Below are 48,839 nucleotides of genomic sequence, written 5' to 3' on the forward strand. Positions count from 1 at the left end.
CAGCTATATACTGTGGGTTAGCTGCTTGCCTTGTACACCCATTATTGGAATACTTAATAGTTGATTTAATATTACCTTTACGGCAAATACGAAGCACACGCTTATCATTCACTTTTGTATTATGATATCGTTCAAGCTCATCTCTTATTCTACGGTATCCCTTATCGGGTGATTCCTCATGAATTATTTCAATTATATCTGCTATACGATTGTTCTCGTCACAACCATATTTCTTAGCTATACATTTCTGGCTTCCTTTTCCAGCAAGATATTCGCTAACTGCTTGTAGTTTGTTCTGTGGTGATACATTTCTAGGTATAAAAAACACTCCCTTCTAGATAAACAAGTTTTATTATTTCACTTGTCTACCTAGAAGGGAGCATATCAAAGTCACTCTGTCAGGGTTTTATTTATATTATACTTTTTCCAGAAAATTCAGAGTAAAATGAACTTCTCCCTGCTCATCCAGTTCCATAATCATATAAGAGGGTTTTCTGCCTTCCTGGCGGGGATAGGACATACTTCCGGGATTTAAGATTATAATCCCGTTATGTACCTCATAAAACGGTCTGTGGGTATGTCCGAACATGGCGATCTGAATATTCCGCTCTTTAGCCTCCGCTTCCAGCCGTTCCACTCCCAGAGATACATTATAGTAATGCCCGTGGGTCAGAAGTATCCGGTAACTGCCCACTTTAATTTCCTTTTCCCGCTCCAGGTCTGAGAAAAAGTCATTGTTTCCAAGAACCATGTGAAGCTCACAGCCTTCATCCAGCCAGCTCTCAATCTTCTTTTCACTGCCTTCTGAATCTCCCAGGTGGATCAGCATGTCAAAGGGTTTGTTTTCCCCGATCACCCGCAGAAGATTTTCATCCTTCCGGTGGGTATCACTGACAATCAGTACTTTCATGATTCTCCTCCCCAAACTGCTCTTTCAGCTTATCTTTCATGGCTTCAAGCGCCTTCCCTCTGTGACTGATCCGGTTTTTCTGGTCCATGGTAAGCTCAGCCGCAGTCATATGAAACTCTGGTATATAAAGAATCGGGTCATAACCAAATCCCCCGCCTCCAGCCGGCTTATCAGCAATCAGTCCCTCCATGGCTGCTTCCGTATGAAGCACAGACCCGTCGGGAAGCACTGCAGCAATATTACAAATAAAACGTGCACTTCTCTCCGCTCCAACAGCAAGGGCTGCACGGTTTAATATGGTCTGATTTTTGATTTCATAGGAGGTATCCTCTCCCATATACCGGGCAGAGTAAATTCCAGGCTCTCCGTCCAGGCAGTCTACCACCAGACCGGAATCATCTGCCAAAACGATTCCACCGGACTTTTTCCACACTGCCATGGCTTTTATTTCTGCGTTTTCCCCAAAAGTAGCTCCGTTTTCCTCTATATCAAGATGAATACCGGCATCTTTCATGGAACACACTTCCATTCCCAAATCCTTTAAGATTTCACGGATCTCCCTCATTTTTCCTTCGTTTCCAGTTGCAAAAATAATTCTGTTCTCCCTCATCTGTTCTCTCCTTCAAACCTTTTTTCTATTGGGCAGCCGTATACGCCTTCAGGCACAAATTGCAGTTCTGTTTTTCTTCCACTCTCTCCCACACTCTGCCGTCCGGACTGATATAACCCTCCCCGTCAGATAAATCTACAAAGGTTCTTCCGTCTCCTGCATCATATTCAATCGCTGCAGGGTGAACTGTATCGGGAGTGGTAATTTTCACAATGACTGCAAACCGCTCTCCCTTTTTTAATTTCAGTTCTTTTTTAGTCTTTTTGTCAAAGGATACGGTATAGTAACCAGCGTTTTCAAACTCTCCGTTTGTAAGGAAAATTTTCCGGTCAAACTCATTGCCGTCTATAATGTCAGACTCTTTTCCAGTCTTACGCACCCCGTAAATCTCATAAGATGTGTGAGGCGCAGTCGCATAGAATCCAGCAGCCTTCAAATATTGGGATTCTTCCGCCTCATACACATTGGAAAACCAGACTGTATCACTGCCATAACCAAGCTGGCCTGCCCAGCCCCGTAAATCCGACTGATAGATCCTGTCATATCTGCCCGGATCTTCTACTTCGGAATATACAATATTATTCATACCGATGTTGGAATCATAATAGGATACATAAAAAAAGCCCTGGTCACCAAATCCATCTCCCCAGCTGTTCATACAGATAAACGCCCCGTCACCATTTACCGGAACGTTAAAATTCTCTCTGGAAAATCCATCATCCCAGCCGATAATCACAGAATCGTGATTGGGCGGCTCAGAGCCTATGTAACAATAAGCGGACGCCTCATCATTATAACTGGCCGACTGGCTCTCAGCCCCATTCATGGCAGTATAGAGTGAACTCTGAACTCCTCCGTAACGGAGAACAGCCCGCTTTATTTTTTCGTAGTCTTTCCCAGGTATCATCTGGATCTCCTGAACATGTTTTACTGCTTTCAGTCCTTTTGGAGATATTCCGTCCCCATATGGATCCTCTGCTTCCAGTACCGGTCCCTGCCAGGAAAGGAGGTAAGCCATTGACATGGTATACTCCCCTCCCTCTTCCTGGGGGATGAAAAATCCATTATTTAAAGACATATGATCTTCGGAAAAATCGAAGGATTCTTCTGGCAAAAGTCTGGCTTCCAATGCCTGTAAAGATGCAAATGCCCAGCAGGTACCAAGAGATCCCTGATTTTTCACTGCCGGAGCGCGGCCGTTCTTTCTTCCGTCATAGACAGCTGGAAGCTGTCCCATATACGGATAATCCGCCTGTAAGGGAACAAATTTATCCGCCCCTATAGCCGCAGCTGCGCACAGCACAACAAGAAAAAAGGCAAACCGGATCTTATTTTTCAAACTCATCTCCTGCTTTTCTTTTCGGAGGCTTCGGCCCCATAAACTGATAGAAATAGGTCTTCATCATTCCATTATAAATCTTTCGGTTCTTATCTGCCTTTCTGCCGATATACCTTTCCGCATCCTCGAACGCAGTGATCATATACAGAGACCATGCATCAAGTGCAGCATAGCGTTCTCCGATCTGACGGTACAGTTCCGGAAGATTCTTCTTTTCCTCAATACGTTCGCCATATGGAGGGTTGGTGATGATAAAGCCGTATTTTTTCGGGTGGCTTAACGCATCGACTGACCGCTGCTGGAAATGAATGAGATGTTCCACACCTGCAGATTCTGCATTGGCTCTGGCTGCTTTTACAATTTCAGGATCAATATCATATCCCTGTATATCCACCTTGACGTCATTCATCACCAGATCATTGGCCTCATCCATGGTATCATACCAGCACTTTCTTGGTATGATATTCTTCCAGTCTTCAGATAAGAAGGACCGGTTCATTCCCGGAGCCATATTGGCTGCCATCATGGCCGCCTCAATGACAAACGTACCGCTTCCGCAAAATGGATCCACCAGAATCCTGTCTTTGTTCCATGGGGTCAGCATGATCAGCGCTGCAGCCAGGGTTTCCGTAATGGGAGCCTTGCTGGTGAGTGTACGGTAACCTCTTTTATGAAGGGAATCTCCCGTCGTATCAATCCCTACGGTAACCTCATCTTTATACAGAAAAACACGAAGAGGATAGCTTGCTCCATTTTCTTCAAACCACTCCACTTTGTAAGCGCCCTTCATTCGTTCCACCATGGCTTTCTTCATAATGGACTGAATGTCGGAAGGGCTGAACAGCTTACTCTTAATCGATGAGGCCTTTGCAACCCAGAATTTTCCGTCAGAAGGGATATATTCTTCCCATGGAATTGTCTTAGTCGCCTGAAAAAGCTCTTCAAAGGACTGGGCATGGAAGCTTCCTGCTTTTAAAAGAACCCGTTCGGCAGTTCTTAAAAATACATTGGCACGGCAGATTGCCTCATCATCACCCAGAAAGGTCACTCTTCCGTCTTCCACTAAAGTAATATCGTAACCAAGTTCTGTAATTTCTTTTTTTAATACCGCTTCCATACCAAAATGGCAGGGTGCAATCAGTTCATATGTTTTTTTCACATTAATCTCCTAAGTTCATTTCTTTTACAATATTACCTTCAAAGTCCATTATCCGGAAATTCCGGTCTTCAAGCAGCGCATACGTAGGCGGATTTCCTCCTTTTGGAATTGAAACAGAGCCTGGATTCAGTATGGTGATATCTCCTGAAATTTCAGCAGTCAGGATATGCGTATGTCCGTGAAGCAGAATATCTCCCTTTTTCATTGGAAGAAGATGTTCCTTATTGTAGATATGTCCGTGTGTGGCATAAATAGTAAGGCCGTCAATCACAAACAACGCGTAATCAGAAAGGACCGGGAACTCCAGGACCATCTGATCAACTTCCGTATCACAGTTTCCCCGCACATTGTAAATCTGGTCCTTATAACTGTTCAGCATGGAGATGACCTCTTTGGGCGCATATTCTTTGGGAAGATCATTTCTCGGTCCATGGTAAAGAATATCTCCAAGGAGGATCAGTCTCTCAGCTCCTGAATTTTTATATGCATCTATCAGCTTCCTGCAATAATAAGCGGAGCCGTGAATGTCGGAAGCAATCATATATTTCATACGTATTTTCTCCTTTTGTTGGTTATCAGGTATATTTTAAGACCTGGAAGGTATATCTGTCAATGAATACCTATCCGCGTACCATATATTTTCCCTTGTAATAGGCAATTCCATTAGCCAGATTGATCGCATGAAAGCCCATTGCCTCCAAATGTCTGCAAACATTCATGCTTTGTCCGCCTCTGGAACAATAGAAGATAAGACGTTTTTCTCTGGGCAGCTGTTTTTTCCATATATCATACTGCTCATAAGGAAGATTCACTGCTCCTTTTAAATGCCCTCTTTGGTAAGAATACGGGCTTCGAAGGTCTATGAGCATCACATTTTCATTATTTTCTATATATTGATCGACTTCCCACACCGGTATTGTCGTGAACATACTATCACCTGTCCTTTCTAGTAATAATATATTCCGGATTTTTCAGAATGGGAAAAAGCAAAAAAAGCGCGGGAAAGGACCCCGTTGTCACTTTCCCACGCCTTTTTTAATTTTGTCTGATATTAGAAAGATTTGTTCTGGTTGTTGTTGCGGCTGGAGTCACGGCTGGAATCACGGCAATTACGGTTTGTGTCCTGCATGTTATTCTGGCTGTTGTTCCGGCTGTTGTTCTGGCTGTTGTTCTGGCTGTTGTTCCGGCTGTTGTTTTGATTGTTGTTCTGGCTGTTGTTCTGGTTGTTGTTCTGATTGTTGTTCTGGTTGTTGTTCTGGTTGTTGTTCTGGCTTGATGTGTGGTAATTCCTTGTAGAATTATCCATATCGTTGTAGCTGTCATTATAATTATTATTAGACATTTTCATACCTCCTGTGGGTGTTTTTTGTTACATGGTGTAGTATGGCGAATATCCGGCATAATATACTTATTTTTTTAATTTGGAAAATTCTTTTTTTTAATTTGTTTTTAAAATAACTTTGCATTTTTACAAAGCCTATATTATAATTTACTTGAGGAATATTATTCCTCATCCTTATTAATTATTTATACTCCCCTCAGAAGCAGCCGAATAGCTCCCCTATTACGGCTGTTTCTATTTGACCCATGAAAACTAAGTATTTACTTTCTTTTGCATTATTATTTGGTGTTCTTTCAAAAAATATCGCTTCAGATTCCTTAAATTATAAATTTAAACATTTAGTATCATAAAGGCCAACGGGAATGTGGGAAACCCGCCTCTTGCTTTATTGCAAACTTTAAGTCCTTTCCGCCTATCAAACCCTTGAAAGAGCCACACAAGGAGGAACCCGATGTAGGGGGGCAGACCTCCAACATAGCAGGTGGTTTATTGAAAGACTTCCATACAACAAAAGACCTCCGGCAATCCCATGCCGAAGGCCCTATATCCCTTTCCAAAATCCGGTAATCCGCTATTTCATTAATCGCCAAGCACGTTGACAATTTTTACAGGTGTCCGATAATTCCACGGAGATGTCTTAATACCTGTACTGTAAGTTGATGAATGTACTACTTGTCCGTTCCCGATGTACATGGCAACATGATTGATGGAACTTCCGCTTCCATAAAAAATCAGGTCGCCCGGACGCATCTGATCTGCACTGACTGCTCTTCCCTGTGAAGCCTGTCCTCCTGAAGAACGGCTGATGGAAAGGCCTGCTGCGTGCTGCATCACATATCTTGTAAATCCGGAGCAATCCACTCCTGTATGAGGATCACTGCCGCCATAGGAATAACGTCCGCCTATGAACTGCAGTGCATAATTAACAATGCCTTGTCTGAAATTAACGGTTGACTGTGCCTGAGCTTTTTCTTCCAGCGCTTTTAACGTCGCTTCATCGGTTGCAGTTACAGTGGCACTTCCCTCCGCCGGCAAATAGCCATATGTATCGTTCACCTTAACCTTTAAATATCCGTCTCCCATATCTTCCACAACTTCAAAGGCGGATCCTTTGGAAGCGTTCATTAAGGGTTCTGTACCCTCTTCATCTTTACTGATTGTAACCTGATCGGAATTTACGGTTACCATATAGTTTCCAAAACTTAATCCTGGACCGGATATCTCATCTGCTCTTACATCTGAAGGAACTGCAACGATCATTGTTCCACAAAAAGCCATAAGTCCTAACGTTTTCCATACTTTATTTATCATCGGGAAATCTGCTCCTATTTTTACTTTTTGAGTTTCAAATGTTACGTAATTATTAATTTCATTACGGTTATTATACATTTATTTTATCTTTTCGTCAAGTATTATTTAAAACTGCACGAATTTAAAATTATATTAGTTTAAAACACTGACAAATTTCACAGGTTTGCGATACATGACGTTTGTTACGATAATTCCTGTTTTTTCGGTGGATGCATGGACTACTTTACCATCACCCATATACAAAGCCACATGATTAATGGCTCCGTTTTTTCCATAAAATACCAGATCCCCGGGACGGGCCTGTTCGTAACTTATTATTTTTCCTTTCCCTGACTGTGACCTGGCACTGTGATCTAACTCAACATCTGCAGACTTTTTCAGAACATATCTGGTAAAACCGGAACAGTCCACACCTGTATTTGGATTTACACCGCCGTATACATAACGTCCTCCTACGAACTGAAGAGCATAGTCCACAACCTCTTTGCGTTCCTTGGCAGACTCGTCCACCTTTTCCTGTGTTTTTTCAATCAGTGTCGCAGAGTCACTGCGTATGTATCCATCGCCCTCAGGCACTTTCACCTTCAGCCAGCCAGCCTTTTCAGGTTCAACCACCTCACAGGTCTGACCTTCCAAAACAGTGGTCACAACTGCCCCGTCATCCCCTGCAGTTGATCTGACAGATACAGGCTTGTCCATTCTGGCAAAGAGTGTTGTACTGGTTTCTACTGTGATCTCAGCAGCTTTCGCCTCTGTCTGAAAGCTTAAATTTAAGGTAGTTAGAAGTCCTAAAAGTCCCATGACCTTCCACATTCTGAATTTCATATTGAATCTCCTGTCTGCGTAGATAGTTCCCGCCGCAAATATTTGACTTAAATATTACATAATTGTTACATTTCGAATTATATCCTCTCTTTCAGAATTTGTCAAGCAAAAACGGCATTTATGACCATTCAAAGTCATAAATGCCGTTACACTTTTGTAATATATTCCATTTATATTGTTACATAATAGTGACATTATCGTTTCAATCCTTTTATAAACCAGTAAATAAGTCCAATTAAAAGCAGCGGTCCCATCAGAGGCGCCAGAAGGCTGAAAATACCGGTTACGATTGTTGCAGCAAGGAAGAAAAAAAGAACAATTGCAACAACTCCAAGGAGCTTCCAATACCATTTACTTAAATCATAATAATGCATTCCCCGTCTTTCCTGACCGGGTTCCTCATAAACATTCTGATCCTTTCCGGAAAAGGAGCTGTAAAAACTGCCGCTGCCACTGCTGCTGCTTTCTTTTGCATTCTCACTGGCTTCTATAATCGTCTTGGCAATCAGTCTCGGGTCTCCGATCGCTTCGGTAACAGCTTCTTCCGAAGAGCCCTTTAAAACTTCTCCACGGATATATTCTTCGTAATATCTGATATTTTCTTCAACCACGCTGCCGGAAACTTCCCCTGTCAGGGTATCCCTTAAACGCTGTAAAAATTCCTGTCTGCTCATCTGAGCCTCCTTCAATAAAGTAAGTAACTTTCGACTATTCTACCATTTGACAGGGGTTCCGTAAAGAAATCTTATCTGAAAAAAATCTTAATTTTTCATAATGTGCCAGACTACTCTACCCGTTCTTTTATGATTCCCTCCCTGTAAGCTGCCACCAGCTCTTTTAAATCCTCAATTCTTCCAGCCAGTTCCGTTCCCTTATCCGTATCGGCGACCATCACCCGGTGTTTCATATTCTCAACAACCGAAACCTTTGGTGTACTCTCCTTATCCGGATCAAAAGGCTTATGTTCGGCTAAAGCAAGGTGATTGGAATTATAGATCAGTGTATAGCCTGCAATTCCTGTTTTTGACTGATATGCCTTCGACAGCCCGCCATCTATAAGAAACAGCCTTCCTCCTGCTTTTACCGGAGATTCTCCTTCTTTTATCTTAACCGGAACATGGCCGTTAATTATATGGGCACTCTCTCCGCAAAGTCCAAATTCTTTCAATATTTTTTCGCAGTATTCTTCCTTTATACTCAGTCGGTAATATGGATTCATCGGCTCCTTGTGCGTCTGATGGTCTTCAATAAAATAATGCTCAAAGGTCGTCATCTTTCCTTTTCCATATACCGGAGACTTGGCTCCGCACCATAGATACCACATAAAATCCCTGGCATCCCTGCTTTCAGAAGTATGCTCCGGAAGAAAATAGGCATTCTGGATCTTATTATCAACATAATCCATGAGCGCTTTCCCGGAATAGAAAGCACCTTCCATCAGTAATTCCTCAAACGTACCATCTTCCCGCATGGGGATACAGCCATGATAAAGAAGATTGGAGTTATAGCATTTATACATGCTTCCATGAGAATAGAGGAAACGGACATGGCGGTGAAGCAGTTCATTGTGCATAAATGACAGCTGCAGAGTTCTTAAAAGTTCCTCTTCCTCTTCATTCAGTGCCAGCGGATTTTCAGGATCAATGGTGGGAAAGGATGTATCAAGAAGCGGATATTCTTTTCCTTCCACAGTTACGGTTCCCTTTCCGTAATCGATGGATTCCAATAAAATTCTGTCATTCATTTCATACTCCGGATGGCGCTTTATAATCTGCCCCTCTACTTTAAACTGAATCACAGCAATTGCCTTATGCATCTTGGCTGCCAGCCCCGGATCCACAGCATCGTAAATATTTTCATCAAGAATCTGGGGAGAAAAACGCTCGCATGGATCATTGCGGTATACTCTTGCGGCAAACATGGAAAGCGGTCTTAAATTAATCCCATACCCATCCTCCAGAACATCAAAACTGTTGTAGCTGATGGCAATTCTTAAAACATTGCAGATACATGCAAGATTGCCGGTTGCTGCTCCCATCCAGGATATATCATGGTTTCCCCACTGAATGTCCACATCATGAAACTGCAGGAGTTCATTCATAATCATATCCGCTCTCGGTCCCCGGTCAAAAATATCTCCAATGATGTGAAGGCAGTCAATGGTTAAATTCTGAATCAGTTCACAAAGAGCTATGATAAATTTATCTCCAATGCGGATATCAATAATCGACCTTATAATTTCGCTGTAGTATACCCGTTTATTGTCATCGTTATAATCAACATGAAGAAGTTCGTCTATGATATAGGCAAATTCCGGAGGCATCTTTTTTCTGACCTTGGATCTGGTGTATTTTGAAGATACTACCTTGCAGATCTGAACCAGGCGGTAAATTGTCACTCTCTGCCAGTCATCATCTGCCTGTCCGCTAAGCTCCAGCTGGTTCATAATGCGATCCGGATAGTAAATTAGGTTTGCTAACTCCACCTCCTCCTTTTCCGGCAGGATATGACTGAACGTTTCTGAAATCTTTTCCCGAATCACACCGGAAGCGCTCTTCAGCAGATGAATAAATGCCTCATGTTCCCCATGTAAGTCACTGAAAAAATACTCTGTCCCCTTGGGAAGTCCCTGAATGGCAGTCAGATTAATAATTTCACTGGAGGCTGCCCGGATAGTGGGATATTCCCTTGCCATAAGCTTTAAATAAGCCAAATCTTTCATAAATACATTCTCCCTTTTTTTTGACACGGTTGCATTGCATTTAATTTTATAGTATCATAAAAAACGTCAATTTTAAACCCCTTTCGCCTGCCTGTCTTTCATATTTCACCAGACTTTGAACGCGAAACCGGGAACTACCGCAACTATAAGGAGATACCTATGGAACAATTATATGTTTTCGGAACTGGCAACGCCGCTGCCACCAGATGCTATAATACCTGCTTTGCAATAAAAAAAGACGAGGATTATTTTATGATTGACGCCGGAGGCGGCAACGGAATCCTCTCGATATTAAATGATATGAAGGTGGATCTGTCCCATATCCATCATATATTTGCAACACATGAACATACCGATCACATTCTGGGCATCATCTGGATGGTGCGTTTTATCGGAACCAGAATCAAATCCGGGAACTACGAAGGGGACTTAAATATTTACAGCCATAAAAATCTGGTTTCAGTAATCGACACCCTCTGCCGTCTGACTCTGCAGAAAAAATTTTATGAACTGATCGGAACCAGGATTCATTTAATTCCCGTAGAAAACGGAGAAACCAGATCCATACTTGGTTATGATATCACCTTTTTTGATATCCATTCCACAAAAGCAGAGCAGTACGGATTCACCACAGTTCTTAATAATGGAAAACGCTTATCCTTTTTCGGTGATGAGCCCTATAATCCCAAATACGCCGGATTTGTTGCAGGAAGCAGCTGGCTGCTCCACGAAACATTCTGCCTTTACAGAGACCGGGAAGTTTTTAAACCTTACGAAAAGCATCACAGTACAGTTGCTGATGCCTGCCGGGTTGGGGAAGAATTAAAGGCGGACCATTTAATACTGTGGCATACAGAAGACAAAAATTTAGAAAACAGGAAAGAGCTTTATACCACGGAAGGCAGTCCCTTCTTTTCCGGAGAGCTTCTTATTCCGGAAGACAGGGAAATCATTGAACTTTCCTGATAAAAAGATGAAAAAAATTCACGCTCGTCCCCGGTACTGCATATGATATAACAATAGAAAAGCAAAGGAGTTTCTCATATGTTGTGCCCGGGCGGCTTTACCCCTTACCGTGACGTCGACTGCAGAGACCTGGCTATTTTCTATGAGGCCACCAGGGATTTACGCGGCACTACCTACAAGCCCTATCTGGTAGCAACACAGGAAGCCAGGGGAGTCAACTTCCGATTTATCTGCAACTCCACGATTATGACCAGACCTCCTCAGAATGCAATCACTATGGTGTGCATTTTTAAACCCTTTTGCAAAGAACACGATAAGGTCAGGGCGGTTGTGACGAGTATCTGTAAAATGGGATGCTATAATTGTTTTTAAAATATAAATCGGAACGGTTTTCGCACCGTCCCGATTTTTTTAATTCAGCATTCCCTTTTTCCAACACTGACCCGCTTTCCGCATTATCCGTCATAAATTCCGTTCTTTTCGCATATCATATATGGGAAAGCCAAAGAAAGCTGCTTTCCCTTTTCACATGCATCTTTCATGGAACGACAAGGAGAATTCTTATGAACCCATTCAAAAAGAGTTTTACATCTTTCCCCGAGGCACGGCATCATCTTATTATTTACATAGAAATGATCATTCTTACGTTTCTTTTAGTCTCCCTATTTTTTATATCACCCAGCGGCAGATTCTCATTTCCAGTCGTGAATCAGGAAGAAAAAGCCAGTTCTTCGGAAGCAAAAAAGTATATAAAATGGGTGGATTTTGACGTAACTGCAAAAGCTATGCAGGAAGCCTTCCGTTATGATGTCAACACCTGCCAGTCTGAAGTTCATTTAAACTGGGTGGATTTGCTTGCCTATCTGGGAGCCAGATATGGGGGGGATTTCTCCAGATATTCCAGCAAAGATTTAGACTCGCTGGCTGAACAGCTCCTATCAGGAAAAACAATGGAAGAGCTGACTTGCAAAATGAAATATTACAATTATTACAGGGAAGCCTATGGAGCCGTGTTAGACGGTCTGGTTGGGCAATATGAGATTCAGATTCCTTCTGCCAATGCCCCGCTCTATGCCACACCGGATTTACTGCCGGATGGTTCCGTAAATCCCGATAAGGTCTGGGTAACCAAATACGGGTTAAAAGGCTATTCCCCCATTGCCAAAGGATTTCCCTACAATGATTTTGACGATTTCGGAACTGCCAGATCCTACGGATTCAAACGCCAGCATTTAGGCCATGATATGATGGGTCAGGTTGGAACTCCTGTCATTGCGGTGGAAAGCGGCTATGTGGAAGCCATCGGGTGGAATCAATACGGCGGTTGGAGGCTTGGTATCCGAAGTTTTGATGGAAAACGTTACTACTATTACGCCCATTTAAGAAAAAATTATCCCTATCACAAATCATTAAAACAGGGCAGCATTGTAAATGCGGGAGATGTCATAGGATATCTGGGCCGTACCGGATACAGCCGGACAGAAAACACCAATAACATTAACCAGCCTCATCTTCATTTCGGACTCCAGCTGATTTTTGATGAGTCCCAGAAAGAAGGAAACAATGAAATATGGGTGGACTGCTACGAACTGACCAAATTTTTGTCCATGAACCGCTCTGAAACAGTAAAGAATCAGGAGACCAAGGAATACAGCCGGGTCTACGGCATGAGAGATCCAGCCATTCCTGAAAATTTCGTTGCACCGCCTCCGCTTCCTGAAAAGGAGCAATAAAAAACAATGATAAGAAGCTTATTCCGGATTCTTTCAATCAATCTGTGAATAAGCTCCTTTTTATGGATTTTACATTTTTTTCCAGTGCAAAAAATGTTATAATATAGAAAACTCTTTAAGCAGACCATATTCAGGGGAAGGGGAATTAAATGGAAAAGCAAATCAGTTACCAGATAGGAAATGAAACAGAATGCAGTTTTAAGAATCACGCAGATTACTGTGTCGGTACAGGGCGGATGGGGCTGGCCCTGCAGCAGCAGTATCAGGAACAGTTAAAGCTGGTGCAGGAACAGATCGGTTTCAGACATATCAGAGGGCATGGGATCTTTTGTGATGATATGGCGATTTATCAGGAATATACGGATGAATCAGGCAGCATCAGGGCGGAATACAATTTTACATATTTAGATATGGTCATGGATGCTTATCAGAAACTGGGGATTAAACCGTTTTTAGAGCTGGGTTTTATGCCTTATAAGATGGCTTCCGGTGATCAGACCGTCTTTTACTGGAAAGGAAATGTCACTCCGCCCAAAAGCTATGAGGCATGGTCCGGTCTGGTACAGGCTGTTCTTTTACACCTGATAGAACGTTATGGAAGGGAAGAGGTAGTAACCTGGCCGGTAGAGGTATGGAACGAGCCAAATCTTCCCGGATTCTGGAAAGATGCCGACAGGGAAGAATATTTCCGTCTGTTTCAGGAAACCTATTATGCAGTAAAAAAGACTGACAGCCGCTTTCTGACAGGCGGACCGGCAATCTGCGGAGTCGACGACGTTCTCTGGCTGGAGAAATTCCTGGAATTTTGTGAAGCACAGGACTTAAAACCGGATTTTATCACTAGACACCATTACATGTTTGAAAAACCGGAACAATGCGGTCATTACAGCTACGGCGCCTTAAGAGACCCCATGACCGCATTAGGCGAACTGAAGGTATCCCGTGAAATAATAGACAGCTTTGAAACATTTAAAGGATTGCCCATGCATATAACGGAATTCAACACCTCCTACAGCCCAGACAGTCCCATTCACGATACCACAGTCAACGCTGCCTATGTGGCATGGCTTCTGTCTAAGCTGGGAGATTATTGCGAATCCTATTCTTACTGGACATTCGGCGATATTTTTGAGGAAAAGGGCGTGCCATTTACTCCATTCCACGGAGGATTTGGTCTGGTTGCAAACGGAACCATTCCCAAACCAACATTCTGGACCTTTGCCTTCTTTAATAAGCTGCAGGGCAGATGTATCCACCGTTCCGATGAACTGATTGTTGTGCAAAAAGAAGATGGGAGTTATTGCGCAACCGCATGGAATCTATGTCTGGAGCAAAAGGAATGTCTGCGGCTTTATTTGACTTTACCGGAAAAAGAGGAAGAAGAATACTGTCTGCTCACAAAGACCGTCGATGAAGCCCATGGAAACCCCAGAAAAATCTGGCATGATATGGGAGAACCTTCCTGGCTCTCAAAAGAAGAAACTCAGATATTAAAAGACAGCGCACAGCCAGTTATTCATACAGAAACCTTTTGCGCTTCCTCTTGCGGCATTTCATTTTCTATATTGCTTCAGCCAAATGCAGTTGTATGGTTCCAGCTTAAGAAAATTAAAAAATGCAAAGACCGGGGGTATGATTACTTCCGCGGAGAAGACCCTGCGGCAGGTACCGGAAATTAATAATTTTCCTGACCTGCCGCCGTCTTTCCTATCCCTTAACGCCTCCAATTGTAAGACCGGTAACGAAATACCGCTGTAAAAACGGATAAAGGCACACAATTGGCAGCATGGTAAGTATGGTGGCAGCAGCGCGTACCGAGGTAGGCGTAACGGCCGCCACCGTATTTTTCATGGACTCTGCCGAAGTGCTCTGATTTGTTACAGAAGACAACAGCTTCATCAGCTCATACTGCAAGGTGGTCAGGCTGGAGTTCATTCGATTGTAAAGCATGGCATCAAACCAGGAATTCCAATGTCCTACCGCACAGAATAATGCAATTGTGGCATATACCGGTTTACATAAAGGGGAGATAACCTTTGTAAATATAACCAGATCCCCCGCTCCGTCTAATTGAGCCGATTCTTCCAGACTGTCAGGAATTCCTGACATATAAGTACGGATTACCAGCATATTGAAGGCTCCTACCATACCGGGAATTACATAGACCAGAAAGCTGTTGGTAAGGCCTAAGCCCTTATATAGTAAGAAGGTAGGAATTAATCCTCCGTTCACATACATAGTAATGACCCAAAACAGGGCAAGCTGTCTCTTAAAAAGGAAACGTTTCCGGCTTACAATATAAGCGAGAAGAGCATTGGCTGCCAGTGCAGTGAGCGTTCCTATGACCGTTCTTGCTACAGTCACACAGGCTCCCACCAGTAGATTATTCTTATGAACCACAGTAATGAAATTCTGAAATGTCCATTTTCTCGGCCATAAGTATAAACCGCCCCGGAGAGCATCGGTTCCGTCATTAAAGGCTAAAACCAGTGTGTTCCATACGGGATAAAGAGTAATGATCACAAATACAATCATGAATATGGTATTGAGGGAAACAAATATTTTATTGCCCAGTGCTACTTTCTTTTTACGTAATACCAAACTTCTCGTCATGTCTAACCTCCTTAGAATAAGCTTTCTTCACCGGCCCGTTTTGCCATCTCATTTGCAATTAATATGATCGCAATACTTACCACGCTTTTAAATATTCCTGCTGCAGTACCAAGAGAGTAATCCCCCTGGCTGATTCCCCATTTCAGAACGTAAATATCAATGGTCTGGGATACACTCTGCACCAATCCGTTCCCTAACAGGTACTGAACTTCAAAGCCGGCATTTAAAACATTTCCTGCATTCATTAAAAGGAGAATAATAATGGTTGGCTTAATACCGGGCAGCGTGATGTATTTGATTCTGGCCCACCTTCCTGCCCCGTCTATGGCCGCCGCTTCATAGAGAGATGTATCAATGGCTGTAATGGAAGACAGATAGATAATTGCATTCCAGCCCGTTTCCTTCCATACATTGGCGAAGGCAACAATACCCCAGAAATACTTTGGATATGCGAAGAAATTAAGTGGTTCCTTTAACAGATGAAAGCGAATGAAAAGATCATTGACTATTCCGGTTCCGGACAGAGCATCATGCAGAATGCCGGTAACTATAATCCATGATAAGAAATGAGGAAGGTAAGAGATTGTCTGTACTGCCTTTTTTCCCCCTTGAGACTTCACTTCATTTAAAAGAATTGCAAAGACAATTGCCATAACCATGGTGGTAATTAAGTTAATCACTCCCATGGCCAGGGTGTTTCTGATGACATGGATAAATCCATCATCAAGAAACAGCTGCCGGAATTTTCCAAGGCCTATAAATTTTGAATGAAAAAATCCTTCCTTGGGCTTATAATTTTCGAATGCCATGAGCCAGCCTGCAAGGGGCAGATAACAGAATATAAAACCATATATCACATAGCCTGCAGACAACAGCAACAGAACCTTTTGTTTTTTTAGCTCTTTCCAGTTGATGTTTCCTTTTTTTACGTTTCCAATGGATGCCACGGTATCACTCCTTTGCTAAAAAACAGGCAGGCGCAGGGAAGTATCCTTATCGCACCGCCTGTTTTTTACTATTTATTTTGCTTCTGCTTCTTCTGCGACCTTAATCCTCCGGTCCACTTCCGGCTGTACTTCATCAAGAAATGCCTGTGGATTGCAGGTTTCATAAACAGATAAATATTCCTTCCAGCCTGCCTCAAAATCGGGTGCCATGACAACCTTGGGCAGATACTCATGTTTTAATTCTCTCATCTTAATCCATGCAGTCCCGCCAGGAGTTGCAGTTGTCAAAGTTCCTACAAAGGTATAAATGGGGTACCATGGTCCCGGAATTTCATTTCTGCCCACCATGTCTACATAGGTTTTGCAGCCATATGCCTTAAGACATTCCTGAACGTTCTTTGGAAGACTGTCTAAGAATTCATTGGGCTGCAGCTCCGGTTTTGCTGCGTTAATGCCATCCTGACTCATTCCGGTCCATATAGGGAAATAGGAATATGGACACAAATGAGAGGCTTTGTATGCAGTATTGCTGACTTTCATACGAATCTCCGGTGTCCGGTAAAATAATCCATCTTTATCCACCAGATAATCCACATCTTTTTCTCCCCAGTTTCTGAGAGTAATGATTTCCTCACTCAGCAAATCATCCACAAACTTCAGTGCTCCCTTAACATCTTTACAACTTACACTGATAGACAGACCGGACCCCACATTTAAGGTATCTCCCGAGGTATGCCATCTGTTTTTTACGCCCTTGTCAATGGTAATTGGAAGGGGAACATAATTACAGCCCTGTTCCTCCAGTCCCTGCTGTTTTAATGCATCATTGACGTTCACATAGAAATCCCACCACTGGTCAATCATACCGAGCACACGGCCGGTGGAAAGCTTTGCAATATATTCATCATAAATCTGAGTGAAGGATTCCGGATCTACAATTCCCTTTTTAAATTCTTCATTCAGCTTCTGGAAATAACGTTTTGCGGTAGGTGTCGTATTGTAATCAATTACTTTCTTCGTTTCCGGATCAACAATACAGCTTCCGTCATTGGCATATCCGTCCAGGAATAACGGCGCATTCTCCAGACAGAAATATCTCCAGTCATCGCACAGAATGGTGTATGGAATGTTCTTTGTTCCATCCTGCATGGTTGGATTTGCTTCCTGATAACGCTCAATTAAATCAAAATATTCATCCATGGTGGTGATTTTGGGATATCCTGCCCATTTTAACACACGGGTTTGTATCCAGAAGGCTTCATCGTTGTGAGTCGTCTCCATTTCCTTCCCGTAACTGTTGTTAAACTGGGGAATCCAGTAGATATGGCCATCTGCCTGGCGCAGCTGATCCCATTCCAGCTTGGTAAAGAAATTCTTGATATTGGGATAATCATCAATATAATCATCAAGTGCGACCAGTGCCCCTGCATCATAAAGCTGGCTGGTTCCGTCACTGCCGCAGATAAAATCAGGGTATTCCCCTCCGGCAATTAAGGTTCCCACTGCTTCTTCGGCAGACTGCCCGGTCAGCCAGGTTTCCTTCACTCTGGCCCCTGTAATTTCCGCAATGTGCTGCTGAATCTCATTATCATCGTTGATTTCGTTCCCCGGCACCGCAAAGAAAGCGGTAAATTCTTTTACTCCTCCGTCTTCTTTTGACGCACTGGCTGTAGATGCCGTACCCTTGGAACATCCTGTCAGAGTCTGTAAAATCATGGCGCCGATGACCAGCAGGGCTGTAAACTGTTTCCGTCTCAATCTCATATCCTCCCTTTTCTTTTTATACTAATAGTTTACTTCAAAGCAGTGTTTTCACAACTGGAGAAAGCTTATAAAAACACAGGGTAAATTATAGATGCATCATACACAATCCGCCCTGTTTCTTTCTATTTTCCCCCTCCTTTTCTAAACTTTGACGGTGTACAGCCCTTTACGGATATAAAACGGTTTACAAAATAGTCCAGGTCACGATATCCTACCTCCTCCGCAATCTGGTATATTTTAAGATCAGTCCTTAACAGCCTGACTGCTGCCTGTTCGATCCGGCAGTTGTTTAAATAGTCCTTGAAGGACATTCCGTATTTTTTACGGAACAGCTGGCCTAAATAGGCGCTGTTTAAATAATATTTGTTGCTGTATTCTCTTAAAGTAAGATTTTTTCCATAATTTTTTCTGATGTCTTTCTCCACTTCATGAAGAATATCCTTTGATACATGCTTCCGCAGCTGTTCTAAATAAGCTGCGTATTCACAGGATAACCGGATTAAATGCTCCTTTCCGCCTCTGAGCATATCTCCTTCAAAGACATTTTCACTGATATAGAGCATGATTTCTTCCTGATTTACATAGCTGTCCTGTTCAGACGCCAGGTGGATAAGCTGAAACAAAAGGTAGTTAATATTTAAATTCACCGTTTCCATGGCAAATCTTAAATGATTCATTTCTTCATACAGCCGCTCTACGCTTTCCTCAATTCCCGCCCTCTCATTCTGCTCCACTGCAAGCAGCAGATCATCCAGATATTGTTTACATAAGACAATCCCGTTGTTGTTTACCTGTACCTCTTTTTCATAATAGTAGATACGCTGCTTTTTGCGGAAGGCCTGAAAAGAACGTAGAATTCTTGCTGCTCCATAAGAATTTGAAATTTTTGAAATATCAACCACTTTTTTCCCAACCAGCATGACAACCGGCAGACACATGGCATCATTAAGATACTTTCTGAACCGTTCCAGATACTCTTTTTGGGTTTCTCCTTCATTCGATGCCATATAGTCACAGTATATAAAACCAATATCATAGCTTTTTTCATGGCTTGTAACATCAAAAATGCAATGATCTCCATCATCCTTTAAAAATGCGAGACAGGCACTGTAAAGTTCTCTCTGCTGGTTTCTTTTCTCTTCATCCATCAACTCTTCCATTTGCTCAATGTTGTCAATTTCAATGTCAACGTAACTGATTCCTTCCGACCACCGCATATGATCTCTGATGTAATCAAGATTAATCTGATCGTATTTACCATAGATAAGGGAAATCATATTTCTGGCAAGGTATGCCTTCTCCATCCGGATGGAGTTCTGTTTTTGCGTTTTGCTGCCCTGTCTTTGATAATTAAGCCGGTGGAGCACACGAATCAGTTCTTCTTTCACTACAGGCTTTAAAATATAATCAAAGCTGCGGTACCGGATCGCCTGCTGCGCGAAGGAAAAATCGCTGAAACCGCTTAAAATAATAAAGTCAGCATCGGAAATCTTATCTCTTCTTAAAATTTCCAGCAATTCAATCCCTGACATGACAGGCATTTTAATATCTGCAATTATTAAATCCACCTGACTGCTTTTTAAGTAATCGAGAGCCTCCAAACCATTAGCAGCCGTTTTAACGATCTCATAACCTTCTTCCTCCCAGTTAATCAGTACCTTTAATCCCTGCACGATGAATGGTTCATCATCCACTAATAAGACACGTATCATTGCAGCCTCCCCCATTATTTCAATATATTTAATACCGGAATTTTTATTGTCACCATAGTAGAAATTCCGGCTTCACTTTCTAAATCAAAACATACCTGGTTATCTGTCGCCATCTTCAGACGCAGACAGGCATTTAAAATTCCTACCCCCTTTTTATCCTTCAGCTTATCAATACTGGCATGGTCCATCTTATTTTTCAGTTCTTCCAATAAAGTCTCTTCCATCCCTTCTCCAGTGTCTTCTATCTCAATATAAAACATATCGTCTTCTAAATATACACGGACAAAAATCCACCCATCCGCTGTTTTACTCTCAATCCCATGAATACAGGCGTTTTCGGCAAATGTGACAATGGTCAGCTTGGGAATCCGGTAGTCCAGGCAATCTTCCATTATGTCCAGGCGGTAAGACAGCCGGTCTCCAAAGCGGTACTTTTGCAGCTGAAGATATGCCTCTACAAATGAGATCTCATCCCCTACAGTGATGAAGTCCGTCCCCCAGTCAAAGTTCTGGCGTTCCATCACTGCCAGCCGTTCAACCATACAGGCGGTTTCTTCTTCATTTTTCAGCAGACTGTGCATGCGGATGCTCTCCAATGCATTAAAGAGAAAATGGGGATTAATCTGGCTGTGGAGCGCCAAAAGCTCTGCATTCTGTCTTTCAATATCCATTTCCTGTTCTCTTAAACGGTCAATGTAAACGGTCTGGATTAAATCATTAATGGTGGACACCATGCGGTTATAATTGCGCATTACGATTCCGATCTCATCTTCTCCCCTTACATTGTCAATTTTCATCAGTTTCTCGTCGTCAATGCGTTTAAATGCCTCACTCAGCTCCTTCAGCCGTTCGGTAAAGGACTGGTTGATCGCTATCATAAAGCCCAGAGGCAGAAGGATGTTTATGAATACCAGCAGAATCAGCAGCGGTATATTATTTAACATCTGCCTCATGATTTCTGTCTCCGGTTTCAAAACATAAATTGTAAGCTCTGCTCCGTAGGAAGCGAAGGTTGTTTTATAACCGGTTTTTTTCTGAAGATCAAACGTTTCAAAATCCTTCCATTGTCCGTAATTGCCCTGATTTGATAAAATGATCTTATCATTCCAGCACACATAAACCGGGGCCTCGTAATTCATCTTAACAAAGCTTCGTACCATGGTGCTATAGTCTATATCCATTTTTACAAGCTTTTCGCAACCATCCCTTTTGTAAAAATTAAGCTTTCTTATAAAAGAAATTTTCCTTTTGGAATCTACGGTTGGAATTCTGCTTTCATCATAATAGATATAGAGTACGCCGTCCCGGCTGGAGCCTTTTAAATACCGGTACCAATCCTGGTCTTTTACAGTGGAAAGCTGTTTGAATTCTCCTCCGCTTACAATGGTGGAATTGTCAGCATACATGGTAATGGAAGATGCTGTAGTCCCTATGCTGCTTTCAAACAGCGAATCTTTCATAAAGGCCTGGTAGCTTAAATAGTAATCCAGCCCGGACTCAAACTGTTTATCCATGAACTGGTTCACATACTTATTCATATATATTTTCTTCGTTGTGCCGGCCGCTTCTTCAATATCATAGAAAAAATTATATTTTACGGCACTTGCAATGTTCTCCATACCTTTTTGCATGGAGGCATTTTCCGATGCTATGAATATGTAAACGATCACGCTGTCCGTTATGATAATAGGCAGCAGTACACTGTAAATATAAAGAATTTTAAGCTTCTTTTTTAATTTATAATCGTCTAACCTGCTGCTGATTTTTTTTAATATTCCTTTCATCTCTGGCCCCCCTGTTAATCCTCGTCCAATCATATTATAACTCATTATATTAATTATACGGGATAAACTATTTCTATCCTCCCGGCAAACTATATAAATTTGCCAGACAAATTTGCATTATATGGTTAAATGCAAAAGAAGCGTATCAGAACCCGGTTAAATGGGTCTGATACGCTTCTAAAATTTTTGAATTTACTTAACTTTCACTTTCGGCTGCTGCTGTGTGATACAGTGTATATTTCCGCCTCCAAATGCAATCTCTTCGGTGCGTACCCCTACTACCTTCCGTTCCGGGAACATTTCCTGAATCTGGGCTAAAGCAAGGGTATCATTTTCATCACCGTACTGGGGAACGATTACACCCCCGTTTACAATAAGGAAATTCATATAGGATGCAATGGAGATTTCTCCGTCTTCTCTTGGCAGAGTACCCTCTACCATATCAATGGAATCTGCACCGCTTAACCGTATTGGTTCTTTCGTAAGACAGAGCTTATGTACCTTCAGTCTGCGTCCCTTTGCATCCACCGCTTCAGAAAGAGTTTTGTATGCAGCCTGTGCTTCCTCATAGAAAGGATTTTCTTTATCCTCAGTCCAGATACAGGCAACCTCACCCGGTCTTACATACTGGACGACATCATCGATGTGGCCGTTTGTTTCATTTGGATCAATTCCGTCTTTAATCCAGATCACTTTTTCACAGTTTAAATACTGACAGAGCATTTCCTCTATCTCTTCTTTAGTCATAAGAGGATTGCGGCCCTCGCTTAACAGGCACATTTCTGTTGTAACCACAGTTCCCTCACCGTCTACATGGAAGGACCCGCCCTCCAGTACAAATCCTTCTGTCCGGTAGGAATCAATCCCTTCCAGATCACATACTTTCTGCGCTACCAGATCATCCTGATCCCATGGAAAGTACAGTCCGTCAACCAGACCGCCCCATGCATTGAACGTCCAGTCACAGCCTCTGATCCCGCCTTTATCATTGATTACAAATGTGGGACCGCAGTCACGAATCCATGCATCGTTGCTGGTTACTTCTACGACACGAATGTCAGATGGCAAATGTGCGCGGCAGTTCTGAAACTGGGCTGGGGAGGCGCATACTGTAACCGGCTCAAACTGCCGGATTGCTTTTGCAACCTGGGCAAATACGGTCTGTGCAGGCTTTGCACCGTTTCTCCAGTTATCCGGTCTCTCCGGCCAGAGCATCCAGATTCTTTCCTGTTCTTCAAATTCTGCAGGCATATGGTATCCATCCTGCTTTGGGGTTGTATGTAAAATTCTCTTTGCCATAATGATACCTTCTCTCTTATTTATCTCTTTTTCTGTTAACGATTACCTCACCGATTATAATGAATATCACCGCACCTATGGTGATAGGGAGCTTTGATGCCAGAGTCTCTGCATCAAAACTTAATGGAATTGCCGTAAATATCAGTGCAATCACAATCAGTAACATGGGCAGGCCTGCTAATATCTTTAAAAATAATGGACTGCCCGGAACCCGAAACGGCCGTTCTGTGTCTGCATCCGTCTTTCTCAGCTTTAAAAACGCAGGAAATACCGGCAGGTAAGAAAGCAGAAACATAACCAGATTCAGTGCAAAGAAACTCCAGAATAAATCTTCATTGGGCATAAACGGAGCGATAATAAGAACCAGGCTGGCAACCAGTCCATTCATGATTGCTGCACCAATTGGCATATTTGTTTTTTTACTGCGTACTTTAAATACTCCGGGCATATCTCCATTTTCTGCGGAATAAGCGGCCACATTATTCACACCCAATGACCAGGAAATCATATTTCCAAAAAGCGTAAGCAAAAATCCAATTGCTACAGCAATTACAATCACACCTCTGGTTGTACCGGTTAAAATCTGAACACTTGCAACAAGTCCTGTACTGGTGCTGATCTGGTCGGAAGGAATTGCAACGCCAATTCCAAACGCCATAAAGATATAAATAGCTGCTATTACCAGACCTCCGGCAATGATTGACTGAGGAATCTGCTTTTTCGGGTTTTCCATATCTCCCGCAAAGGTACAGACCACTTCAAATCCAAGGCAGTTAAATAAAATTACGGAAATATAGGATAAGCTGTTTAAATCAAATTTGGGAAGCATGGATAAAAAGGTGTACTCATTTGCTACGCCATGGGTTACCGCTCCGTAAATTCCAAGTACGCCTAAAGTAACGGCAATTAAAATTTTAATCACAGCTGCCCCATTTAAAATCCATGCACTGTCACAAATTGAATTAAAACTGATTAATACGATAATCCATACAAAGGCCAGCTCAATCAGTAAAGATGGAACAAGACCCATCTGGGTGCCTGTCAGCAAACTGATAACGTTAGGGAACATCAGCGCCAAAGAAGCCATCCAGAGGGGAAAATTAATCCAGTAATACCACGATACTCTTCCTCCCCATTTATTACCAAAAGCCTTTGATACCCAGTCATACAATCCGCCATCCCCCTCATAGGTTGTACCAAGCTCTGATGAGATCAGGCCATAAGGCAGTAAAAATGTAATGAGCAGAAAGATCCACCAAAAATACTGGGAATTACCAATTGCTGCTACCGGTGCTGCTGCTTCTGCCACAAATACGACACAGATTACGGCCATAATGGCATCGATCAAACGAAATTTTTTCTTTGGCGCTTCTGACATGATGATTCCCCCTTATCTGATATGTCTCTCATCCATGAATTTTTCTAACTGTTCTTTTGCTGCTGCGATCTGCAGTTCGCTTGCTGTCTGCTCTCTCTGGTATTGAGTGAAATAAACCAGCAGACCTCTCATTGCAGTCAGACGGTTTCCTGCCTCTAAGAATGCGATGGAGCTTTCACTGTCAAGCACTTCATCGGTCACGTCCTCTCCTCTTGTAGCCGGGAGGCAGTGCATGAATTTACATCCGATATTTCCAAGAGACATCAAATCCCTGTTTACCTGGTAATCTTTAAATGTAGCAACCCGTTCTTCTTTCGGAGTCTCATTTTCGTAAAGTCCATACCATACATCCGTATAGATGAAATCCGCTCCTCTTACGCTTTCACGATTATCGGTCACTTCCCAGGTGCCGCCTGAAAGCTTGCAGTTTTCTTCCATAATTTTTTTGTGTTCTTCTAAAAGCTGGTTCTTTTTGGGACCATAATGAACAAAATGCATACCAAGCTTTGTTGTGATAAATCCCAGAGAAGCACAAACCTGAGTGCCGTCGCCTACGAATGCCACCTTGCAGTCTTCCAGCCTCTTTCCTCTTGGAAGATGCTCCACAATCGTACAGAGATCACCAATTTCCTGAGTTGGGTGATTATAATCGCTCATACCGTTTAACACAGGGATTGAGCTTGCACCTGCCAGCTCTACTACGCTCTTATGCTCGATTACCCGTGCCATTACCACATCAATCATCTGTGATAAAACTCTTCCTGTGTCACCGATGGTCTCATGGCCGCCCAGCTGAATCATGCCAGGTCCTAAATACTGGGCATGTCCGCCCAGCTGCTCCATTGCTGTTTCAAAGGATACACGGGTTCTTGTAGAAGACTGCTGAAAAATCATTCCAAGCGTCTTTCCCTTCATAAGGGGTGGATTATATCCTGCTTTAATGCTTTTTTTAATTTCCAGAGAAAGATGAATGATGTCTAACAGTTCCTCCTTTGTAAAATCATTGGTGTCAATAAAGTGACGAATTCCGTTTGCTCTCATGGTAAATCCTCCTGTTTTTTATTTAATTAAACGTGAATGCAGTTCCGGTTTTTCCGTCCAAGGCCTCAATGGCTTTATCCAGGGAAGTGATAATTGCCCGCTTGGAAGGATTGGATCTAACAAACTTCATGGCTGCCTGCACCTTTGGAAGCATACTTCCGGGAGCAAACTGTCCCTCTTCGCAGTATTGATTTGCCTCATAAATACTGAGATGATCCAGATTCTTCTGATCCGGTTTATTGTAATTAACAGCTACCTTCTCTACCTCTGTGAGAATCATAAGGATATCCGCTTCTACCTGCTCTGCCAGAAGCTCTGCTGCAAAATCCTTGTCAATAACCGCTGCAGTGCCGCAAAGAGAACCAGCCGGATGTTCAATTACCGGAATTCCTCCGCCGCCGCAGGTAATTACGACTGCTTTTGGCCAAAGCTCCTTAACTGCATCAATTTCAACAATTTTTTGAGGCAGAGGCGAAGCCACAACTCTCCGGTATCCCCGTCCCGCATCTTCCTTCATCACATATCCTTTTGATGCTGCCAGCTCATCGGCCTCTTCTTTTGAATAAAAAGGACCAATTGGTTTGGTTGGATTTTTAAATGCCGGATCCTTCTCATCCACCACCACCTGGGTTGCAATGGTCACAACAGGGAAATTCTGATTTCTCTTATTGAGCGCATACTTCAGTGCCTGCTGCAGATGATATCCGATATATCCCTGTGACATGGCTCCGCATACATCAAACGGCATCGGGGGTGTTACATCCTTTGCTGCCTCAGATGCCATCAGGATTCTTCCGACCTGGGGGCCGTTTCCATGTACAATGGCCATTTCATACCCACGTTCGTTCATTTCTGCAATATACTCACAGGTCTTATGAACGACTGAAAGCTGTGCTTCGGAAGTTGCTTCTCCTTTTCCTGACTGAAGGGCATTTCCGCCTAAAGCAAGAACTATTTTTACAGCCACTGGTGAAACCTCCTTTATTTTCATTTTGCTGTGATCGCCGGTCCAAACCGCTCTCACAAGACGAAAATAACAGTTTTGGGACCGGTTGAGAATGTAGCCCAAGGGTAGAATTTTATAACACTTTTTACTGTTTTTCACATAAACCCTTCTAAACTTTTGTGCAATTTGCACTATTTTTTTGTCGATTTTTGTAATTTCGCAGTTGAAAAAAGTTTTTATTTTGATATACTGATAATAACTTACAATGAACGGCTTACGAACTGGAGGCACATATGGCAAAGGGCATAATCTTTCTCTACAATCTGTTTATAATCATTGTCTATTCCGGAATTATGTGGATGTCTTTTTTTCTGTTTATGAATGGAAAAGATAAAATACTGCTTTGGATTGGGATCATTTACTCGGCAATCATGATAGATGATATTGTGAATTTCGCATCAGAACTGTTTCAGAATTTTGCTGAACAATATAATCGGATTTTTATGATCGTACCGACTCATAAAACATTGATTTATTTAATCCTGTCTCTTGGCTATCTAATTATTTTCAAACGCCTGATCAATAAAAAAATAACCTGGTATGACTATAGTATTCTTGCATTTTATGTTACCTTTATGTTTTTTGTCCCTGTACTGGATAACAGCGCATGGAAAATCTGGCTCTATTATCTGCCAAGCCAGCTTTACAATGCCTACGTGGGTGCGGAGGTTTTATGGACAATAAAAAAGAACCCTGAAAATTATCAGAATTCTTTCTACTGCTGGTGTAAACGTCTTTTTTGTTTCACTGTTTTTATGAACCTTTGTATTATCGCCGAAGACACCATCGTCATTTTTCATTTTGATGTGTACTCCAAATATTATATCAACATGAATAACAGAAGCTATACTTCTGATATTTTATATCTTACTCACGCTTTATTTTCCGGCGCATATTTAATGTATTATCTAAAAACTTCCCTGCGCAATAATACAATTGTAAACGATATCAATAGCCATACCCACTCAAATCTGCCTTCTGATATTGAAGAAAGCATTCTGTACCGTTTCAGTGAAGCATACCACCTGACGGTAAGAGAACGGGAAATTTTAAAAGTGCTGCTCTTAGATAAAACAAATCAGGAGATCAGCGATGATTTATTTATCTCGCTTGGTACAGCGAAAACCCATGTTCATAACATCTTTCAGAAAATAGGCGTTGTAAAACGTCCCCAGCTTCTGAATATTTACGAAGTCTACCGGAAAGAACAGCTGAATGCAAAGCCGGAAAATGAAATACCGTCCCCGTAGCCTTCCGGCTCCAGGAACGGTGTTTTTTATTTCAGCATATGAATAAACAGCCCGCTTCTTAATTTTGGTTCAAACCAGGTTGATTTTGGAGGCATTAAAAGACCGGCATCCGCTACAGAGAAGAGCTCTCCGATGGATGTGGGATACATGGAAAATGCCACTGTCATATCTTCCTCACACCGCTTTTCCAGTTCTTTTAATCCCCGGATTCCTCCTATGAAATCGATCCGCTTATCAATTCTCGGATCTCCGATTCCCAGAATTGGGCCTAAGAGATTGTCCTGTAAAATAGATACGTCAAGACCTTTTACCGGATCAGCACTCTTTAAGGAATCCTTTGCTTTTAAGGAATACCAGGTCTTATTTAAATACATTCCAAAAGTTCCCTTTTCAGACGGACCATAAGCTTCTTCTCCAACAGAAGTTACCAAAAAGCCGTCTGAAAGCTTTGAAAGGAATGCTTCCGGAGTTAATCCGTTTAAATCCTTTACCACGCGGTTGTAAGGAAGAATCATCAGCTGGTCATCGGGAAAGAGCACCGACAGGAAGAAGTTAAACTCCTCTTCTCCTGTATATTCCATCGTTTCTTTCCGTCTCTTTAAGCCTACCTTTACGGCAGAAGCAGCACGGTGATGTCCGTCGGCGATATACGTGGCAGGAATGCGTAAAAAGCTTTCTTCAATCACCTCCACTGTTTCCGGATCGGCAATTCTCCATACCTTATGGCTGATACCGTCATCTGCAGTAAAGTCATAGAGAGGCTCTGTCTTCTTTTTATCTTCTACCAGCCGGTTAATCTCCAAAACAGAACGGTAAGCAAGGAAGATGGGACCTGTCTGGGCATCTGTGGTATCCACATGGCGGATTCGATCCAGTTCCTTTTCCTCTCTTGTATTTTCGTGTTTTTTAATCACGCCGCTTACATAATCATCAATGGATGAACAGGCCACGATTCCGGTCTGGCTTCTTCCCTCCATAATCAGTTCATAAATATAATACGCTTTCGTGCTGTCCAGTTCAAAGGTTCCGTCTTGCATCCAGTCCTTCAGCATGGCTGCCGCCTTTTCATAAACGCAGTCATCGTATATATCCACATCCTGGGAAAACTGTGTTTCCGGACGGTCAATATTTAAAAATGATTTAGGATTTTCAGCCGTCACCTGACAGGCTTCCTTCCGGTTATATACATCGTAAGGAAGAGCCGCCACCAGGCTGGCCTCTTCCTTATTTGGTCTTACACATTGAAATGGTTTTACGATTGCCATGTTCTTTTCTCCTATTTGATTACTCTGACCCGTATTACACCCTTAATGGCATTCAGCTTCTGAATGCTTAAGGCATCCGGTACATTCTCTAAATCAAGGAGTGTATATGCATACTTTTCACGGCTCTTATTGGTCATGTCGGAAATATTCACATCACCGGCTGCCAGAGTTCCTGTGATCTGCCCGATCATATTGGGAATGTTTAAATGCAGAACTGCAATACGACTTGCAGCGTTGCAGATTCCCATATCACAGGCAGGAAAATTCACGGAATTACGGATATTTCCATTGTCTATATAATCCATGATTTCTTCCACTGCCATCTTCGCACAGTTATCTTCCGATTCTTCTGTGGAAGCTCCCAGATGAGGAATGACAATGGCACCTTCCATATGTACAGAAGTTGGATTTGGGAAATCAGTCACATATTTTTTGATCTTCCCGGACTTTAATGCCTCTGCCATATCATTTTCATTTACCAGAATATCTCTTGCAAAATTCAGGATTACTGCTCCGTCCTTCATATTGTCAAGGGCAGCTTTATTGATCATTCCCTTTGTGGCATCCACTAACGGAACATGGAGAGTTATGTAATCACATTCCTTATAAATCGTATCCACAGCGGTAATATGTTTTACATTTCTGGATAGTCTCCAGGCAGCGTTAACCGAGATAAAGGGGTCATATCCGTACACATCCATTCCAAGGGAAGAGCAGGCATTGGCGACCTCTGCACCGATGGCTCCAAGACCAATGACTCCCAGCTTCTTGCCTCTGATTTCACATCCGGCAAATGCACTTTTTGCCTTTTCTGCTGATTTAGCAATATTTTCATCTTCCTGATTTTCCTTACACCAGCGGATTCCGCCTTCAATATCACGGGAGGCTAACATCAGCCCGGCAACTACCAGCTCCTTTACTCCGTTTGCATTGGCTCCCGGTGTATTGAATACCACGATTCCTTCTGCAGCACATGCCTCCAGGGGAATGTTATTGACACCTGCCCCGGCTCTTGCAATTGCAAGAAGACTTTCCGGAAGCTTCATTTCATGCATGGAAGCGCTTCTGACCAGCACACCTTCTGCATCCTCAATCTGATTTGTCAGCTCGTAATCTTCTGTTAACAATGCGGTTCCGTATGTAGAAATCGCATTAAGGCAATAAATCTTTTTCATGGCTGTGATCTCCTTTCAGTCTGCCTGTCTCGTGTGTTTTTCTTCAAAATCCTTCATAAAGGAAACCAGCTTCTCCACTCCTTCAACAGGCATGGCATTATAAATGCTGGCACGCATACCGCCTACGGACCTGTGACCTTTTAAATTCTCAAGTCCTGCTGCTTTTGATTCTTTCACAAATAAGGCATCCAGTTCTTCATCACCGGTAACAAAGGGTACGTTCATAAGAGAGCGGTCCTTTTCTACAACAGTGCCGTGAAACATCTTACTGTGATCCAGGAAATCATAAAGAATTGCCGCTTTTTTCTCATTGATCTTTTTCATTGCTTCCAGTCCGCCCAAGTTCTTTAACCACTTAAAGACCTTACCGCAGATATAGATTCCATAGGCAGGCGGTGTATTATAAAGGGATTTCGCATCTGCATGAGTCTTATAGCGAAGCATGGTGGGCGTTTCTTTTAAAACGTCCTCCCGGATTAAATCTTCCCGGATAATGACAATTACTACGCCCGCTGGTCCCACATTCTTCTGGGCTCCGGCAAAAATAAGACCATACTTGCTCACATCAACAGGTTCCGATAAGAAACAGGAGGAGAGATCTGCTACCAGTATTTTTCCCTTGGTATCAGGCAGTGTTTTATATTTGGTTCCGTAAATGGTATTATTTTCACAGATATATACGTAATCCGCATCTTCTGAGATAGGAAGATCGGAAACATCCGGTATATAACTGAATGTTTTGTCAGCACTGGAAGCTACTGCGTTGGCGGTACCATAAAGCTTCGCTTCCTGGTACGCTTTCTTTGCCCATTGCCCGGTGATGATGTAATCTCCAACCCCATTCTTAAATAAATTCATGGGAACCATGGCAAACTGCTGGGAAGCTCCGCCCTGTAAAAACAGCACCCTGTAATTGTCCGGAATCGCCAATAAGTCTCTTAAATCAGCTTCTGCTTCGTTGATGATAGTTTCATAAGCCTTGGACCGGTGGCTCATTTCCATAACCGACATGCCGGTTCCCTTATAATCCATCATCTCCTCAGCTGCTTCTTTTAAGACTTCTTCCGGCAGGACTGCAGGTCCTGCAGAAAAATTGTACACTCTGCTCATATCTCTTCCTCCTCAAATTCGGGACTTTATCCCTTTCCTTACTGATGTTAAATCTTTAAATCTTCTTCGTCAAATGCATCCTCGATGGGCGCCCCCGGTGAAACCATTGGGAATACCTTATCATCGCAGTGAATCTGACAATCTATAACAACAGGAACATTGAGGGCAATGGCTTCTTTTAAGACTTCCTCGAACTCTTCTTTCCCGGTAACCCGGTAAGCCTTTGCTCCCATTCCTTCTGCTATCTTTACAAAATCAACCTGGTCATTAAGAACTGTATGTGAGTACCTCTTTCCATAGAACAGGGTCTGCCACTGACGCACCATACCCAGTACATGATTGTTTAATACAACCTGGATGACGGGGATATTATAACGGGTGGCCGTTGCAATCTCATTTAAATTCATGCGGAAACAGCCGTCTCCTGCCACATTGATCACTGTTTTGTCCTTACAGCCCATCTTTGCACCAAGAGATGCGCCAAGACCGTAGCCCATGGTGCCAAGCCCTCCTGAAGTGATGAAGCTTCTTGGCTTTTTATACTGATAGTACTGAGCCGCCCACATCTGATGCTGCCCTACCTCTGTGGTGATAATGGCATCTCCTTTTGTCACCTCATAGATTTTTTCTATAATATAGGGTCCGGTCAGAATGCTCTTTTCATAACGCATGGGATACATATCCTTCATTCGGTCAATATGAGCAACCCATTCCTCATGATTGATGGGATCCAGCCTTGCATTTAATTTCCTTAAAATGGATTTTACATCACCGATTACACTTGCATAAGCCTTAACGTTCTTATTGATCTCAGCCGGATCAACATCAAAATGCAGGATCTTTGCATTTCTTGCAAAACGGGATGCATTGCCGGTCACACGGTCGCTGAATCTGGCACCCACTACGATTAATAGATCGCATTCCGTAATTCCGAAATTGGAGGTCTTGGTTCCGTGCATACCAACCATTCCGGTATAGAGTTCATCGGTTCCGTCAAAGGCTCCTTTTCCCATCAGACTGTCTGCAACCGGGGCCTGAATCTTATGGGCAAAGGAAGCGAGCTCCTCAGAAGCATTGGCAATGACTGCACCTCCGCCTACAAAAATGTAAGGCTTCTGTGATTTGCGGATGAGCTGCAGCGCCTGCTCTAAATCTTCTTCCAAAATGGTATCTTCCTGGCGGATGATCGGCTCAGGTTCCTTCTCTTCATAATCACAGGTACTGGCTGTCACATCCTTTGTAATATCAATCAGAACCGGACCTGGTCTTCCGGTCTGGGCTATCTTAAATGCCCTTCGTATGGTATCCGCCAGTTTACTGATATCCTTTACAATGAAATTATATTTTGTTATGGGCATGGTCACACCGGCAATGTCAATCTCCTGAAAGGAGTCTCTGCCAAGGAGTCCCACCGCTACGTTGCAGGTAATGGCTACCATTGGAACGGAATCCATGAAAGCAGTTGCGATTCCGGTTACCAAGTTGGTTGCCCCCGGACCTGAGGTCGCCAGACATACTCCCACTTTTCCGGTTGCTCTGGCATAACCGTCCGCTGCATGGGCAGCTCCCTGTTCATGGGATGTGAGAATATGGGTGATCTCGTCCTGATGCTTATAAAGGGCATCATAAATATTTAAAATGGTGCCGCCCGGATATCCGAAAACGGTATCCACGCCCTGTTCCTTCAAGCACTCGATTACGATCTCTGCTCCAGTTAATGTCTTCATAAGCTGCTCCTTTTCATTCTATTTCCAGGATTGCCCCACGGCTTGCCGGGGCTGCCATAGCCGCATATCTTGCCAGATATCCGGAGGTAACTTCAGGTTTTCTTGGCTGCCATTTTGCCTTTCTGGCTGCCATCTCTTCGTCAGATACCTTTACATCCAGTCTGTGATTGTCAATATCAATGGATATGATGTCGCCTTCCTCTACCAGTGCGATCGGACCTCCTACTGCTGCTTCGGGACAGGTATGACCGATGGAAGCGCCTCTGGAAGCCCCGCTGAACCGCCCGTCTGTGATGAGCGCTACGGTAGAACCAAGCCCCATACCCGCAATGGCTGAGGTTGGGTTTAACATCTCTCTCATTCCCGGACCGCCCTTCGGTCCTTCATAACGGATTACCACTACATCTCCTGCTACGATCTTTCCGCCCTTGATGGCTTCAATCGCATCCTCTTCACAGTCAAAGACTCTTGCAGGACCTTCGTGCTTTAACATCTCAGGAGCAACAGCAGACCGTTTTACAACTGCACTGTCCGGTGCTAAATTTCCTTTTAATATGGCGATTCCGCCTGTCTTGCTATAGGGGTTTTCCACCGGGCGAATTACCTGGGGATCTTTATTTATACAGCCTTTGATGTTCTCTCCCACTGTTTTTCCAGTTGCCGTAATGCAGTCCAGCTCCAAAAGTCCAAGCTTGCTGATCTCATTCATTACTGCATAAATGCCGCCTGCTTCATATAAATCTTCTATATAAGTAGGGCCTGCCGGCGCAAGGTGGCAGAGGTTGGGAGTCTTTGCGCTGATTTCATTGGCAAGCTCCAGATTTAAATCCACGCCTGCTTCATGGGCAATAGCCGGAAGATGAAGCATACTGTTGGTGCTGCATCCAAGAGCCATATCCATGGTAAGTGCATTTCTAAATGCCTTCTCACTCATAATGTCACGGGGACAGATATTCTTCTTTAACAGCTCCATAACCGCCATACCTGCATGTTTTGCAAGTTTCAGACGTTCGGAGTAGACAGCCGGAATGGTACCGTTGCCCTTTAAGCCCATTCCAAGAACCTCGGTTAAACAGTTCATACTGTTTGCCGTATACATACCGGAACAGGAACCGCAGGTCGGACACGCCTTCTGCTCGTATTCCTTGACATCCTCTTCCGTCATCTTACCCGCTGTATAAGCTCCTACCGCTTCAAACATACTGGAAAGACTGGTCTTATGGCCCTGCACACGTCCAGCCAACATTGGTCCGCCGCTGACGAACACTGTGGGTATGTTAATGCGGGCTGCTGCCATCAAAAGTCCGGGAACATTCTTATCACAATTAGGTACCATAACCAGTGCATCAAAGGCGTGGGCTCTTGCAAGACATTCTGTGGAGTCTGCAACTAAATCCCTGGTGACCAGTGAATACTTCATACCAATATGTCCCATTGCAATTCCGTCACATACTGCAATGGCCGGAACCATGACCGGTGTTCCGCCTGCCATGGCAACTCCCATTTTGACGGCATCGACTATTTTATCCAGATTCATATGGCCTGGTACGATTTCATTATAGGAACTGACAATACCGATTAACGGCCTTTCCATCTCTTCCTCTGTCATTCCCAGCGCATTAAACAGGGAACGGTGAGGTGCCTGCTGCATACCTTTTTTAACTGAATCACTTTTCATCTGCTGCACACTCCTTTTCTTTTTTCATAATTTTCTGATTATATGGAAATCCGGGAGCGTATAAAATCAAATGTTTTATCCGCTTCCGGCAATTTTCATGTTTTAAGTTGTTGGGTGATCATTGGACTAAATAATCCGCTCTGCGATTAAATCGCCCATTTCTGTTGTGGATACCTTTTTAAACCCATCGGAATATATGTCTCCGGTCCGGTATCCTTCTTTTAACACCTGTTCCACCGCTGCTTCCACCACTGCTGCTTCTTTATCTAAATCAAAGGAATACCGAAGCATCATAACTGCTGAAAGAATGGTTGCAATGGGATTGGCAATATTTTTTCCAGCGATATCAGGAGCGGAACCATGGCTTGGTTCATACATTCCAAATTTGCTTTCATTCATGCTGGCTGAGGAGAGCATTCCGATGGATCCTGTAATCATGCTGGCTTCATCGGATAATATATCACCGAACATGTTCTCAGTAAGAATTACGTCAAACTGTCCCGGATTCATCACCAGCTGCATGGCACAGTTGTCTACCAGCATATGGCTTAGCTTCACTTCCGGATAATTCTGCGCCACCTCTTCCACCACTTTTCTCCAAAGTCTTGAAGAATCCAGCACATTGGCCTTATCTACACTGATGACCTGCTTTTTCCGCTTCATGGCAATATCAAACGCTTTTATAGCGATTCTGCGGATCTCATTCTCATTGTAGGTAAGCGTATCCACTGCAGTCATCACACCGTCCACCTCTTTTGTGTAACGGTCCCCGAAATAGAGTCCGCCGGTGAGTTCCCGCATGATGATCATATCAAAGCCGTCACCGATAATCTCCTTTTTTAAAGGGCATGCATCAGCCAGTTCTTTATAAAGATAGGCTGGACGGATATTAGCAAATAAATTAAGACCTTTGCGGATGGCCAGCAGCCCCGCTTCAGGTCTCAGATTCGGTGCCACATCGTACCATTTTGAATTTCCAACATTCCCCCCGACTGCACCAAGGAGAACGGAGTCGCTTTTTTTTGCTGTATTAAGTGCTTCGTCCGTTAATGGGACGCCGTAAGTATCAATGGATATCCCTCCCATTAAGACTTCTGTATACTCAAACAGGTGGTGATAAACCGCTCCAACCTTATCTAATATCTTTCTCGCCTCTCCAATGATTTCAGGCCCTATCCCGTCGCCAGGGATTACTGCAATGTTATAGTTCATTTGTACTCTCCCTCTGTGTCACTGTAATCTGCTGATATATTTCTTCTCATAATAGAACATTTGTCAGGATTTTTCAACTAAAATAAAATATTTTTACTGGAAAACATATATGAGAAAGGAATTGATACCATAATTAAGAGTTATAAGAGAAAAAACCCTGCCTGCCGGTCTGCGGTAAAATCTCCGCTTAAACGGCTGTGCAGGGTCTGCTTTTCTATTTTTTAAATTCCCTTATCCACTGTCAGACACTTATCAATGGCGGCTTTCTCTATCTCATTGACAAATGGTGAATTCTCTGTTCTTGTATAGTAACAGCTGGAATCCTGATTTAAACTGCCCACAGTCAGAGTAAAGGTTTCATCCTTACCGTTCTTGTTATAAGTATAGGTAATAACGGCAGAAGGCTGATCAAGGCCATAATCCTTTAACTGGGAATCATCCACATTATAATTGGGACAGCTCTTTACCTTCAGGCTGGTGAGAGAATCAGCCAGTACATTCAGAGGTGAATTATCCTCCACCTTATTCTCCTGGGAGTCCGCAGAGTCCTTATACCATTCAATGGTTCCTTTTTCATCATCCAGCTTTTTCTTTATAAAATATTTGCTGCTGTCTCCCTTCGTCACAGTTATGCTTGTGACATCGGTTCCTGCAGCAGCTGGAAATTCTTCCAGAGCCATAAAGTCATCAAGAGCGCTGTCTGTCTCCGTAAACAGGGAAGAGCTGATGAGATAAGGGGTATCCTCTCCCTGAATCGCAGCATAGTAATCTCCGTCCTGTGTCCCATTACCCAGGAGAATCACTGACTTTTTATTGTCTGCACCAGTGACTGTAATGGTCCGGATGGGCTGATCCAGTCCATATGCGTCAAAACCGTCGCCTCCTTCCAGTTTTCTGACTGCCTCCAGCTTAGAGACAGTGGAGGCAATGCCATCCATCTTTTCCTGTTTCACAGGGAATTTATCATCCTGATCATAGATCCATTTACCGTCTTTTTTTGTGAAGGAAAGCTCCTTACCGTCCCGATCGTAAGAAACTGACAAAACATCGGAAACGTCGGTCATAAAGACCTTGGAAGCCTCCTCTTTATTTTCAGTCTTTTTCTGTGAGCGGTCCATATACTGCCCCACTCCCACATACACTGCACAAAGCACTGCCAGCGCGGCAGCTCCATATATCAGGCCATTTTTTTTCTTCATAATCATGCCTCCTTCTACAGACGCCTGCGCTTTAACCAGATCATGAGTCCGCAGCAAAGAGCTGCCGCAGGAATGACTAAAATAAACAGGATTCCCCACATGCCGCCATGTGTCACCGTATTGTAGGTCACTTCAAGACTCTTAGAAGGAATGGAAACATTGGCAACATCCTCAAAATTGGAGGTTACTGCATTCATAAACAGGGTTAAATTGCTTAAATTGGTGAAGCTGGTATTTAAGCTTTCATCAATGAGTGAAGGAGTGGAAAAAACGGTCAGCCGGGCAGAACCCGTATCCAGCTTCTTTTCTGAAACAGCTCCCAGGATGTATGTGCCTTTCTTCTGGGCGTCCGGAGTAACAAGCATTCCTCCGTCACTGGTCTGCATAAACGGGGTTACACTAATTCCCTCAGGGAGATTTTGAATCTGGGTCAATGCGCCTGACTGTAGAACCAGTGCCGTGCTCTTTATATCCACACCGTTTGTCACTTCACTTCCGGACTCAATGGTTGGGAAAATGTAGTAAGGATTATTCTGATAAAAGTTCTTGGTATCTGCAGCCATTCCATTTTCTAAGTTAAGGCCATATGCACTGATAACAGAAGTCAGGTTCGGACGCTCTTTCTCAGAATATCCGGCAAATATTAATACGTGTCCCCCTTTGTCCAAATAATCAGAAACCATTGTTTTTTCATCATTTGCAAGATCAGAAGCCGGTGCATTTATAAGAAGAAGCTCACAATCCTCAGGAATCTTTCCATCTTTTAAGAGGTTAATGCTAGTAACTGTTAAATTGGATTTGCCCAGCATATCAGTTACGGTTTTTCCAAATTCAGCCTCTCCGTGTCCCTCTGTGACATAGATGGTTTTGGATACATCACTGGTCACATGGGAAATGGCTCCTGTCAGCTGGCCCTCACCGTCAAACTCGGTTTCTTTTGCCTGCCCGTAATAGTAATAAGAGGATTCATCCATTTTAATAATATCGTTAAATGGAATGGACTGAGTTTTATTTGTAGCCTCACAGCTTACAAGCAGAGTGCTGTCCGTAGCATTCAGTTTTTTAACCTGTTCCGGGTGAAGTACGGAATCCACCGTCTCTACTTTGATATGGCCGGATAAATCCCCGTAACGTTTTACAAAGCTTGTGATCCTTTTATCCACGTTTGCCGGGTCTCCCACCACGTAGATCGTCACATCCTTATCAAGTGCTTTTAACAGGTCACTGGTGGTCCCTCCCAGGGTGTAGATCTGGCTGCTGCTCATATCCCATTGCCGCACCTTTTCCGGAAGACGTCCCACAATCATATTCAGTATAATAACAGCAGCAATCACAATCACGGAAAGAATTGCCGTATAGCCGCCTTTTTTTAATTTTCTGGTCATTTCCATCCTCCTAACTCCATCTGCGTTTCTCTATGGACTGCACAGTCAAGAATACCAACAGGAATATAATGCTGATATAGGAAACCAGACCGCCTGCATCAAAGATATAATGGTTAGCAAAGTTCTGGAACACGCCGGTGATTGCAATCTTCTCCATAACACTGGTCAGCGCCCGGTCAAACAGACCTTTTTTGATTAAGTATAGTCCAGCCATAACAATGATTCCAACTGCCTCCAAAATCACCGCAAGCCCGTTGTGGCTGGTGATACGGTTGACAATTAATACGGCAAAAGACCAGAGAAGGAAAAACCCAATCAGTGACCCCAGCGCGGTTGTAGGTAAAAATCCCACAAGATTGGGCCACAAAATCAGCAGCAGAATGATTCCAAAGGTGCCTACTGCCGCGATGATCTGGCTCTCTGTCAGGGAAGAAATAAACATTCCTATGGCAATATAAACACATCCCAGTAAGAAAAATGCCAGAATTGCCGCATAATCCGCTTTTAAATGGGCAGTTCCGTTCATCTTGATGATCAGCGGACAAAGGCAGGATAACAAAACAGGGACTGCGAATACGGTGACCATGGACAGATATTTTCCTGCGACTATTTTTCCTACGGAAACCGGAGATGTTAACAGCAGCTGATCCGTCTTTGTCTTTCTGTCATCTGCAAAGCTTCTCATGGTAAGAACGGGGATGCCGATCATGATAATTGTCACCATTCCCGATAAGGTATAGGAAAAATATGGATACCCGCTCATCATGTTGTACGCCATGAAGTAGATACCGATGAACAGCACCATAAAGGCAATGAAAACATATCCGGTCATGGACTGGAAGTAAGATTTCAGCTCTCTTCTATAAATAGCAGCCATTATAATTCCTCCTCTCCATCTTTCTCAGTATTTTCTGTATCTGTGTTTTCCGTTTCCATATCTGTATAAACTTCTTCCTGGGTTTCCATCCCCATATCTGCGGACTCGGCATCTGCAGTCAGTTCTAAGAATACCTCTTCCAAGGATGCCCTATTTACATGCATGGAAAGAATCGGGAGTCTGTTGTCTGCAAACGCAAAGAAGATAATTTCCCGGATATCCGCTCCGTCTTCCCCTGTACCGGCCATACGGAATGTTACTTTTTTTACAAGCGCTTCGCCGCTCTCCTTAATGCTCACGTCTGCTGTCTGGGGGATGGTGTCAAGAATCTCACGGATTTCTTCCTCTTCTCCTTTTACCAGCAGCTCCATTCCGGAAGCATCTGCCATCTGGCGCTCTAAGTTTTCCGGTGTATCACTGGCAATCAGGCGTCCCCGGTCTATAATCAGCACATGGTCACAGACTGCACTGACTTCGGAAAGAATGTGAGAGCTTAAAATAACGGTATGCTTTTGTCCCAGTTCCCTAATGGTATCACGAATCTCAATGATCTGCTTTGGATCAAGTCCCACAGTGGGTTCATCTAAAATAATCACAGGCGGAAATCCCAGAACTGCCTGGGCAAGCCCTACTCTCTGTCTGTAGCCCTTGGAGAGGTTTCGGATCAGGCGTCCGCTTACATCTGTAAGCTTCGCCAGGCTCATCACCTTAAGGACTTCCTCTTCCCTGTCCTTTTTTGGTATTTTCTTTAGCTCTGCTGCAAAATCAAGCTGTTCCTTCACCGTCATATCCACATAAAGGGGCGGAAGCTCCGGCAGATAACCGATACACCTTTTGGCTTCCTCCGGATCCTCTAAAATGTTATGGCCATTAATCCACACATCCCCTTCGGTAGCACCTATGTAACCGGTTATAATATTCATTGTGGTGGACTTTCCTGCTCCATTGGGTCCCAGGAAACCATAAATCCTGCCATCCTCAATGGTAAAGTTTAAATGATCCACAGCCAGATGCCCGCCGTAATCTTTTACCAGGTTTTTGACTTCAATCAACTCTCTCTCCTCCTGTTCTTTTTCACATAATCGTGTCCTTACTTAGGGTAAAAGGGAATTGTGAAAATTGTGTGATTTAACTTTGTTTATTGTGTGATAAAAGTATGAATTATTTCGACAGGAGAAAAGACAGGAACAGCCTGGGACATCCTGCGCCCCAGACTGCCAATTACAATGAAATGATTATTCAGCCGCTAACCGGTTGATTTTATGGTAAAACATATATTGCTGCAAAATACCTGCACAGCCCTCATACCTCTTAAGCGGAAAACCCTCCGGATAATATGTTGTAAGGATCTGCTTCACATGGGTATCCACAGGGAACGCTCCCACATGGTGGAGTCCAAAAAGGCAGACACAGTCCGCCACCTTCTTTCCGATTCCCAGCTGCTTAAGCAGCATGGCATGAGCACATTCATAATCCGCTTCCTTTAAACCGGCAAGCCACTTCTTTCCCTCCGGCCCGCTGCAGCTCTCCGCAATGGAAAGAATATACTTATCCCGGTATCCCAGCCCCAGGCCAGAAAGACCGCTAAGACCAGCCGACGCAATGGATTCCGGTGAAGGAAACGTCATATAGCTTTTCCAAACCTCTTCCCACCTTCCGTCAGAAGACAGCACCAGGCCTTTTCCCGTCTTCTCCATTCCGAATCTCTGGCATAGTTCTTTTACACTGCCCTTAATCCGGGGGATATTATTATTCTGGGATATGATAAATGTGACCAGCATCTCCCATAAATCCTGGCGTAAAATTCTCACTCCCCAGCCGCACCTGATGGCCTCCCTAAGGTAAGAATCCTCCGATGGCACCCGTTTTTTATATCCGGCATAATCCTCTTCCAGATCAAAATAATGAGACCATATCGTTTGAAATTCTCCCTCTTCACAGGAAAAAAGAAATTCTTCCTCTTCCCTCACTGCTTCTATGTACCCGGCCCCGGCCGTGACAGACCAGACACCCTGTTCCAGCTCTTTCATGCGGAAGCATTGCCCGGACTTCGCAATCTGCCCCAGATCCATATCAGTAATCTTAATCCGGTACATGACTTACTTCTCCATTCTCACTGCTTACAGCTAAATATTTCTCATACTGGTCAGTAAAATACTTAATCTTATGGTCCACCTTGCATAAGTATTTCTGCATTCCGGCGATCTGGTCCTCCACATCCTTTTTATGGGCTTCCAGCATGGAGCAGCGTTCTTTCAACGTCTCTTTTCCCTGTAAGCTCAGCTCCACAAATTCCCGGATCTGTCTGATGGCCATTCCAGTGTTTTTCAGACAGCAGATTAAAGAAAGCCACTCTAAGTCCTCCTCCGAATAACGGCGGATTCCGCTTTCACTCCTGTCAACGAATGGAAGAAGCCCTTCCCGTTCATAATACCGGAGAACGTGGGGCTTTAAGTTTGTCTTTTCTGATACCTGTTTTATCGTATAATTCATATTTATCCTGTTCCGGCAGATTTTCCAATCTGTCTCTTGACTTAAAGTTAACGTTAAGGTTTACAATACTAACTATACAATAGTTTGGTCCCGTGATCAAGCAAAATCAATAAGGAGGTACCTGAATGAAATCTTTATCAGACAGTTTTATACTGGCTAACGGTGTCAAAATTCCCTGCATTGGCTTTGGCACCTGGAAGGCACAAAATGGTGAAATAGCAGTCAACTCAGTGAAACAGGCATTGAAGACAGGCTATCGTCACATCGATACTGCGGCACTATATTACAATGAGGAAAGCGTTGGAATCGGAATAAAGGAAAGCGGCATTCCAAGAGAAGATATCTTTGTAACCAGCAAGCTTCAAAACGGAGAACATGGATATCAGGAAACACTAAATGCCTTTGAGGTAACCATGAAAAACTTAAATCTGGATTACTTAGACCTATACTTAATCCACTGGCCCAATCCCATTAAGACCAGATCCAACTGGCAGGAGGCTAACGCAGGCACCTGGAAAGCATTTGAAGAGCTTTATGAGGCAGGACGCATCCGTTCCATCGGTGTCAGCAATTTCCGCCGCCATCACTTAGAAGAGCTTAAGAAAACAGCAAAAATTGCTCCAATGGTAAACCAGATCAGGCTTTGCCCGGGAGAAACCCAGGATGAACTGGTTTCTTACTTAAGGGAACAGAATATACTGGCAGAAGCCTACAGCCCCCTTGGTTCCGGCAAAATCTTCGAAGTTCCGGAAATGATTGCGCTGTCAGAGAAATACGGAAAATCCATTGCACAGATCTGTATCAGATGGAGCTTACAGATGGGCTTTCTTCCTTTACCCAAGTCCGTTACAAAGGAGCGTATTGAGGAAAATGCCCATGTGTTTGATTTTGAGCTTACAGCCGAAGATGTATCCATCATAGCCGGCTTAGATGGATGCTGCGGTTATTCCACCAATCCGGACACCACAGATTTTTAAAATAATGTATAGAAGAGAGGGGTATTACCATGTTAAATTTTAATTTTCACATTCCCACACGCATCTGTTTTGGAAAAGACTCCCATAAGGAAATCGGAAGTCTTCTGGCTCCTTATGCCAAAAAGGTCCTTTTGCATTACAGCGGAGACAGAATCAAAAAGAACGGACTGTATGATACTGTCGTTCAGTCTTTAAAGGAAAAAGGAATTGAGTTTGCAGAACTGGGAGGGGTTGTACCCAATCCCCGCCTGTCACTGGTTTATGAAGGCATAAAAATATGCAAAGACCAGGGCGTTGACCTGATTCTGGCAGTTGGCGGCGGCAGTGTCATTGACTCTGCAAAAGCCATCGCCATTGGAGTCTGCTATGAAGGTGATGTTTGGGATGTTTATGAACAGGGAAAGGCAATCACTGCTGCACTTCCGGTTGCTACGATTTTAACCATTCCGGCTGCCGGCAGCGAATCCAGCAACAGTACAGTCATTACCAATGAAGAAAAGCAGATGAAGCTGGGATATGGAAGCGATCTGGTCCGTCCGGTCTTAAGCGTTATGAATCCGGAATTTTTCTTCACTCTTCCGAAGAACCAGATTGCCAACGGTGTAGCAGACATGATGAGCCATATATTCGAGCGTTATTTCACAAATACCCTGCATACGGATTTAACAGATGGTCTCTGCGAAACCACTCTGAAATCAATTATGAAACACGCACTTCTGGTTTCCCATGATCCGAAAAACTACGATGCCTGGTGCCAGGTGGGGCTGGGCGGCACCATTGCCCACAACGATTTACTGGGACTGGGCCGGAGACAGGACTGGGCATGCCATGGTATGGAGCATGAGCTGAGTGCCATCTACGATGTGGCTCACGGTGCCGGACTGGCAGTTCTCACTCCCGCCTGGATGAAATACGTGTATAAAACAAATATTAACATGTTTGTACAGTTTGCTGTTAATGTCATGGGTGTGGAAGGAAGCTTCCGGGATCCTGATGCCATTGTTCTGGAAGGAATCAATCGTCTGTCCCAGTTCTTTGTAAAAATGGGGCTTCCCACAACTCTAGAGGAACTGGGAATCGACAGCACCAATTTAGAGCTGATGGCTAAAAAATCAACCGGAGAAGCCTACGGCGTGGAACACCCGTTAGGCGGGTTGAAAAAGCTGTATTGGCAGGATGTTCTGGAAATTTATAAAATGGCTTCAAAAGCATAAAATAATTGGAGACCGGGAGAATTAAAAAATTCTCCCGGTTCGATATGTAGCACGACCATAAACGAATAAAAACTTGGAATCGCATTCAGAAGACTGATTTTTTACTATCGACATAGTAAAGCTCAGTTATTATAACGAAATTCAATATAGTATCGTAAACATTTTGTTGAAGCAAATCTGCTTTCCCGGTGTAGCGAGCCTTAATACTCAGACAAAATTTATTATTCTATCAGTTATTCTGAAATCTTTGTTACACTTCGTTCCGTACTGAAAACTTATATTGAAATAACTCTAACTAATTTACAAAGCATCTAAATCTATTACTCTGTTACAAATATGTAGTATTTGTGGACGATGAGTTATTATAATTGCCGTTTTATTATTAAGTAATTCCTCCATTTTACTACATACCTTCTTCTCACTTTCATTATCCATAAATGATGTAGGTTCATCAAGAATATACATTTGCTTCGGGGATGAAAACAATCTAATTAAAGATATTTTTTGCAGTTCACCTCCTGATATATTCATACTTTTTTCATTAATATAAGTTTCCCAACCATTACTAAATTTACTAATATTAAGTTCAAAAGATTTTATCATTTCATCCTTTATGTCAATAAATTCATTCTCCACACCAAATCTTAATATATCTTTTAGTTTCCCGCTTACTAGATAATTACTTTGCAATACATAACCTATTTGTCTCCTTAAATATTCCAAGTCATATTTCTTTAAATCTACTCCATCAATCGTAATAATACCTTGCTCTGGTACGCATAAACCTGCTAATAGTTTAATAATAGTTGTTTTTCCGCTTCCATTTTTTCCAATTATTCCTATAATTTCTCCGGAATTAATTTTAAGATTAAAATCCTTAAAAACATAATCTGGATTTAGTTGATACTTAAATGATATTGCTCTTAATTCTAATGATCCTTGAATATCTGTAACTGGATAATAGTTACCACCATAAATTATATTTTCATTTTTCAGTATGTCTAATATTTTTGAAATACTGGGAGAAATATTTTTTATTGAAACAAATGTATTACATATACTACTAATTGGTGAATATAATCTTTGAGCATATAATAAGAAAGTTAAAACTATTCCTATGGTTAGATGTCCTCTAAAATACTCTATTGATCCAACAAAAAGTACAATTAACATTGATATTATTACGTATAGATTTGAAACTCCTAATGATAATGATACTATATTTGTATTTTTTATATTATTATCTTTTATATTATCAATGCTAACTTTATACTTATCTATAAATGGTACAACTAATCCGATGATTTGGATATTTTGAATATTGTTTAATATTTCATTAAGAAGAGAAGAATTATCTCCTAAAGATTTTCGTAAAATCAGCATATTATTTTTTATAAAAATTCCTAATTTACGTTGTATTGCGACAAATATAAAAGCTATAAGAATGAGAAGTCCACCAATTTTTATATTAAGATAAATCAAGAAGATACTCATACCAATAATAACAAAAATATTAACTATAGCATCACATAATTTAGTGGTCAGTAACGATTCTATTCTAGAAATATCACTCTCAACTACAGACATCACATCTCCGATTTTATGATTATTCCAAAATGCTAAATTAGTATCCATAATTTTACGAAAAACTATAATTTTTATATAAATTAATATGTCTTGTGATAACTTAAAAAAACTCAATCTTTCTAAATATTGGAAAATTGTCATCATTATTCCAATGATCAAAAATATACTAATATATACAATAGTGGAATGGTAATCTCCCACCATTACTCCCTTGTCCATTACCAGACTAACCAGACCCGGGAAAATGACTGATGTTATAGTATAACCAAGCATAAATATAAAACATTTAATATAACGAAAAATATATTTTTTGAAGGAAAAGTTTAATTCTCTCTTTAAACCAATTAGTTCTGTCAAAATATCAACTCCAAGCTTTTTTCACTTATATATTTTTATATTTTACTTTCTCACATTACGCATTATCACTAATACATATTTTATTTATTAGCTATCATATTCCGAACTTAGCCTTAATTTTTTTATCTATTTGTTCTGTATACCATCTACACTCTTCTTTAAACTCCTTAGCACTTAACACACCCCTTAAAATACACCCATGACAAAAATATTTATTTTTACATTCTCTACATGATTCGGAATCATAGCTAGGTGCTTTTATTTGACTAAAACCATGTACAAAGTCTTTATTATCACCGTATAATGTTTTGAGATTTGTTATTAGGACATTTCCGATCCCACTATTAAAATAATTTCCAGTATCCATTGCGCATATTTTTGTATTCCCATCACAGGCAATTACAATGTGTGAACTTATGGCGCCACAGTTAGTTCTATTAGTGCGAGAATCATCTATGTAAGAAATTAGTCCTGGATATTTTTTATCAGTTTTATTTATTATATCGACAAACTCTGGATTTTCGTCGTCAGCAAACAATAAGTCAGAATCACGTTCTTTTGCACGTCCAAGTGCCATCACTAGCCCTAGTCCCCACTGTTTTATGCCAAGTTGGTGTATCCATTCAGATATCTTCTCCAATTCACCTAAATTTTTTCGCGTGACCATAGTTGCAATTCTCATCGGAACTTCATTAGCAGCTAAAATTTCAATATTTTTTGAAATAATATTCAAAGTATTTTTTTTCTTTGTAAACCATTCTAAATATTTATCGTCAAAGCTTTGGAAATCAATTTGTACATATATTCTTTTTTTATTTTCTATTATTAAATCTATGGTTTCCGGAAGTAGCAAAACACCATTTGTCAGCATGGATATTCTATTAAAATCAAGTGATAAAGCATACCTAATAATTTTGTTAAGATCTGGATGCATAGTAATTTCTCCTCCAGTCAATTCTATAACCACTACGCCCATTTCGTTTAATTCACTCAATAATTTATATACTTTATCAAGAGGCATAATTACATTATCTTCGCCAAATGATCCATAACAATGTATACATTTTAGATTACAAGCATTAGTAAGTTCTATGGTTGCAACTCGTGGATAATTATTGTTATTATATTTAACTTCAATTTTTCTGCTTGTTTTATCACCCTCTAAAATTTCTAATTTATATTTGTCCTTTATTTTTGTAAAAAATGGTTCTATCTTTTTCTCTATAGAAGAATTTTCCTCACCATACTTCTTTGATAAGTATTCAATAATTTCTTTATATGTTCTAGTCCCATCAATCAACAGTAAAATTTCTGCTCCAATTTGATTAATCATATACTTACCATTGCCAAATTTGCTATCAATCCCTTTAACTTTTAAAAGGACCATATTATCCGGTTGGTATTCTATTTCTACATTTTGGTTAAAATATAAGTATTTATTTCTCATATTTTCCTTCACGGCATACAATAATTTGTCGTTTTCTCCCTTCTTTTAGTCTAACAATTTTAACTTATAATAGATGCTTACCTACTCAGGTTCTATTTTATATTTACTAAGTATCCATTAATAAGTCACGTACTAAATCAATTTTGTAATTCTTTTAATCTGTTCCCGAAACTGCAAACGAGTGTTCAATTGCTTGTGGTGTTAACAAACATACGATACAAGCTGCACAAGCTAAACATTCCCAACCATTAACAATAATAGGTGTTTCCATATTATATCCTCCTTTTAAAATGTATATAAAACCCTAATAGGTAAGCACACTTAAATAATCTTGTTTTCACTTTGGAGTAATTTCACTGCTTCTTGTGTTATCTCTTCCGGAAATTCCATGTACTCTAATAATTTTATAGCATTACGTGAAATAGCGGGGCCTTGATGAATCTTATATTCAAATAATATTTTTTTATCACTTATATGTTCCGAAAAATGAAAGTTTTCATAATAATTTTCTAACATTTCCGTTAATTCTATATCATGAGTAGCAACTACTGTAATACAATTTTTTCCATATAAATATTTCAATACTGCAACTGATGCAGCAATTCGCTCTTCGGTATTTGTCCCCCGTAAAATTTCGTCGATAATACAGAAAACTAATTTCTTTTCATTCAATGCGCGAATGATTCTTCTTATATATTTAATTTCTTTTATATAGTAACTTTCTGCTGTCGAAACTTCATCACGAACAGCCATTGATGTAATTATTGCAGAATAGGGTATTATAAACTTTTTGGCAAGACATGTATAAATGTTTTGTGCTAATAATGCATTGATTGCCAAAGCTTTTATAAATGTAGATTTACCAGAGGCATTGGATCCTGTAATAATACATCCTTTTTTTAATAATATGGAATTATAAATTGGATTTTCCACTAAAGGATGATAAATATCCTCTGCTGTAATATTATTACTTTTACTAAATATCGGTGTACAATAAAATGGAAGTGTTTTTCTAAATGAAGCAACTGAAATTGCTGAATCTATTTCACCAATTACTGTATATAATGCCATTAATTCTTTCTGATATCCTATTAATTGGCAAATTATTTTATCATATTGAATTATATCCCATAAAGTAATACCAAAAGTCATTGATTCTAATAATGTCATAGCATCACCAGATATATTAGATGAAGATCTATGCTGTAATTTACTAATCTTAATTAATAGTGGACGAAATTTATCTAAGTTGTAACCTAAATCTTTAAAAATATTATTGTATTTAAGAACTGGTTGATCTACAATTCGTTTAGATGCAATCAAAATTTTAAGTACACTACTAAGCATATTAAGATAAGTTTCATATTTACTTTTTTGAAAAGAATAAATAACAATATTAATTAAAGCTACAAAGAATGGAAACAA

At 41.9% G+C, this 48,839-nt stretch carries 43 protein-coding genes; 7 read left to right on the top strand and 36 right to left on the bottom strand.

Annotation, left to right across the window (positions count from 1 at the left end; translation table 11 throughout):
* The 12 genes from DS742_RS25445 to DS742_RS25500 all read right to left on the bottom strand — a co-directional run.
* Window positions 1-328: helix-turn-helix domain-containing protein (locus DS742_RS25445; RefSeq protein ID WP_147325878.1), on the bottom strand; the 328-nt coding region annotated here is incomplete at its 3' end.
* A gap of 87 nt (window positions 329-415) precedes the next feature.
* Complete coding sequence (locus DS742_RS25450; protein WP_117419735.1) at window positions 416-910, bottom strand: YfcE family phosphodiesterase; 495 nt, start codon at window positions 908-910, stop codon at window positions 416-418.
* A complete protein-coding gene (gene rdgB, locus DS742_RS25455) occupies window positions 888-1,520 on the bottom strand; it encodes an RdgB/HAM1 family non-canonical purine NTP pyrophosphatase (protein WP_117419736.1) in 633 nt (210 codons plus the stop codon). Before rdgB ends, DS742_RS25450 begins: the two co-directional genes overlap by 23 nt.
* A 25-nt stretch (window positions 1,521-1,545) precedes the next feature.
* On the bottom strand, window positions 1,546-2,859 hold the full coding sequence (locus DS742_RS25460) for a lectin like domain-containing protein (RefSeq protein ID WP_341457706.1): 1,314 nt from the start codon (window positions 2,857-2,859) through the stop codon (window positions 1,546-1,548).
* On the bottom strand, window positions 2,849-4,018 hold the full coding sequence (locus DS742_RS25465; RefSeq protein ID WP_437126221.1) for a THUMP domain-containing class I SAM-dependent RNA methyltransferase: 1,170 nt from the start codon (window positions 4,016-4,018) through the stop codon (window positions 2,849-2,851). Before DS742_RS25465 ends, DS742_RS25460 begins: the two co-directional genes overlap by 11 nt.
* Window position 4,019: 1 nt before the next feature.
* The gene (gene yfcE, locus DS742_RS25470) at window positions 4,020-4,568 is read right to left on the bottom strand and encodes a phosphodiesterase (protein ID WP_117419738.1); all 549 of its coding nucleotides are present in this window, start codon (window positions 4,566-4,568) and stop codon (window positions 4,020-4,022) included.
* A 70-nt stretch (window positions 4,569-4,638) separates the two neighbouring features.
* Complete coding sequence (locus tag DS742_RS25475) at window positions 4,639-4,947, bottom strand: rhodanese-like domain-containing protein (RefSeq protein ID WP_117419739.1); 309 nt, start codon at window positions 4,945-4,947, stop codon at window positions 4,639-4,641.
* Between the two features lie 122 nt (window positions 4,948-5,069).
* A complete protein-coding gene (locus DS742_RS25480; RefSeq protein WP_117419740.1) occupies window positions 5,070-5,360 on the bottom strand; it encodes a hypothetical protein in 291 nt (96 codons plus the stop codon).
* A 579-nt stretch (window positions 5,361-5,939) separates the two neighbouring features.
* Window positions 5,940-6,671, bottom strand: a complete 732-nt coding sequence (locus DS742_RS25485) for a C40 family peptidase (RefSeq protein WP_117419741.1) — start codon at window positions 6,669-6,671, stop codon at window positions 5,940-5,942.
* A gap of 132 nt (window positions 6,672-6,803) precedes the next feature.
* Entirely contained in the window at window positions 6,804-7,496 is a 693-nt protein-coding gene (locus tag DS742_RS25490) for a C40 family peptidase (protein WP_117419742.1), read from the bottom strand.
* Window positions 7,497-7,690: 194 nt separating this feature from the next.
* On the bottom strand, window positions 7,691-8,170 hold the full coding sequence (locus tag DS742_RS25495) for an HAAS signaling domain-containing protein (protein ID WP_117419743.1): 480 nt from the start codon (window positions 8,168-8,170) through the stop codon (window positions 7,691-7,693).
* A 110-nt stretch (window positions 8,171-8,280) separates the two neighbouring features.
* Window positions 8,281-10,218: a fructose-1,6-bisphosphatase gene (locus DS742_RS25500; protein WP_117419744.1), complete on the bottom strand. Its 1,938-nt coding sequence runs from the start codon at window positions 10,216-10,218 to the stop codon at window positions 8,281-8,283.
* A 153-nt stretch (window positions 10,219-10,371) separates the two neighbouring features.
* Between DS742_RS25500 and DS742_RS25505 the strand changes: the two genes are divergently transcribed.
* From DS742_RS25505 to DS742_RS25520, 4 genes are all read left to right on the top strand, one after another.
* The gene (locus DS742_RS25505; RefSeq protein ID WP_170313594.1) at window positions 10,372-11,184 is read left to right on the top strand and encodes an MBL fold metallo-hydrolase; all 813 of its coding nucleotides are present in this window, start codon (window positions 10,372-10,374) and stop codon (window positions 11,182-11,184) included.
* Between the two features lie 78 nt (window positions 11,185-11,262).
* Window positions 11,263-11,556, top strand: coding sequence for a hypothetical protein (locus DS742_RS25510; RefSeq protein WP_117419746.1), 294 nt, complete (start codon window positions 11,263-11,265; stop codon window positions 11,554-11,556).
* A gap of 191 nt (window positions 11,557-11,747) precedes the next feature.
* A complete protein-coding gene (locus tag DS742_RS25515; RefSeq protein ID WP_117419775.1) occupies window positions 11,748-12,917 on the top strand; it encodes a M23 family metallopeptidase in 1,170 nt (389 codons plus the stop codon).
* Between the two features lie 149 nt (window positions 12,918-13,066).
* Complete coding sequence (locus tag DS742_RS25520) at window positions 13,067-14,596, top strand: GH39 family glycosyl hydrolase (protein WP_117419747.1); 1,530 nt, start codon at window positions 13,067-13,069, stop codon at window positions 14,594-14,596.
* Between the two features lie 28 nt (window positions 14,597-14,624).
* Here DS742_RS25520 and DS742_RS25525 read toward each other — a convergent pair whose 3' ends face one another.
* The 9 genes from DS742_RS25525 to arcC form a co-directional block, all read right to left on the bottom strand.
* Window positions 14,625-15,530 (bottom strand): carbohydrate ABC transporter permease, encoded by a 906-nt coding sequence (locus DS742_RS25525; protein ID WP_117419748.1) that lies wholly within the window; start codon window positions 15,528-15,530, stop codon window positions 14,625-14,627.
* A gap of 11 nt (window positions 15,531-15,541) precedes the next feature.
* Window positions 15,542-16,477, bottom strand: coding sequence for an ABC transporter permease (locus tag DS742_RS25530; RefSeq protein ID WP_117419749.1), 936 nt, complete (start codon window positions 16,475-16,477; stop codon window positions 15,542-15,544).
* Window positions 16,478-16,549: 72 nt separating this feature from the next.
* Window positions 16,550-18,235 (bottom strand): extracellular solute-binding protein, encoded by a 1,686-nt coding sequence (locus tag DS742_RS25535; protein ID WP_117419750.1) that lies wholly within the window; start codon window positions 18,233-18,235, stop codon window positions 16,550-16,552.
* Between the two features lie 128 nt (window positions 18,236-18,363).
* Window positions 18,364-19,953 (bottom strand): response regulator, encoded by a 1,590-nt coding sequence (locus tag DS742_RS25540; RefSeq protein WP_117419751.1) that lies wholly within the window; start codon window positions 19,951-19,953, stop codon window positions 18,364-18,366.
* Between the two features lie 14 nt (window positions 19,954-19,967).
* A complete protein-coding gene (locus tag DS742_RS25545; protein WP_117419752.1) occupies window positions 19,968-21,737 on the bottom strand; it encodes a sensor histidine kinase in 1,770 nt (589 codons plus the stop codon).
* A gap of 192 nt (window positions 21,738-21,929) precedes the next feature.
* Window positions 21,930-23,036, bottom strand: a complete 1,107-nt coding sequence (gene aguA, locus DS742_RS25550) for an agmatine deiminase (RefSeq protein ID WP_117419753.1) — start codon at window positions 23,034-23,036, stop codon at window positions 21,930-21,932.
* A gap of 16 nt (window positions 23,037-23,052) precedes the next feature.
* Complete coding sequence (locus tag DS742_RS25555; RefSeq protein WP_117419754.1) at window positions 23,053-24,414, bottom strand: APC family permease; 1,362 nt, start codon at window positions 24,412-24,414, stop codon at window positions 23,053-23,055.
* A 12-nt stretch (window positions 24,415-24,426) separates the two neighbouring features.
* Window positions 24,427-25,455, bottom strand: a complete 1,029-nt coding sequence (ptcA, locus tag DS742_RS25560) for a putrescine carbamoyltransferase (protein ID WP_117419755.1) — start codon at window positions 25,453-25,455, stop codon at window positions 24,427-24,429.
* Window positions 25,456-25,477: 22 nt separating this feature from the next.
* The gene (arcC, locus tag DS742_RS25565) at window positions 25,478-26,422 is read right to left on the bottom strand and encodes a carbamate kinase (protein ID WP_242996807.1); all 945 of its coding nucleotides are present in this window, start codon (window positions 26,420-26,422) and stop codon (window positions 25,478-25,480) included.
* 272 nt (window positions 26,423-26,694) lie between these two features.
* On the opposite strand from arcC, the gene DS742_RS29655 reads away from it, so the two are divergent.
* Entirely contained in the window at window positions 26,695-27,711 is a 1,017-nt protein-coding gene (locus DS742_RS29655; RefSeq protein ID WP_117419756.1) for a helix-turn-helix domain-containing protein, read from the top strand.
* Window positions 27,712-27,737: 26 nt separating this feature from the next.
* Here the strand turns inward: DS742_RS29655 and DS742_RS25575 are convergent, their stop codons facing one another.
* From DS742_RS25575 to DS742_RS25630, 12 genes are all read right to left on the bottom strand, one after another.
* Window positions 27,738-28,976, bottom strand: a complete 1,239-nt coding sequence (locus tag DS742_RS25575; protein WP_117419757.1) for a DUF1015 domain-containing protein — start codon at window positions 28,974-28,976, stop codon at window positions 27,738-27,740.
* A gap of 11 nt (window positions 28,977-28,987) precedes the next feature.
* A complete protein-coding gene (locus tag DS742_RS25580) occupies window positions 28,988-30,151 on the bottom strand; it encodes a phosphoglycerate dehydrogenase (RefSeq protein WP_117419758.1) in 1,164 nt (387 codons plus the stop codon).
* Between the two features lie 15 nt (window positions 30,152-30,166).
* Window positions 30,167-31,261 (bottom strand): 3-phosphoserine/phosphohydroxythreonine transaminase, encoded by a 1,095-nt coding sequence (gene serC / locus DS742_RS25585; RefSeq protein WP_117419759.1) that lies wholly within the window; start codon window positions 31,259-31,261, stop codon window positions 30,167-30,169.
* A 47-nt stretch (window positions 31,262-31,308) separates the two neighbouring features.
* Complete coding sequence (gene ilvB, locus DS742_RS25590) at window positions 31,309-32,988, bottom strand: biosynthetic-type acetolactate synthase large subunit (protein WP_117419760.1); 1,680 nt, start codon at window positions 32,986-32,988, stop codon at window positions 31,309-31,311.
* A gap of 13 nt (window positions 32,989-33,001) precedes the next feature.
* The gene (gene ilvD, locus DS742_RS25595; RefSeq protein ID WP_117419761.1) at window positions 33,002-34,666 is read right to left on the bottom strand and encodes a dihydroxy-acid dehydratase; all 1,665 of its coding nucleotides are present in this window, start codon (window positions 34,664-34,666) and stop codon (window positions 33,002-33,004) included.
* A gap of 126 nt (window positions 34,667-34,792) precedes the next feature.
* Complete coding sequence (gene leuB / locus DS742_RS25600) at window positions 34,793-35,878, bottom strand: 3-isopropylmalate dehydrogenase (protein ID WP_117419762.1); 1,086 nt, start codon at window positions 35,876-35,878, stop codon at window positions 34,793-34,795.
* Window positions 35,879-36,099: 221 nt separating this feature from the next.
* Complete coding sequence (locus tag DS742_RS25605) at window positions 36,100-37,077, bottom strand: DUF4340 domain-containing protein (protein WP_117419763.1); 978 nt, start codon at window positions 37,075-37,077, stop codon at window positions 36,100-36,102.
* A gap of 14 nt (window positions 37,078-37,091) precedes the next feature.
* On the bottom strand, window positions 37,092-38,462 hold the full coding sequence (locus DS742_RS25610) for a GldG family protein (RefSeq protein ID WP_117419764.1): 1,371 nt from the start codon (window positions 38,460-38,462) through the stop codon (window positions 37,092-37,094).
* A gap of 10 nt (window positions 38,463-38,472) precedes the next feature.
* A complete protein-coding gene (locus tag DS742_RS25615) occupies window positions 38,473-39,339 on the bottom strand; it encodes an ABC transporter permease subunit (RefSeq protein WP_117419765.1) in 867 nt (288 codons plus the stop codon).
* A complete protein-coding gene (locus DS742_RS25620; RefSeq protein ID WP_117419766.1) occupies window positions 39,339-40,391 on the bottom strand; it encodes an ABC transporter ATP-binding protein in 1,053 nt (350 codons plus the stop codon). Before DS742_RS25620 ends, DS742_RS25615 begins: the two co-directional genes overlap by 1 nt.
* 183 nt (window positions 40,392-40,574) lie before the next feature.
* Window positions 40,575-41,435 (bottom strand): DNA glycosylase, encoded by an 861-nt coding sequence (locus DS742_RS25625; protein ID WP_117419767.1) that lies wholly within the window; start codon window positions 41,433-41,435, stop codon window positions 40,575-40,577.
* Window positions 41,422-41,832, bottom strand: a complete 411-nt coding sequence (locus tag DS742_RS25630) for a MerR family transcriptional regulator (RefSeq protein ID WP_117419768.1) — start codon at window positions 41,830-41,832, stop codon at window positions 41,422-41,424. The genes DS742_RS25625 and DS742_RS25630 overlap by 14 nt, the downstream gene beginning before the upstream one ends.
* Window positions 41,833-41,957: 125 nt before the next feature.
* On the opposite strand from DS742_RS25630, the gene DS742_RS25635 reads away from it, so the two are divergent.
* Both DS742_RS25635 and DS742_RS25640 read left to right on the top strand, forming a co-directional pair.
* Entirely contained in the window at window positions 41,958-42,809 is an 852-nt protein-coding gene (locus DS742_RS25635; protein ID WP_117419769.1) for an aldo/keto reductase, read from the top strand.
* A gap of 29 nt (window positions 42,810-42,838) precedes the next feature.
* A complete protein-coding gene (locus tag DS742_RS25640) occupies window positions 42,839-44,023 on the top strand; it encodes an iron-containing alcohol dehydrogenase (protein WP_117419770.1) in 1,185 nt (394 codons plus the stop codon).
* Window positions 44,024-44,323: 300 nt separating this feature from the next.
* Here the strand turns inward: DS742_RS25640 and DS742_RS25645 are convergent, their stop codons facing one another.
* The 3 genes from DS742_RS25645 to DS742_RS25655 all read right to left on the bottom strand — a co-directional run.
* The gene (locus DS742_RS25645) at window positions 44,324-45,967 is read right to left on the bottom strand and encodes an ABC transporter ATP-binding protein (protein WP_117419771.1); all 1,644 of its coding nucleotides are present in this window, start codon (window positions 45,965-45,967) and stop codon (window positions 44,324-44,326) included.
* Between the two features lie 94 nt (window positions 45,968-46,061).
* Window positions 46,062-47,414, bottom strand: coding sequence for a PqqD family peptide modification chaperone (locus DS742_RS25650; protein WP_147325880.1), 1,353 nt, complete (start codon window positions 47,412-47,414; stop codon window positions 46,062-46,064).
* A 321-nt stretch (window positions 47,415-47,735) separates the two neighbouring features.
* On the bottom strand, window positions 47,736-48,839 hold a 1,104-nt coding region (locus DS742_RS25655), incomplete at its 5' end, for a MutS-related protein (protein ID WP_437126224.1).

The organism is Lacrimispora amygdalina (assembly GCF_003432035.1).
Lineage (GTDB): Bacteria > Bacillota > Clostridia > Lachnospirales > Lachnospiraceae > Lacrimispora > Lacrimispora amygdalina.

Excerpts from the sequence above, each read along its gene's own strand:
- DS742_RS25450 (WP_117419735.1), bottom strand. The coding sequence starts at position 910 with ATGAAAGTACTGATTGTCAGTGATACCCACCGGAAGGATGAAAATCTT.
- rdgB (WP_117419736.1), bottom strand. The coding sequence starts at position 1,520 with ATGAGGGAGAACAGAATTATTTTTGCAACTGGAAACGAAGGAAAAATG.
- yfcE (WP_117419738.1), bottom strand. The coding sequence starts at position 4,568 with ATGAAATATATGATTGCTTCCGACATTCACGGCTCCGCTTATTATTGC.
- DS742_RS25475 (WP_117419739.1), bottom strand. The coding sequence starts at position 4,947 with ATGTTCACGACAATACCGGTGTGGGAAGTCGATCAATATATAGAAAAT.
- DS742_RS25480 (WP_117419740.1), bottom strand. The coding sequence starts at position 5,360 with ATGTCTAATAATAATTATAATGACAGCTACAACGATATGGATAATTCT.
- DS742_RS25485 (WP_117419741.1), bottom strand. The coding sequence starts at position 6,671 with ATGATAAATAAAGTATGGAAAACGTTAGGACTTATGGCTTTTTGTGGA.
- DS742_RS25490 (WP_117419742.1), bottom strand. The coding sequence starts at position 7,496 with ATGAAATTCAGAATGTGGAAGGTCATGGGACTTTTAGGACTTCTAACT.
- DS742_RS25495 (WP_117419743.1), bottom strand. The coding sequence starts at position 8,170 with ATGAGCAGACAGGAATTTTTACAGCGTTTAAGGGATACCCTGACAGGG.
- DS742_RS25500 (WP_117419744.1), bottom strand. The coding sequence starts at position 10,218 with ATGAAAGATTTGGCTTATTTAAAGCTTATGGCAAGGGAATATCCCACT.
- DS742_RS25510 (WP_117419746.1), top strand. The coding sequence starts at position 11,263 with ATGTTGTGCCCGGGCGGCTTTACCCCTTACCGTGACGTCGACTGCAGA.
- DS742_RS25515 (WP_117419775.1), top strand. The coding sequence starts at position 11,748 with ATGAACCCATTCAAAAAGAGTTTTACATCTTTCCCCGAGGCACGGCAT.
- DS742_RS25520 (WP_117419747.1), top strand. The coding sequence starts at position 13,067 with ATGGAAAAGCAAATCAGTTACCAGATAGGAAATGAAACAGAATGCAGT.
- DS742_RS25525 (WP_117419748.1), bottom strand. The coding sequence starts at position 15,530 with ATGACGAGAAGTTTGGTATTACGTAAAAAGAAAGTAGCACTGGGCAAT.
- DS742_RS25540 (WP_117419751.1), bottom strand. The coding sequence starts at position 19,953 with ATGATACGTGTCTTATTAGTGGATGATGAACCATTCATCGTGCAGGGA.
- DS742_RS25545 (WP_117419752.1), bottom strand. The coding sequence starts at position 21,737 with ATGAAAGGAATATTAAAAAAAATCAGCAGCAGGTTAGACGATTATAAA.
- aguA (WP_117419753.1), bottom strand. The coding sequence starts at position 23,036 with ATGGCAAAGAGAATTTTACATACAACCCCAAAGCAGGATGGATACCAT.
- DS742_RS25555 (WP_117419754.1), bottom strand. The coding sequence starts at position 24,414 with ATGTCAGAAGCGCCAAAGAAAAAATTTCGTTTGATCGATGCCATTATG.
- ptcA (WP_117419755.1), bottom strand. The coding sequence starts at position 25,455 with ATGAGAGCAAACGGAATTCGTCACTTTATTGACACCAATGATTTTACA.
- DS742_RS29655 (WP_117419756.1), top strand. The coding sequence starts at position 26,695 with ATGGCAAAGGGCATAATCTTTCTCTACAATCTGTTTATAATCATTGTC.
- DS742_RS25575 (WP_117419757.1), bottom strand. The coding sequence starts at position 28,976 with ATGGCAATCGTAAAACCATTTCAATGTGTAAGACCAAATAAGGAAGAG.
- DS742_RS25580 (WP_117419758.1), bottom strand. The coding sequence starts at position 30,151 with ATGAAAAAGATTTATTGCCTTAATGCGATTTCTACATACGGAACCGCA.
- serC (WP_117419759.1), bottom strand. The coding sequence starts at position 31,261 with ATGAGCAGAGTGTACAATTTTTCTGCAGGACCTGCAGTCCTGCCGGAA.
- ilvB (WP_117419760.1), bottom strand. The coding sequence starts at position 32,988 with ATGAAGACATTAACTGGAGCAGAGATCGTAATCGAGTGCTTGAAGGAA.
- ilvD (WP_117419761.1), bottom strand. The coding sequence starts at position 34,666 with ATGAAAAGTGATTCAGTTAAAAAAGGTATGCAGCAGGCACCTCACCGT.
- leuB (WP_117419762.1), bottom strand. The coding sequence starts at position 35,878 with ATGAACTATAACATTGCAGTAATCCCTGGCGACGGGATAGGGCCTGAA.
- DS742_RS25605 (WP_117419763.1), bottom strand. The coding sequence starts at position 37,077 with ATGAAGAAAAAAAATGGCCTGATATATGGAGCTGCCGCGCTGGCAGTG.
- DS742_RS25610 (WP_117419764.1), bottom strand. The coding sequence starts at position 38,462 with ATGACCAGAAAATTAAAAAAAGGCGGCTATACGGCAATTCTTTCCGTG.
- DS742_RS25615 (WP_117419765.1), bottom strand. The coding sequence starts at position 39,339 with ATGGCTGCTATTTATAGAAGAGAGCTGAAATCTTACTTCCAGTCCATG.
- DS742_RS25625 (WP_117419767.1), bottom strand. The coding sequence starts at position 41,435 with ATGTACCGGATTAAGATTACTGATATGGATCTGGGGCAGATTGCGAAG.
- DS742_RS25630 (WP_117419768.1), bottom strand. The coding sequence starts at position 41,832 with ATGAATTATACGATAAAACAGGTATCAGAAAAGACAAACTTAAAGCCC.
- DS742_RS25635 (WP_117419769.1), top strand. The coding sequence starts at position 41,958 with ATGAAATCTTTATCAGACAGTTTTATACTGGCTAACGGTGTCAAAATT.
- DS742_RS25640 (WP_117419770.1), top strand. The coding sequence starts at position 42,839 with ATGTTAAATTTTAATTTTCACATTCCCACACGCATCTGTTTTGGAAAA.
- DS742_RS25650 (WP_147325880.1), bottom strand. The coding sequence starts at position 47,414 with ATGAGAAATAAATACTTATATTTTAACCAAAATGTAGAAATAGAATAC.